Annotated in this window: 51 protein-coding genes (1 of these 51 running past the window's edge); 16 read left to right on the top strand and 35 right to left on the bottom strand. The window is 66.7% G+C overall.

Annotated features, from left to right (window positions below):
- Positions 1-14: 14 nt before the first annotated feature.
- Positions 15-977: a PA2778 family cysteine peptidase gene (locus HRUBRA_RS02415; RefSeq protein ID WP_052094292.1), complete on the bottom strand. Its 963-nt coding sequence runs from the start codon at positions 975-977 to the stop codon at positions 15-17.
- A 22-nt stretch (positions 978-999) separates the two neighbouring features.
- Positions 1000-1371 carry a PA2779 family protein gene (locus tag HRUBRA_RS02410; protein WP_035514191.1) on the bottom strand — a complete coding sequence of 124 codons (372 nt, stop codon included), beginning with the start codon at positions 1369-1371 and terminating at the stop codon, positions 1000-1002.
- Positions 1372-1589: 218 nt separating this feature from the next.
- Here HRUBRA_RS02410 and HRUBRA_RS02405 point away from each other — a divergent pair, with 218 nt between their 5' ends.
- Positions 1590-2252: a 2-hydroxychromene-2-carboxylate isomerase gene (locus HRUBRA_RS02405; RefSeq protein WP_035514189.1), complete on the top strand. Its 663-nt coding sequence runs from the start codon at positions 1590-1592 to the stop codon at positions 2250-2252.
- A 22-nt stretch (positions 2253-2274) separates the two neighbouring features.
- Here the strand turns inward: HRUBRA_RS02405 and HRUBRA_RS02400 are convergent, their stop codons facing one another.
- The 7 genes from HRUBRA_RS02400 to HRUBRA_RS02370 form a co-directional block, all read right to left on the bottom strand.
- Positions 2275-2667 carry a YkvA family protein gene (locus tag HRUBRA_RS02400; RefSeq protein WP_052094291.1) on the bottom strand — a complete coding sequence of 131 codons (393 nt, stop codon included), beginning with the start codon at positions 2665-2667 and terminating at the stop codon, positions 2275-2277.
- A gap of 120 nt (positions 2668-2787) precedes the next feature.
- Complete coding sequence (locus HRUBRA_RS02395; RefSeq protein WP_035514187.1) at positions 2788-4059, bottom strand: MFS transporter; 1272 nt, start codon at positions 4057-4059, stop codon at positions 2788-2790.
- Between the two features lie 137 nt (positions 4060-4196).
- Positions 4197-5138, bottom strand: coding sequence for a protease modulator HflC (gene hflC, locus HRUBRA_RS02390; protein ID WP_201771510.1), 942 nt, complete (start codon positions 5136-5138; stop codon positions 4197-4199).
- The gene (gene hflK, locus HRUBRA_RS02385; RefSeq protein ID WP_035514185.1) at positions 5135-6190 is read right to left on the bottom strand and encodes an FtsH protease activity modulator HflK; all 1056 of its coding nucleotides are present in this window, start codon (positions 6188-6190) and stop codon (positions 5135-5137) included. The genes hflC and hflK overlap by 4 nt, the downstream gene beginning before the upstream one ends.
- Before the next feature lie 192 nt (positions 6191-6382).
- Entirely contained in the window at positions 6383-6712 is a 330-nt protein-coding gene (locus HRUBRA_RS02380; RefSeq protein ID WP_035514183.1) for a hypothetical protein, read from the bottom strand.
- 310 nt (positions 6713-7022) lie between these two features.
- Entirely contained in the window at positions 7023-7319 is a 297-nt protein-coding gene (locus HRUBRA_RS15755; RefSeq protein ID WP_407681007.1) for a P-II family nitrogen regulator, read from the bottom strand.
- 22 nt (positions 7320-7341) lie between these two features.
- Entirely contained in the window at positions 7342-8352 is a 1011-nt protein-coding gene (locus tag HRUBRA_RS02370) for a sodium-dependent bicarbonate transport family permease (RefSeq protein WP_035514238.1), read from the bottom strand.
- Between the two features lie 368 nt (positions 8353-8720).
- Here HRUBRA_RS02370 and HRUBRA_RS02365 point away from each other — a divergent pair, with 368 nt between their 5' ends.
- A complete protein-coding gene (locus HRUBRA_RS02365) occupies positions 8721-11831 on the top strand; it encodes an error-prone DNA polymerase (protein ID WP_035514178.1) in 3111 nt (1036 codons plus the stop codon).
- Between the two features lie 19 nt (positions 11832-11850).
- On the opposite strand, the gene HRUBRA_RS02360 is transcribed toward HRUBRA_RS02365, so the two are convergent.
- The 3 genes from HRUBRA_RS02360 to HRUBRA_RS02350 are packed head-to-tail and all read right to left on the bottom strand — an operon-like array spanning position 11851 to position 14395.
- A complete protein-coding gene (locus HRUBRA_RS02360; protein ID WP_035514174.1) occupies positions 11851-13212 on the bottom strand; it encodes a sigma-54-dependent transcriptional regulator in 1362 nt (453 codons plus the stop codon).
- Positions 13209-13814 (bottom strand): sensor histidine kinase, encoded by a 606-nt coding sequence (locus HRUBRA_RS02355; RefSeq protein WP_144244356.1) that lies wholly within the window; start codon positions 13812-13814, stop codon positions 13209-13211. The genes HRUBRA_RS02360 and HRUBRA_RS02355 overlap by 4 nt, the downstream gene beginning before the upstream one ends.
- Positions 13815-13816: 2 nt before the next feature.
- Positions 13817-14395 carry a hypothetical protein gene (locus tag HRUBRA_RS02350; protein ID WP_035514169.1) on the bottom strand — a complete coding sequence of 193 codons (579 nt, stop codon included), beginning with the start codon at positions 14393-14395 and terminating at the stop codon, positions 13817-13819.
- A gap of 196 nt (positions 14396-14591) precedes the next feature.
- Here HRUBRA_RS02350 and HRUBRA_RS15330 point away from each other — a divergent pair, with 196 nt between their 5' ends.
- From HRUBRA_RS15330 to HRUBRA_RS02335, 3 genes are all read left to right on the top strand, one after another.
- A complete protein-coding gene (locus HRUBRA_RS15330) occupies positions 14592-14978 on the top strand; it encodes a DUF4168 domain-containing protein (protein WP_035514166.1) in 387 nt (128 codons plus the stop codon).
- 204 nt (positions 14979-15182) lie between these two features.
- Positions 15183-16574, top strand: coding sequence for an ATP-dependent RNA helicase DbpA (gene dbpA, locus HRUBRA_RS02340; RefSeq protein WP_035514164.1), 1392 nt, complete (start codon positions 15183-15185; stop codon positions 16572-16574).
- 78 nt (positions 16575-16652) lie between these two features.
- Entirely contained in the window at positions 16653-17465 is an 813-nt protein-coding gene (locus HRUBRA_RS02335) for an SDR family NAD(P)-dependent oxidoreductase (protein WP_035514162.1), read from the top strand.
- 146 nt (positions 17466-17611) lie between these two features.
- Here HRUBRA_RS02335 and HRUBRA_RS02330 read toward each other — a convergent pair whose 3' ends face one another.
- From HRUBRA_RS02330 to HRUBRA_RS02305, 6 genes are all read right to left on the bottom strand, one after another.
- On the bottom strand, positions 17612-17956 hold the full coding sequence (locus HRUBRA_RS02330) for a hypothetical protein (RefSeq protein WP_035514159.1): 345 nt from the start codon (positions 17954-17956) through the stop codon (positions 17612-17614).
- The gene (locus HRUBRA_RS02325; protein WP_035514158.1) at positions 17953-18378 is read right to left on the bottom strand and encodes a DUF6691 family protein; all 426 of its coding nucleotides are present in this window, start codon (positions 18376-18378) and stop codon (positions 17953-17955) included. Before HRUBRA_RS02325 ends, HRUBRA_RS02330 begins: the two co-directional genes overlap by 4 nt.
- Positions 18378-18806, bottom strand: coding sequence for a YeeE/YedE family protein (locus HRUBRA_RS02320; RefSeq protein ID WP_035514156.1), 429 nt, complete (start codon positions 18804-18806; stop codon positions 18378-18380). Before HRUBRA_RS02320 ends, HRUBRA_RS02325 begins: the two co-directional genes overlap by 1 nt.
- Before the next feature lie 75 nt (positions 18807-18881).
- A complete protein-coding gene (locus tag HRUBRA_RS02315) occupies positions 18882-20189 on the bottom strand; it encodes an NRAMP family divalent metal transporter (protein WP_236629756.1) in 1308 nt (435 codons plus the stop codon).
- Positions 20190-20237: 48 nt separating this feature from the next.
- Positions 20238-21521: an amidohydrolase family protein gene (locus tag HRUBRA_RS02310; protein WP_035514154.1), complete on the bottom strand. Its 1284-nt coding sequence runs from the start codon at positions 21519-21521 to the stop codon at positions 20238-20240.
- A 105-nt stretch (positions 21522-21626) separates the two neighbouring features.
- The gene (locus HRUBRA_RS02305) at positions 21627-23870 is read right to left on the bottom strand and encodes a TonB-dependent receptor (protein WP_052094290.1); all 2244 of its coding nucleotides are present in this window, start codon (positions 23868-23870) and stop codon (positions 21627-21629) included.
- 197 nt (positions 23871-24067) lie between these two features.
- Between HRUBRA_RS02305 and HRUBRA_RS02300 the strand changes: the two genes are divergently transcribed.
- The 3 genes from HRUBRA_RS02300 to HRUBRA_RS02290 are packed head-to-tail and all read left to right on the top strand — an operon-like array spanning position 24068 to position 26201.
- The gene (locus HRUBRA_RS02300; protein WP_035514152.1) at positions 24068-24820 is read left to right on the top strand and encodes a hypothetical protein; all 753 of its coding nucleotides are present in this window, start codon (positions 24068-24070) and stop codon (positions 24818-24820) included.
- Positions 24817-25170, top strand: a complete 354-nt coding sequence (locus tag HRUBRA_RS02295) for a TIGR04076 family protein (RefSeq protein ID WP_035514150.1) — start codon at positions 24817-24819, stop codon at positions 25168-25170. Before HRUBRA_RS02300 ends, HRUBRA_RS02295 begins: the two co-directional genes overlap by 4 nt.
- On the top strand, positions 25158-26201 hold the full coding sequence (locus HRUBRA_RS02290; protein WP_084592399.1) for an aldo/keto reductase: 1044 nt from the start codon (positions 25158-25160) through the stop codon (positions 26199-26201). Before HRUBRA_RS02295 ends, HRUBRA_RS02290 begins: the two co-directional genes overlap by 13 nt.
- A 28-nt stretch (positions 26202-26229) precedes the next feature.
- Here HRUBRA_RS02290 and HRUBRA_RS02285 read toward each other — a convergent pair whose 3' ends face one another.
- From HRUBRA_RS02285 to HRUBRA_RS02240, 10 genes are all read right to left on the bottom strand, one after another.
- On the bottom strand, positions 26230-27504 hold the full coding sequence (locus HRUBRA_RS02285; RefSeq protein WP_035514148.1) for a glycosyltransferase: 1275 nt from the start codon (positions 27502-27504) through the stop codon (positions 26230-26232).
- Between the two features lie 12 nt (positions 27505-27516).
- Positions 27517-29751, bottom strand: a complete 2235-nt coding sequence (locus HRUBRA_RS02280; RefSeq protein ID WP_035514147.1) for a hypothetical protein — start codon at positions 29749-29751, stop codon at positions 27517-27519.
- A complete protein-coding gene (locus HRUBRA_RS02275; RefSeq protein WP_084592398.1) occupies positions 29748-30431 on the bottom strand; it encodes a TVP38/TMEM64 family protein in 684 nt (227 codons plus the stop codon). The genes HRUBRA_RS02280 and HRUBRA_RS02275 overlap by 4 nt, the downstream gene beginning before the upstream one ends.
- A 58-nt stretch (positions 30432-30489) precedes the next feature.
- Positions 30490-31287, bottom strand: a complete 798-nt coding sequence (locus HRUBRA_RS02270) for an enoyl-CoA hydratase/isomerase family protein (protein ID WP_035514145.1) — start codon at positions 31285-31287, stop codon at positions 30490-30492.
- Positions 31280-32014: a cysteate racemase gene (gene cuyB, locus HRUBRA_RS02265; protein WP_035514142.1), complete on the bottom strand. Its 735-nt coding sequence runs from the start codon at positions 32012-32014 to the stop codon at positions 31280-31282. The genes HRUBRA_RS02270 and cuyB overlap by 8 nt, the downstream gene beginning before the upstream one ends.
- Positions 32011-33390 carry a nucleotide 5'-monophosphate nucleosidase PpnN gene (gene ppnN / locus HRUBRA_RS02260; RefSeq protein WP_168139626.1) on the bottom strand — a complete coding sequence of 460 codons (1380 nt, stop codon included), beginning with the start codon at positions 33388-33390 and terminating at the stop codon, positions 32011-32013. Before ppnN ends, cuyB begins: the two co-directional genes overlap by 4 nt.
- 91 nt (positions 33391-33481) lie before the next feature.
- Positions 33482-34942 carry a TonB-dependent receptor gene (locus HRUBRA_RS02255; RefSeq protein ID WP_144244351.1) on the bottom strand — a complete coding sequence of 487 codons (1461 nt, stop codon included), beginning with the start codon at positions 34940-34942 and terminating at the stop codon, positions 33482-33484.
- A gap of 30 nt (positions 34943-34972) precedes the next feature.
- Positions 34973-35464 carry a TonB-dependent receptor plug domain-containing protein gene (locus HRUBRA_RS02250; RefSeq protein ID WP_161787585.1) on the bottom strand — a complete coding sequence of 164 codons (492 nt, stop codon included), beginning with the start codon at positions 35462-35464 and terminating at the stop codon, positions 34973-34975.
- A gap of 80 nt (positions 35465-35544) precedes the next feature.
- Entirely contained in the window at positions 35545-38826 is a 3282-nt protein-coding gene (locus tag HRUBRA_RS02245) for a VPS10 domain-containing protein (RefSeq protein WP_035514136.1), read from the bottom strand.
- Between the two features lie 357 nt (positions 38827-39183).
- Positions 39184-39756, bottom strand: a complete 573-nt coding sequence (locus tag HRUBRA_RS02240) for a peroxiredoxin (RefSeq protein ID WP_035514134.1) — start codon at positions 39754-39756, stop codon at positions 39184-39186.
- Between the two features lie 192 nt (positions 39757-39948).
- Between HRUBRA_RS02240 and HRUBRA_RS02235 the strand changes: the two genes are divergently transcribed.
- From HRUBRA_RS02235 to HRUBRA_RS02220, 4 genes are all read left to right on the top strand, one after another.
- Positions 39949-40764: a DUF6502 family protein gene (locus HRUBRA_RS02235; RefSeq protein WP_035514132.1), complete on the top strand. Its 816-nt coding sequence runs from the start codon at positions 39949-39951 to the stop codon at positions 40762-40764.
- On the top strand, positions 40761-42668 hold the full coding sequence (locus tag HRUBRA_RS02230) for a DUF5666 domain-containing protein (RefSeq protein ID WP_035514130.1): 1908 nt from the start codon (positions 40761-40763) through the stop codon (positions 42666-42668). Before HRUBRA_RS02235 ends, HRUBRA_RS02230 begins: the two co-directional genes overlap by 4 nt.
- Before the next feature lie 87 nt (positions 42669-42755).
- A complete protein-coding gene (locus tag HRUBRA_RS02225) occupies positions 42756-43574 on the top strand; it encodes a DUF6502 family protein (RefSeq protein ID WP_268870527.1) in 819 nt (272 codons plus the stop codon).
- Entirely contained in the window at positions 43571-45427 is a 1857-nt protein-coding gene (locus HRUBRA_RS02220; protein ID WP_035514128.1) for a DUF5666 domain-containing protein, read from the top strand. The genes HRUBRA_RS02225 and HRUBRA_RS02220 overlap by 4 nt, the downstream gene beginning before the upstream one ends.
- Positions 45428-45432: 5 nt before the next feature.
- On the opposite strand, the gene HRUBRA_RS02215 is transcribed toward HRUBRA_RS02220, so the two are convergent.
- Both HRUBRA_RS02215 and HRUBRA_RS02210 read right to left on the bottom strand, forming a co-directional pair.
- On the bottom strand, positions 45433-46929 hold the full coding sequence (locus tag HRUBRA_RS02215) for a flavin-containing monooxygenase (protein ID WP_035514126.1): 1497 nt from the start codon (positions 46927-46929) through the stop codon (positions 45433-45435).
- 3 nt (positions 46930-46932) lie between these two features.
- Positions 46933-48162: an argininosuccinate synthase gene (locus HRUBRA_RS02210; protein ID WP_035514125.1), complete on the bottom strand. Its 1230-nt coding sequence runs from the start codon at positions 48160-48162 to the stop codon at positions 46933-46935.
- Between the two features lie 144 nt (positions 48163-48306).
- Between HRUBRA_RS02210 and pyrC the strand changes: the two genes are divergently transcribed.
- The gene (gene pyrC / locus HRUBRA_RS02205; protein ID WP_035514123.1) at positions 48307-49341 is read left to right on the top strand and encodes a dihydroorotase; all 1035 of its coding nucleotides are present in this window, start codon (positions 48307-48309) and stop codon (positions 49339-49341) included.
- Positions 49338-49985 (top strand): ribonuclease T, encoded by a 648-nt coding sequence (rnt, locus tag HRUBRA_RS02200; RefSeq protein WP_035514122.1) that lies wholly within the window; start codon positions 49338-49340, stop codon positions 49983-49985. The genes pyrC and rnt overlap by 4 nt, the downstream gene beginning before the upstream one ends.
- Here the strand turns inward: rnt and HRUBRA_RS02195 are convergent, their stop codons facing one another.
- Genes HRUBRA_RS02195 through mpl form a run of 4 tightly spaced genes read right to left on the bottom strand, consistent with a single transcriptional unit; the run spans position 49986 to position 54851 of the window.
- Positions 49986-50582 (bottom strand): LON peptidase substrate-binding domain-containing protein, encoded by a 597-nt coding sequence (locus tag HRUBRA_RS02195; protein ID WP_201771509.1) that lies wholly within the window; start codon positions 50580-50582, stop codon positions 49986-49988.
- Positions 50579-50836 (bottom strand): YkgJ family cysteine cluster protein, encoded by a 258-nt coding sequence (locus HRUBRA_RS02190; RefSeq protein WP_035514119.1) that lies wholly within the window; start codon positions 50834-50836, stop codon positions 50579-50581. The genes HRUBRA_RS02195 and HRUBRA_RS02190 overlap by 4 nt, the downstream gene beginning before the upstream one ends.
- Complete coding sequence (locus tag HRUBRA_RS02185; RefSeq protein WP_322786714.1) at positions 50836-53460, bottom strand: efflux RND transporter permease subunit; 2625 nt, start codon at positions 53458-53460, stop codon at positions 50836-50838. Before HRUBRA_RS02185 ends, HRUBRA_RS02190 begins: the two co-directional genes overlap by 1 nt.
- A complete protein-coding gene (gene mpl, locus HRUBRA_RS02180) occupies positions 53457-54851 on the bottom strand; it encodes a UDP-N-acetylmuramate:L-alanyl-gamma-D-glutamyl-meso-diaminopimelate ligase (protein ID WP_035514117.1) in 1395 nt (464 codons plus the stop codon). Before mpl ends, HRUBRA_RS02185 begins: the two co-directional genes overlap by 4 nt.
- A 106-nt stretch (positions 54852-54957) precedes the next feature.
- Between mpl and HRUBRA_RS02175 the strand changes: the two genes are divergently transcribed.
- On the top strand, positions 54958-56232 hold the full coding sequence (locus HRUBRA_RS02175; protein ID WP_035514115.1) for a 6-phosphofructokinase: 1275 nt from the start codon (positions 54958-54960) through the stop codon (positions 56230-56232).
- Between the two features lie 68 nt (positions 56233-56300).
- Positions 56301-56939 carry an inorganic pyrophosphatase gene (locus HRUBRA_RS02170; RefSeq protein WP_035514113.1) on the top strand — a complete coding sequence of 213 codons (639 nt, stop codon included), beginning with the start codon at positions 56301-56303 and terminating at the stop codon, positions 56937-56939.
- A gap of 40 nt (positions 56940-56979) precedes the next feature.
- Here the strand turns inward: HRUBRA_RS02170 and HRUBRA_RS02165 are convergent, their stop codons facing one another.
- Positions 56980-57052, bottom strand: partial view of a M15 family metallopeptidase gene (locus HRUBRA_RS02165; protein WP_084592403.1) — the end only. It continues 677 nt past the right edge of the window; the window shows 73 of its 750 coding nt (coding positions 678-750); the start codon falls outside the window, past its right edge; the stop codon is at positions 56980-56982.

Here is a 57052-nt window from a genome sequence, read left to right as displayed (position 1 = left end):
AAACGCCCTGGCGGCTACTCCGCCGCAAGGTCTCCCGGCAGCTTGCAGCTGCCGCCAGCAGCTACCTCGATCTGCTGCGCCGTGGCGGCCAGCACAGGGCCGAGCGGATCATCGGCGCCAACCGCTTTCAGCGCGGGCGCCAGCGCCGCCCGCGCCTGCCCGGCGCAACCCTGGGCCAGCAGCAGGTCGGCAAGATTGTTGCGCGTGGCGGCGTGCTGCGGGTCGATGGCCAGGGCCCGCTGGTAGTGAATAAAGGCCTCGCCGGGAAGTTCCGCGGCCCGAAAGCTGTTGCCGGCGCCGAAGGCCAGGTCCGCGTCAGCAGGCCAGCGGGCGAGCGCTGCCTCCCAACCGGCAAGGGTAGCACCAGCACCAAGCAAGGGCTCGGCGGCAGCCAGGGAACCGGCGACAACCCGCGGCGTCGCCACCGCGGGCAACTGCCCCGGCGGCAACACGACCAGGCCCCAGCGAGCCCCACCCTCCCAGTGCCTGCGGAACGCGCGCACGCCCTCCAGCCTGCGGCGCTCGCGCCCGGAGCGCAGGACCCATTGCGCAGTGTCGACCCGATAGCCGACGACCACCGCATAGTGCCACCGCGGCAGGCTGTCGAGGCCGAGGTTCTGCAGGATCAATACCGGGTGCCCCGCGCTCAGTTCCGCCACGAGTGCTTCCTCGCTGGCCGCTACCGGGAATGGCACGCGACCATGACGGCGGGCCGCGGCCGCCAGCTCGGCCTGAAGGCTCCCTTCGCGGCCGGGCAGGTAGACAGCATCGACCAGAGCGTCGGCGGTCACCGGCAGGCTGGTCGCCGCCAGAACCGTCGCCAGCGCCGCCGGACCACACTGGTAGCGCGCCTGGGGAAAGAAGGGAACGGCGGCGAGCTCGACCGAGGCATCGGCGCCCGCAGGGGGCCGTGCCGGCGAGAGGCTGCAACCGGCCACAAGCGTCAGCAGGAGGGAGAAAACCGCCGCGGGGCGCACCCCACGGCGCAGGCGCCTGCCCCTATACGCCGCTGAAAACGTCAGTGACACCGACGAGTTCGAGGATCAGCAGCACTACGAAGACAGCGCCGACGAGCCCGAGGATACTGCTGCCCGCGGGCAGCTCGTCAAAGCGTGCATTCAGCTGGGCCAGCTCTGCGGGTGACAGCGCTGCCACCCGGGCACGGGCATCCTGCGGATCAACACCGAGCGCCGTCAGCTGGGCCTGCACGTCCGCACGGGCAAGCGCAGCGCCGGCGGCCCCCAGCGCTTGCCCGGCGCGCGCCGGGGCAAAGTAGTCACCGTTGCCGACGACCGCCGCCCGGGCAGGCACCGCTGCCGTGGCAGCCAGGAAGATGATCACTTGAAGTACGATCAGAAAACGGGAAAGCATGGCAGACCTCCATCAGGCCCTGAGCGATTCTCCATGCTACTGGAGGCGCACACCGCTGCCTAGGAGTTTATTGCATTCTGCAATGCTAATTTCAATTCGGTCTCCCGGCGTGCCCTGCAAGGTTTCTGCGTACACGCCATCACACGCCACCAAGCGCACCACCGTTGACGCGGTTCCATGCTATGGTCGGATTGACAAAAAAAGTCGCGAGAAACGCCATGAGCGAGCCCCTGGAAATCGACGTCTTCTGGTCCTTCCGCAGCCCCTGGTCCTACCTGGCAACCCCCCGCCTGCGCGACTGGCAGGCACGCTACGACCTCACGGTGAACTTCCGGCCGGTGTACCCGCTGGCGATACGCACCCCCGAGTTCTTTCACAACCAGCATCCGCAGTGGCTCGGCTACTTTCTCACCGACCTCGTGCGCTGCGCCGAATACCTGGACCTCCCGATCAGCTGGCCGGACCCGGACCCGGTCAACCAGTATGTCGACGACAACGGCGTGCGGCAGACCGGCGAGGAGCAGCCCTACATACACCGCCTGACGCGCCTGGGCGCCCTGGCTGCGGAGCAGGGTGACGGCATCGCCTTCGCCGACGAGATCGCGCGGGTAATCTGGGGGAGCACCAAGGACTGGCACGAGGGCGAGCACCTGGCCCGGGCCTCCGCCCGCGCCGGCTTCGACCTCACTGCGATGGACGCGCAGGTCGAGGCCGAAAGCGACCGGCTCGAAGCCATCATCGAGGAAAACCAGGCCGCCCACGATGCGGCCGGCCACTGGGGCGTGCCCACCTGCGCCTTCCGCGGCGAACCCTTCTTCGGCCAGGACCGGCTGGAGCTGCTGCTCTGGCGCCTGAAGCAGGCGGGGCTGAAAGAGCGCTAGCTGCCCACCGGCCCCTGGAGGTTCATGGCACATCGCGCTCCGTCAACGCACAAAGCATCGGCAGGCCCTGGCGGCTTCGGCGCCCGAACCATCGCTCCAGGGTCGCGCCGGCCCTCCGACGAACCTCGTCGTCGATGAACAGGGCCACAGTAGTGACAGCGGCCGCGAGGACGCCGAGATCATCGCTGAACCCCACCGCCGGCAAAGCGTCCGGGATCGCATCGGCAGGGAAAACGAGGTAGGCCAGAGCGCCATAGATCACCGAGCGCGCCCAGGCCGGCGTCCCCGGGGCCTCGGCGGCGTAGTAGAGCCAGAGGGCCTTCTCGATCACCTCTCGCCCGGCCTGTGCCCCCTGCCGCCGGAGCTTGGCCCAGAAGCCTGCTTCATCAAACGTGTTGCCAGGTCCCTTCACCATACGTTCGTCTCCTGCTCCGCAGCGGTGCCTGCCGGGCCTGGCAGGGTGCGCTGGTCGTCATGGCTTTGCCCCAAAGGATAGCGCATCCGGCCCTTCCGCCGGTGCACCAGGAGGGCACGGTTACTCCCGGAGCACACCGGTGGCCACGACCTGCAGCGGCTCACCGGCCTCGTCCCGCAGTTGCTGGTCGTAGGCGGCCTGGAGGCCGGTCAGATCTCCGCCGTCGTCCACCGGGCCGTAGTCGATGAGGCGCGGATACAGCGGCGACAACAGCGCCGCGATGATTCCCAGCACGGCGAAGAGGGAGAAGGCGTCGGTATAGCCCAGGTAGCCGACCAGGACACCGACGACCGGGGAGCCCGCGGCCTGGCCAAGAGCAACGGCCATGAAGGGCAGCACCGGCCCCAGAGACAGGCGCCCGGGCAGGAGTCGGATTCCGGTCATCAGGTAGAGCCCGGTGAGGCTCATGTAAGCGAGCCCAAAGACCATGGCGGAGAACACCGCCAGCACGATCTGCCCCGGACTTGCCGCCAGCAGCGACAGGCTCGCGGCCAGCATCATGAGCATGAGCGCCTGGGTGATCGCGGGGTTGTTGCGATCGGCGAGGTCCGCCACTGCGGCCCCGCCGAGCCCGGCCAGCCCCACCGCCAGCCAGAGCGCACCGGTGGCCGCGGGCGGCAATGCCTCCGTAGCTACCACGAGGTCCGGCGCAAAGACCCAGTAAGCGGCCGAGACAAAGCCCATGATGAAGGCGAAGAGCGACAGCCGGGACAGCCGCCACCACTGCAAGGCAGTGACCGGGGGCGGCGGCGCGGCATCCGCCGGCGTAATGCGCGAGACCGCCGGCAGCCAGATACCGGCCGCCAGCACACCGAGGGCCGCAAGGACGGCGAAGCCGCTGTAGGCGAGGCGCCAGTCGCCGGCGAGGAAAAGGGCGACCGGCACAGCGACCATCACCCCGATACTGGTGCCCGCATTCATTACCGAGCTGGTACGGCCATGCATGGAGCGATCCACCATCGCCTGCATGCCGGCGGTGAGCGCGGGCATCATGAGGCCGGTGAAGATGCCGCAGGCAAATACACCGGCGCCGAGCAGCAGTGCATCGGACGCCCGGCTGATCAACGCCAGCCCACCCACGCCGACGGTTCCGGCGAGCATGGCGGCATAGCGGGCACCGAGGCGATCGGCGACAAGGGGCGCGACCAGCGCTGCGAGCACGAAACTCACCAGGGGGAGCGCACCGATGACACCGACCACATCAGACGCCAACGCAAGGTCGTCACGGATCGGCGGCACGAAGAGACCGAAGGCAAAGCGCGCAAGCCCGTAGCTGATGGCGACCAGCGCCGCCCCGAACAGTGCATAGACCGTGCTGGAGAGCTGCCTCATAGAGACCTCAAGGACCCGTCGGGACGGGTCAGCGCAAACAATCCCCCGACCTTCTCACAGTCCCCACCACCGCTGTCAAAGGCCCGGCGCGCTCGCGACGCTGATTGCAGCCGCTCGCGCGCGCTGGCGGGCTCCGGCTACTGCAGCTGCGCCTCTTCCAGGAAGCGGAAGAAGTCGGAATCCGCTTTGAGCATGAGTGTGCTGTTTTCGCCCAGGGCCCGGTAGCTCTCAAGGGTGCGGAAGAACGCATAGAACTCCGCGTCGGCACCGAAGGCCTCACCGTAGATCCGGGTAGCTTCCGCATCGGCCTCGCCGCGGATCTTCTCGGCATCGCGGGCCGCCTCGGAGCGGATACGCCGAAGATCGCGCTCCATGTTGCCGAGGATTTCCTGGCTGCGGCCGCGGCCCTCGGAGCGGAAACGCTCCGCGATGGACTGGCGCTCTGCGGTCATGCGGCTTTCCACCTGCCGGCGCACAGATTCAATATAATTAACCCGCTTGATACGCACATCGTCCAGCTCGATGCCCAGGGCCGGCATGGAATCCCTGGCCCGCTCCAGGATCCCCGTCTCCAGCAGCTCACGACCCAGCTTGGGCTGCTTCTGCAGGTTGACGTCACTGCGCTCGGCGAGCGCGGGGTCATCCAGCTCATCGACATCGACCTCCCAGTCCTTCGAGCGGACGATCTCTTCGAGCTCCGTGGACGACACCATGTCGCGCACTACCGAGTCGACAATGTCATCGAGGCGCGTGCGTGCGCCGGCTTCGTCCCGGACGCTGGTGAGGAACAGCAGCGGGTCGGTGATGCGCCAGCGCGCGGTGGTATCCACAAGGATAAACTCCCGGCCCAGGGTGGGGATCTGCGTAACGTCGCCATCCCAGACCAGCAGGCGCTTGTCGAAAAAACGCACCTTCTGCCAGGGCAGCTTGACCTTCAGCCCCGGCTCGTTGATCACGTCGCCGATCGGTTCACCGAACTGGACCACGATGGCCTGTTCCGCCTCGTCGACGGTGTAGAGCGTCACGTAGCCGAGCAGGACAGCCAGGGCGGCGACGATCGCAAGCAGTGTGGTTTTCATTGGTCACCCCCGGAGGCACGCGTCTCTGACCGGTTCACGTCGAGCAGGGGGAACGGACCCACCTGTCCCTCCTGCACGACCAGCAGCTGGCCGATCCCCGGCAGCACCTCGTTCAGGGTTTCCAGATACAACCGCGTGCGCGTCACCGTGGGCGCCTGCTGGTACTCGGCCAGCACGGCACTGAAGCGGATGCTCTCGCCGTCGGCCCGGTTGACCCGTTCCGTCGCATAACCCTTGGCCTCGGCCACGGTGCGCAGAGCAGCACCCTCGGCGTTGGGGATTTCCTGGTTAACGCGCTTCTGCGCTTCGTTGATCATCCGCTCCCGCTCCTGGCGCGCCTCGTTGACCTCGTTAAAGGCTGGCTGTACAGCCGGGGGCGGCACCACGTCCTGCATTTCGACGGTGCTGATTCGAATGCCGGCATCGTACTGGTCCATGATTTCCTGGATCTCCTCCCCGGCCTTCTGCTGAATCTCCACGCGGCCGATCGTCAAAACCTCGGAGCCGAGCATGTTCCCGACAATCCGGCGCATGACCGACTCGGAAATATCGCGCAGGGTGCGCGTGGGCTCGCGCATCTCGTAGAGAAACTTGATGGGGTCATCGATGCGATACTGCACCACCCACTCCACGTCGATCATGTTGAGATCGCCGGTGAGCATCAGGGACTCGTCCTCGAACTGGGCCTCGCTGTAGCTGGAGCGCTCGCCCTGGCGGGTATCCCGGGTGCGAAAGCCGAACTCCTGTTTGAGCACGCGCTCGGTCGCCACCCACTGGATCTGGTCGATGCCGAAGGGCAGCCTGAAGTGCAGGCCCGGATCGGTGATGCCCGTGACGGAACCGAAGCGCTTGACCACGGCCCGCTCCTCCGGCTGCACCGTGTAAAAACAGGTCAGGACACCCCAGGCCAGTAGCACGAGTGCAATGATGCCGACAAAAAGGCCAGCGGCACGACCACCCGGAGGGCCGCCGCTGGTGAATTTCTTCAATAATTCGAACAGGTCCGGTGGGCCCGAAGGGCCTCCACCGCTGCCGTTTACGGATTGGATCATTCCCGATCTCCTGGTCATCGTAAAACCAGTCTACGCGTCGGGGGTGGGTTTGTACGGAAACCGGAAAAATATCGCGGCTTGGCCTGCGGGTGCTTACCAGACGCCGCCGGTCAGACTGATGGACCCGCACGAAAAAGCGGGCATGGCTGCCGCCGTGCAGTGCAGAGCCGGCCTGCAGCTCAGAGGGAAGCGCTAGCTGAAACGCTCCTTCCACTTGCCGCGATTTTCTTCCTGACAGGCCTCTTCACTATCGAAACCTACCTGCCGCCGGCTATCGCTCAGCCGGATATCGATCGCCGCCAGCTTTTCCCTGACCAGGGCACGCATGCCCTCCCTGTCGGCTCTGGCCAGGTTTGCCCTGGTATCGTAGACACACACGACGGACAAAGAACCGGGAAGATCGTCATAGTTTACGAAATGCGTGAGCCATTCGAAGCCTTCGTGGTGTCCCCGCGCGAGTTCGCAGGCGTCCGTCAGGACCTTGCGGATGGCATTGTCGGTTTTCCTGTCCGTCTTTCTCATAGGGCATAAGGCCTGGCGCACCGAGTGCGGGAACCATCAGTTCAAAGCGAGGTTTCCGCGGGAACGTTACCCGATAATAAGTATCGTCACGAGTGGAACGCGTGTCCCGCCGCCCCGCCTTGTTATGCAGCAGACTCCGCAGCTACGTCCGGTAGTGCATCCCTCCTTGTGTAATTTCTCGGTGGCGGGAAAGAGCGGAGCCACCCGGTTATTCTTTCGGGCGCAGGACGGTATTTCCAAGCGCGCCCTGGCGGGTGACCGAAATGACAGAAAGGGTGTTGCTCACTCCGTCGGTCGAGCTGTGGCCACCCTAGCTGCCTGTCCAGACGGCCTCCGTTACCAGGCATGTGCCGCCGACCCGTTGCAGGATCGGCTTTACGCCTTCCACAACAGCAGCCACAACCTCATCCTGCTCGACGGCGAGAATGAATACGCAGTTTTCGTCTGTGTCGGTAACGTCGTCAGCACGGCGATGGCCCCTGTCGCCATGACCACCCGCGTGATGAATAAGGGTGTAGTCCGGGGCGCCAGCCGCGGCCAGGAGCCTGCCCAACCGATCGATCTGTGATCGCTCAACGATAATTTCTATGCGTTTGCAGGGGTGCATGGCGCAGTCCTCTGGTCGTAGGTCAGTTGGCGATAATCTGGATGATCAGATGGAAAAGCGGGATCCCGAGAATGATATTGAGTGGAAAGGTCACAGCGAGGGCCATGGTGAGGTAGATACCGGGGTTGGCCGCGGGCAGCGCCAGACGCATCGCCGCGGGCACGGCGATGTAGGAGGCGCTGGCACCGAGAATCGTCAGGAGCAGGGCATCACCCTCGGACATACCGGCCAGCACGGCCAGGAGCAGGGCGACGCTACCGTTCAACGCGGGTAACAGCACTGCAAAGCCCACCATGGACGTCAGCGGAACGGACTGCTCCTGGCTACTGGCGGCTTGCAGGTCACGAAGCCGGCGCGCGGCCACCAGCCCCATATCCAGCAAAAAGATACAGAGCATCCCGACGAAAGGCGCCTTGACGAAGGGAGCGAGCTGATCCATCCCGTCTTTGCCATTGACCCAGCCGATCAGGAGGCTACCGAGGATCAGGACTACCGACCCATTGAGAAAAGCCTCCCGCAGAAGCTCCGACAGTGTCGTTTCCTCGACGCCCCCGGCACCCGCTTCTGTGCCCTTGCCAGCGCTTCGTCGATAAAGATAGAGCCCGACAACAATCGCCGGCGCCTCCATCAACGCCATGGCGGCTACAAAATGCCCGCCCCAGGCTATGCCGAGACTATCGAGGTAATGGGTTGCCGTGACAAAGGTCACGGCGCTGATCGAGCCGTAGGTGGCGGCAACGGCGGCGGCATCGGCAGCATCGAACCAGCGCGAGATCATGAAGTAGACGAACACCGGAACAGCCGCAGCAAGCAGCAGCGCTGCGCCCAGCGCCAGCAGCACATCGACAGAGAAAGGACTCTCGGACAGCGCGACACCGCCCTTGAAGCCAATAGCGAGCAACAGGTAAATGGAAACAGCTTTCGCGACCGGGTTGGGAATATCGAGGTCCGAGCGTGCAAAGGTGGCAAGCAGACCAAGACAAAAGAAAAGCAACGGGGGGGAGGTCAGGTTAGCGAAAAATGTACCACTCATGGCAAGCACCTTCATGAGACTTCGCTGCTTGTGTCGTGCTTTCCACGACCGTTCACGGACAGGAACATCCCGGGCCCAGTCTTGCCGTGCAGGAACGCCCTCAGCGCCCCCGCAACGCTGAGCACCATCGACCGCGCCTTCCCGGCAGCCCCAGCTTCAGGACAGACCTCACAGGTCACCATCTGATCGCAGCTGATGCTACCCCTGCACTCAAGGCATGAGCAACCTCGCCACGAGATCATCGGCACCTTGCACAGCAATACTGTATAAATATACAGTATTTGGCTCACGGCGTGCCGTGCCCGCGCAGGCTCACCGCGAAGTTAATCCCCGACCCTGCCACGGAATGTGAGACTACCGTCCAGCTCATGCCACCCAGCGCCTACATCGAACTCCACTGCCTCAGCTGCTACAGCTTCCTCCGCGGCGCCTCGCACCCGCAGGAGCTGGTGCAGCGCGCGGCAGCCCTGGGCTACGGCGGCCTGGCGATCACCGATGAATGCTCGCTCGCAGGCGCAGTAAAGGCTCACGTCGCGGCGAAGGCATGCGGCCTGCCGCTGATCATCGGCAGCGAGTTCAATCTCGTCGAGGGGGTGCGGCTGGTGGCGCTGGCGCCGTCGCGGGCGGCCTACGGGGAGCTGTCGGGGTTGATCAGCCTGGCGCGGCGGCGCAGCCCCAAGGGGCAGTACCGGGCGACGCTGCGGGACGTGATCTTCCACTTGAAGCGCTGCCTGCTACTCTGGCTGCCGGAAGATTCAGGCGAAGAAACCCGCGGCTATGGCCGGCAGCTGGCGCGCCTGTGCCCCGGGCGGGTGTGGCTGGGGGTGCACTACCTCCTCGGCAACGGCGAGGTGGCGCGCTACCTCGCCCTCAACCGGCTCGGGGCCGAACTCGGGCTGCCGCTGGTGGCCTGCGGTGATGTGCGCATGCACACGGCGCAGCGCAAGCCGCTGCACGATGTGATGACGGCGCTCTTCCACAACACCTCCGTGGAGCGCCTGGGGCGCCGGCGCCTGCCCAATGCCCAGCAGCACCTGCGCAGTATCGGACAGCTGCAGGCACTCTACCCCGAGGAGCTGCTGGCCGAGACGGCACGCATCGCGACCCGCTGCAGCTTCAGCCTGGGTGAGCTGCGCTACGAGTACCCGGAGGAGCTGGTGCCCCCGGGCCACACGGCGACGGGCTACCTTCGCGAGCTGGTCGCCGCCGGCGAGCGGTCGCGCTGGCCGCGGGGCACGCCGGCGGCAATCCGCGAGCGCATCGACAACGAGCTCGCCCTCATCCACGAACTCGAATACGAGTACTACTTTCTCACCGTGCACGACGTGGTCCGCTTCGCCCGGGAGCGGAACATCCTATGCCAGGGGCGCGGCTCGGCGGCGAACTCCGTGGTCTGCTACTGCCTGCACATCACCGAGGTGTCGCCGGAGCAGGTGTCCCTGCTCTTCGAGCGCTTCATCTCCCGCGAGCGCGACGAGCCGCCGGACATCGACGTGGACTTCGAGCACGAGCGCCGCGAGGAGGTCATCCAGTACATCTACGAGAAGTACGGCCGCCGCCGGGCGGCACTCGCCGCCACGGTGATCACCTACCGGGCGCGCAGCGCCGTGCGCGACGTCGGCAAGGCCCTGGGGCTGGATCCGATATTTGTCGAAGACCTGGCGAGGTCTCTCGCCTGGTGGGACAAGACCCGGGACCTGGAAAAGCGCTTCGAGGAACAGGGCGTGACCGGGCAGGGCCGCACGGCGCAGCTGTTCTACACGCTGGTGCAGGAGCTGCTCGGCTTCCCTCGGCACCTGTCACAGCACGTGGGCGGCTTCGTCATCTCGCGGGGGCCGCTGTCGAACCTGGTGCCCGTGGAGAACGCGTCGATGCCCGAACGCACGGTGATCCAGTGGGACAAGGAGGACATCGAGGCCCTGGGGCTTCTCAAGGTCGACATCCTCGCGCTCGGCATGCTCTCGGCGATACGCAAGAGTCTGGAACTGGTCGGCGGCTACCAGGCGCGCATCACGAGCATCGCCGACGTGCCGCGGGAAGACGCAGCCACCTACCGCATGCTGCAGCAGGCGGACTCTATCGGTGTGTTCCAGATCGAGTCCCGGGCGCAGATGACCATGCTGCCGCGGCTGAAGCCCGCCTGCTTCTACGACCTGGTGATCGAGATCGCCATCGTTCGCCCGGGGCCGATCCAGGGCGACATGGTCCATCCCTACCTGCGCCGGCGCCAGGGGCTGGAGCCGGTCAGCTACCCGGACGACGCCATCCGCGGCGTGCTGGAAAGCACCCTCGGCGTACCCATCTTCCAGGAGCAGGTGATCCGCCTGGCCATGGTTGCCGCGGGCTTCAGCGGCGGCGAGGCCGACGCTCTGCGCCGGGCCATCACCAACTGGGGCAAGGACAGCAAGCTGCTCAGCTTCGAGCAGAAGCTGACCGAAGGCATGATCGCGCGCGGCTACGACCAGGGCTTCGCCCAGCGGCTGTTCGACCAGATCAAGGGCTTCGGCGGCTACGGCTTCCCGGAATCGCACTCGGCGAGCTTTGCGCTGCTGGCCTACGTCTCCGCCTGGCTCAAGTGCCACCACCCGGCGGCGTTCTACGTGGGCCTCTTGAACAGCCAGCCCATGGGCTTCTACACCCCCTCGCAGCTGCTGCAGGACGCGCGCCGTCACGGCGTGCTGGTGCTGCCCGTAGACGTGAACGCGAGCGACTGGGATCACCAGCTTGTGCTGGACCAGGCCGACCCGCAGCCAGCCCGCGGCCCGATCCGTCTCGGCCTGCGGCTGGTGAAGGGCCTGTCCCGGGAGGGCGCCACGCGGCTGGCAGAAGCGCGCCGGAACGGCCCCTTCACCCAGGTGGCGGATCTACGCCGCCGCGCGCGACTCAACAAGGGCGATCTGCAGGCGCTGGTCGCCGCCGATGCCCTGGCCCACCTCAGCGGCCACCGGCGCCAGGCGCAGTGGCAGGTACTCGCCATGGAGGCATCGAAACCGCTCCTCGCCTATGAGGCCGCCGAGTCAGTCACTGCCCTGGACGACGCCGTCGCCCTGCCTGCCCCCGGCGTGGCCGAGGAAGTGCTCGCCGACTACCGCGCCCTGTCCCTCACGCTGCGCAGCCATCCGCTCGCCCTGCTCCGCGACCGCGCACCTTTCGACCGCTGTAAGCGCCAGGCGGACCTCGCCACCCTCAACAGCGGCCGCTTCGTGCGTATCGCCGGGCTGGTCACCTGCCGGCAGCGGCCGGGCACGGCCTCCGGCGTCGTCTTCCTCACCCTGGAAGACGAGACCGGCAACGCCAACGTAGTGGTCTGGCCTCGCGTGCAGGAGCGCTTTCGCGCCGCCCTCATGAACGCGCGGCTGCTGCTGGTGAAGGGCACTGTGGAGGTGCGCGACGGTGTGATCCACGTGATGGCCGGGGCGCTGTTCGACATGACCGAGGAGCTGAACGGACTCGGCGTGCAATCCCGCGACTTTCACTAAGCCCCGGCGCCGCCCACGGTCAGCCGGCGGGCCCATGGTCCTCGAGCCAGCGGTACAGCGTGCGCCGGGTCACGCCGAGGATACGCGCCGCCTGCTGCTTGTTACCGGCCACGTGCTCGAGCACCCGGTGCAGGTAGCGTTGCTGCAGTGTGTCCAGGGTCGGCCAGTCGTCCCAGGGGGCGCCGGGCGCCGGCCCGGGCACCGCGGAGCGCTCCTGCACCCGTGCCGGCAGGTGTTCGGGCTCAAGCTGCCGTCCGTCGCAGAAGGCCACGGCCCGCTCGAGGATGTTCTGCAGCTCCCGCACATTGCCGGGAAAGGGGTAGGTCGCGAGCAGATCCAGGGCCGCCGGACTGAGACCGGTCACCGCCGAACCGGTCTCCTGCCGCAAGCGGGTGAGGAAGAAACGGGTCAGCGCCAACCAGTCCTCGCCACGCTCGCGCAGCGGCGGCAGCCGCAGCGCAAAGGTCTCAAGGCGATAGTAAAGGTCCTCGCGGAAGCTGCCCTCGGCCACCGCCGCCTCGATATCCCGGTGCGTGGCGGCCACGATGCGCACATCCACCTTCTGCTCCTGGTCGCTGCCCACGGCGCGGAAGCTGCCATCTTCGAGCACGCGCAGGAGCTTGGCCTGCAGTGCCGAAGGCATCTCGCCGATCTCGTCCAGGAACAGCGTGCCACCGTCGGCCTCCTGCAGCAGCCCCGGCCGCCGGCTGCGGGCGCCGGTAAAGGCACCGGATAAATGACCGAAGAACTCGCTCTCGAGCAGCTCGCCGGGGATGGCCCCGCAGTTCACCGCCAGGAAGGGGCCATCGTGCCGGCCACTCTCCGCGTGCACGGCCCGCGCCGCCAGCTCCTTGCCGGTGCCGCTCTCACCGAGCAGCAGCACCGGTCCCTGGGCCCGGGCCACCCGCCGCAGCCGTTCGAAGAAACCCTGCATCGCCTCGCTGCTGCCATAGAGACCATGGAAATTGGGCATGGCCAGCAGCTCCCGGTAGCGGTCCAGCTCCCGGTCCCGGGCCCGCGCCGCCAGCAGCCGGCGCACGGTGAGCTGCAGGTGGTCGAAGTCCAGCGGCTTGGTCAGGAAATCGTCCGCCCCGGCACGCAGTGCATCAACGGCCTGGCGCACGGTACCGAAGGCCGTGATCAGCAGCATGGCCGGCCGCGGCGTGAGCCGGTCGAGGAGCGGCAGCAGCGCCGTGCCTTCGCCGTCCGGGAGCCGCAGGTCACTGATTACCAGCGCCACGGGCTGCTCGGCGAGCAACGCCTTCGCCGCGGCGAGGTCCGCCGCCGGCAGCGGCACGAGGCCCTCACCCTCCAGTTCCTCACAGAGCAGCTTGCGCAGCTCCGCATCGTCCTCCACCAGCAGTACGGGCTCGCCAGTCATAGCTCACCCCCCGCCAGCCCGCCATCACAGGGCATGCGCAGGGTGACGATAGCGCCCTTGTCGCCATTGCGCAGGCTGAGGCTGCCGCCGTGCTCCTCGACGATGGCCGCGCTGATGGCAAGACCGAGGCCTGAGCCCTCGCCCGAGGGCTTGGAGCTCCAGAAGGGCTGCAGCAGCACCTCCGGCGCCGCGGTCAGACCCGGGCCGTCATCACGCACCTCGAAAACGATCCCGTCACCGTCACCGTGAACGGCGAGGGTGACGACGCCCGCCGCCGCCTGGCGGGCGTTGCGGAGGATGTTCAGGAGCGCGAGTTCAAGGCGGCGCTCGTCGGCCCGGAGCAGCGCGTCGCTGCCGGTGCCCGCTGCCAGCGTCAGGCGCGGCGCGCCGTCACCGGCCTCCTGGCGCAGCGTCTGCAGGGCGGTTTCGGCGAGGACCCGCGCCGGAAAGCGGTCTACGCGACCGCGCGGAGCACCACCGGTGTAATCGAGGAGATCCTGGACCAGGGCCTCGACCCGCTGCACCTGCAACCGCAGCGCCTGCAGGTCCGGCTCCGCATCCGGGCTGCGCCGGGCGATGCGTCGGGCCCGGCCTTCGATCACGCTCAGCGGCGCCCCCAGCTCGTGCGCAAAACCCCGCGCCAGCCGGCCCACACGGCCCAGGTAAGCTGCTGAAGCGCCGCCTGGAAATCTGTTTCGCGCCGGCTTAGCTGGATGAAACCGCTGGCCTGGCCGTGAGCATCGAACAGCGGCAAAAAGTGCGAGAACACCTCCTCACCATCGATCTCCCGGTAGTCCTCCTGGGTCTCGCCGGAGCTGGACAGCCGGCGGGTGATGCGGCTGTCGGCCATGTCGCGCTCCGTGGCGCCGGCCGCGGCGATACGCCGCCCCTCCCGGTCATAGACCGAGGCCCCATAGACCCGGCCCAGGGAAAAGACGGAATCCAGGCTCGCTTCCAGGCTGGCACGGCTGCCCCGATGGAGGGCCTCATTGACCGGTCCGTGGATCGCCCGGGCGACGAGCGCGAGGTCCCCTTTCAGGGACTGCTCCCGGGAGGCGTTGAGCTCGCTGAGAATCACACGCGTGGCCAGGGCAGAGAGCAGAATCAGCGGCAGCGCAACGGAGAAGATAAGTGTGAGCTGGAGGCTGTTGAGGGAACGACCCGGGATGGCATACTGTGTCATTTTGTCAGACTTTCTGAAAAAACGTATCAAAAAGATACATCAACTATGCCTGACTGGCCACCGGCAAGGCACCGCAGTCACCCCTGAATTAATTTTTTATCTCGTGAATACAGCGTGTTACGAGAGTGCAGGGTATGTGCTGGCACGACCCTTGAAAGCGGCAGGGTGCGTCTACAATCCAACAAGGAGGAACTCTATGACGTTCAAAGCGACTTCCCTCGTTCTCGCCCTAAGCCTCGGCGCCGTGCCCCTGGCCAGCGCCCAGTACAACGCCGCGCAGGGCCAGGGCAATACTGCGCCGCCCCGGGCGCAACAACAGACCGCCGAGGTGAGCGATTCAGACCTGGCACTGTTCCAGAAGGCCTCCGGCAAGATCGCTGAAATCCGCCAGGAGTACCAGCAGGCGCTGCCCAAGGCCGAAAGCACCGAAGAGGCCCAGGCCCTGCAGGAGGAGGCGTCCCAGTCCATGGTGAATGCAGTGGAGTCCTTCGGGCTCACCGTCGATGAGTTCAACCAGATCGCCGCAGCCATGCAGGCGAACCCTGAACTCCGCGAGCGCCTGAACCTGATGCAGGGCGGCTGACCCCGGGGGCACCCCACGCCAGCACTCACGGCCCCCCACAGGGGGCCTTTTTCATCAGCCTGCTGTCTGCCTGCCGCGCCACCCCGAAAGCCGGCTTGATTCACTTGCGGACCCCAGCGCAGTCCTCCGGAGGATAGTGTAGATTGCCGGCTACAGCTGCACGGAAGCAGCATCCAGCAATCAGACCACGGGCAACGCCAGCATATGACCAGAGCAACCGATGACGGCTTCGGCTCCCTTGCCGTTTCCCCGGCACAGCGGTCCAACCTGGAAAGGCTGGGCTATCTGTCCATGACACCCATCCAGGCAGCCAGCCTGCCAGCGGTACTCGCCGGCAAGGACGTGATCGCCAAAGCCAAGACCGGCAGCGGTAAGACCGCCGCCTTCGGTATCGGCCTCCTTGAACGGATCAACCCCCGGAGCCTCGCCACCCAGGCCCTGGTGCTATGCCCGACCCGGGAACTCGCCGACCAGGTCACCGGGGAACTGCGGCGTCTGGCGCGGGCGGTGCCCAATTGCAAGCTGCTGTCACTGGTAGGCGGCAAACCCTTCGGCCCGCAGAAAGGTTCGCTGGCGCATGGCGCCCACGTGGTCGTGGGTACGCCGGGGCGCGTCCTGGACCATCTGCAGAAGGGCAACCTCAAGCTCGACGGGCTGCGAATGCTGGTTCTCGACGAAGCGGACCGTATGCTGGCCATGGGCTTCGCTGATGCCATGGACGCCATCATCGCCGAGACACCGAAAAAGAGGCAGACCCTGCTGTTTTCCGCGACCTACCCGGACGCCATCGCAGCGATCAGTCGAAAAATCCAGAAGGCGCCGGTGAGCGCAACGGTGGAGGCCGTTCACCGCCCGCAGGTGATTGAGCAGCTTTTCTACCAGGTCAGGACACAGGAGCGAAACGCTGCGCTGCTGGCACTGTTCCAGCACTACCGACCGACGTCGGCGCTGGTGTTCTGCCACACCCGCAAACAGTGCACGGCAGTGAATGAACTGCTGAAGGAGCACCGCATTGAATCGCTCGCGATTCACGGCGACCTCGAGCAGCGCGAGCGCGATGAGGTGCTGGCACAGTTCGCGAACAACAGCTGCCCGGTGCTGGTCGCGACCGATGTGGCCGCCCGCGGGCTCGATATCAAACTGCTGGAGGCGGTCTTCAACTACGAGCTGCCGCGCGACCCTGAGGTCTATGTGCACCGCATCGGACGCACCGGCCGCGCCGGAGAGAAGGGGCTGGCCCTGTCGCTGTTCACTGAAGCCGAGCAGCGGCGCCTGGCGCCGATCGAAGGGCAGCTTGGCACACCCTGCCTGCGGGACACCCCCGCCTCCCTCGACCGGGATAGCAGCTTCAGGCTTGCGGGAAAAATGGCAACCCTTGAACTCAACGCCGGGCGAAAGCAGAAGCTGCGTCCCGGTGACCTGCTCGGTGCGCTCACGGGCGAGGCCGGGCTGGCCGGAGACGATATTGGCAGGATCGACATCCTCGACACGCGCAGCTTTGTGGCCGTTGATCGGAGCGTGGCGAAGCAGGCGCTACGCTTCCTGGCTGAGGGCAAGGTCAAGGGCCGCAGCCTGCGCGCCCGGCGCCTGCGCTAGCGCCCGCCGGACCCCCTGCCTGCGGGCTGGAGCCAGGTGATAAAATACGGGGCTTGAAAAAACCCACGCGGAGAAATAATGAAAGCATTCAGCAACACAACCGGCTTCATCACCGGCGGCGCCTCGGGCATCGGCCTGGCCATGGCACGGGAACTCGGCCGCCGCGGCATGCAGGTGATGCTCGCAGACATCGAAGCACGGGTACTGGACAGCAGCGTGGAAACGCTCCGCAGCGAAGGCATCGAAGCTCACGGTACGGTGCTCGACGTCGGCGATCCCGACGCCTATGCCCGCGTCGCCGAGGAAACGCTGACCACCCTCGGCAAGGTCAACTTCCTGTTCAACAATGCCGGTGTCGGCACACTCTCTCCGGCAGGGCAGACCCCGATACGCGACTGGCAGTGGGTGGTGAATGTAAACCTGCTGGGCGTCGCCTACGGCGTAGAGTACTTCCTGCCGTCGATGCAGGCCCTCGATGAACCCTGCCACGTGATGAACACCGCTTCCCTGGCAGGCCATGTCGCAAACGCGGGCTTCGGCCCCTACAACGCCACCAAGTTTGCCGTCGTAGGTTATTCGGAGAGCCTGCGCCAGGAGCTGGCGCAGAGCAACATCGGTGTCTCCGTGCTCTGCCCTGCCTGGATCAAGACCCGCATCGCCGAAAGCGGACGCAATCATCCGGATGCCAGACGCGCCGCGGACGCGCAGTCCGGCATGAATCCCATCGCCGAGCTCATCGAGGCTGAGGGCCTTCCGGTAGACACGCTGATCCAGCGCGCTATCGACGCCATGGCCGAAGGCACCTTCTACGTCTTCACACACCCGGATTTCCGACCCATGGTAGAAGAGCGCCTCGAGCGGGTGCGCGCAGACTACAACAAGCTGCCGTGAGGCAACCGGCGCGGCGCCGTCCTCCCGCGCTGGCTCAGCGGCCCGGGCAGGCCCGGCGGCGCGCTGGAGGCCGAACAGGACCATGGCCCCTACAAACAGAGCGCCGATAAACAGGGCCCGAAGGCTCCCAAGCCATTACGTCATGGTTATTCGTCTTTCTCGTGGTGACGCCGCAGCAGGCGCAGAAGCCGGCGCTCGCGGCCAAAAACCGCGAGCAGCATGGCGAGGAACAGAGCGACGGCAAGGAGCAGGGTAAGGAAAACCACCGGCAGCATCGTCGCCAGCATGAGGATCGTTTGCTCGGACAGCTCTCCGGCCTCCACGGCGCGCGCGAGGGCCCGCGGATTCACCAGGTAAGGCACCTCGAACCAGAGCCAGAGCAAAAGGCAGCCCAGGAGCCAGAGCAGGCCGCCCCCGACCCAGGGCCAGTAGCGTAGCAGGCGCTCGCGCCGGCGAAGAAACGCTGTTTCGCGGGGCGATAGCGTGCTCATGCGCGGGTGCCGCCCAGCGCCCGACCCACCGCGGGCGCGACTGCCATGCCGGCGAGCATCGCAAGGAAAAACACCAGGCCGCCAATACCGCCATAGCTCAGGGACGCGATGGACGGCCCGGGGCAGAGGCCGGCGAGGCCCCAGCCGGCGCCGAAGAGCAGGGAGCCGACGATGAGCCGGCGATCGAAAACCGGCTCCGGTGGCGCCGGGAAGCTGCCGCCCACGAGCGGCGCACCGCGCCGGGTGAAGCGCCAGGCGACGGCCATGGGGATGATGGCGCCCCCCATGACAAAGGCCAGAGTCGGATCCCAGGCGCCGAAAACGTCCAGCCAGCCCTGGACCTTGCGGGTATCGGTCATGCCGGAAATCAGCAGCCCGCCACCGAAGAGTCCGCCGGCGAGGAAGGCGAGGAAGAGGCGCATCAGATCACCCCCAGGCTGTGGCGAAGGGCGAGCAGCGTGACACCGCCGGCGACGATGTAGAGCACCGTCGCCACGATACCGCGCAGCGACAGCCGCGAAATCCCGCAGACGCCATGACCGGAGGTGCAACCGTTGGCAATACGCGTGCCGACGCCGACCAGCAGGCCCGCAGCCACCACCACGAACCAGTTACCGGTGAGGTGGGTCGATGCCTGGCGGTCCAGGGTCGGCACCAGCAGCACCGGAAGCAGGAATACACCGGCGAGGAAGACCAACCGCTCGGCCCAGGATGACCAGCCGCTGCGATCCACGAGGCCGCCGATGATACCGGAGGCGCCCATGATGCGGCCGTTACCAAGAAGATAAAGCGCTGCGCCAAGGCCGATAAGAAGACCGCCGGCGAGCCCGAAGAGCCAGTCCTGTTCCATGTCAAAGCGTTCCTGTCTGCAAAGGCGACGCGAAGCATAGCAAAGATGCAGACACCTACGGGCGCCCGGCCCCCCTCAGCCGAAGAGCGTCCGGAAATAGAGCGGTGCCTTGTCGATAGCAAGAGCGACAGAGACGCCGAGCCCCAGGGCGAGGAACAGGTTGCGCCACCATTCAGCGCGGAATTCCCCCATGACCACGCGGCTATTGGCGAGGACCAGCACGATCACGTAAACCAGCGGAATGACCACGACGTTGACGCCCATGAGCAGGATGACTTTAAGCAGGGCCGGGAAGTCCCAGAAAGGCGCCAGGGCCGCCGCCCCGAGCACGAACACGGTCAGCAGCTGGTGGTAGCGGCGGTTGTCGGCAGAGAAGCGCCAGGGCTGGCGGGCCATATCGAGGATGAAGTAGATCGTCACCTGGGCTGCGACCACAAGAGTCGTCATGGCGGCCGTGAACAGGCCCAGCGAGAAGATCACCGGCCCGAGGAAGGCCAGGCGCTCCGGGAGTGCGGCGCGCAGCACCGCGGAGGCCTGGGCCACGTCGGCGAAGCTGGCGTGGTCCGCCAGGGGGTAGAGAGCGAAAGCGCCGGCGACAAGCACGAAAAAAGCGTAGGCGCCGAAGACGAAGCCCAGGTTCAGCACCGCCTGCCAGAACGCGCGGGTCAGCTGCGCGCGGCCGCTGCCGGCATCCGCGCACAGATAGGGCAGACCCAGCAACGCCGCCGGCGCGATGGCAGCGCCGACCATTGCGATCAGGGAACTCGTCGCGACCCGCGGTTCCGCGCTGCCGGGCACCGGGAGGTCCGGCGGGAGAGCGGGCAGGAAACCGTCGAGGATCGCCCGCCATTCGCTGAGCCCGCGCAGGGCGACAGTGAGAAAGCAGAGGAACATGAGCACCATAAGGAAAGACATGACCCTCTGCATGCGGTCATAGCCACGGGAGAACACGAGCCAGAGCACGCCGGCCGCCAGCGTCACCGAGAGGAGGACCTCCAGGGCCACGGGCAGCCGCCCGCCCGCTCCGGGAGCAAGGCCGATCAGCGAAGTGAAGGCGGAACTCATTACCGAGACCTGACCCATGGTCACCAGAAAGTGCACCGGCACGATCAGCGCAAGGATGACCCACGCGAGCGCCGGGTTCAGCCGCTCGCGCACCAGGGTGAGGATGCCGGTGGCGGGATTGAGCGCGCCAATGCGCGAGGCGCTGTCTGCGGAGACCACAAACAACGGCAGGAGTGGCAGGAGCACCCAGAGCAGATCGTAGCGGAACCAGGCGCCGGCGAGCAGGAAGGAAGCGATCGCCCCGGCACCCATGGTGCCCGCAGCCATGACGGCCGCGGGTCCGACAAAGTTACCGAGAGCACGAAGCAGCCCCCTCACAGCCGGCGACTCATGCCCAGGCTGCGGCGACGCGTGCGTGCGGAGACCTCAGCGCGCGTCATCATTACGGTAGACAATGCCGCCCTTCATGACGAAGTTGATCGTACGCAGGGCACCGATATCGGCAAGGGGGTCAGCCCGCAGTGCGACAATATCTGCGTACTTGCCCACCGCGAGGGAGCCGCTCTCATCGTCGGCGCCGAGCATGCGCGCCGGTTCGATCGTGGCTGCACGAAGCGCGTCGAGCGGCGTCATGCCCGCCTCCACGTAGTACTCGGCCTCGCGCACCGTGGCCGTCGTGCCGTCGTTCGGCTCGTGCGGGAGTTGGTCCGTACCCAGGGCAATGTTGACGTCCTCCTCGATGGCCGTCTTCAGCGCTTCCCAGTGCAGCTTGCCCACGGAGTTCCGGCGATCCAGGTACCACTGGGGCGAGCCGATACGCTCAAAGAACGGCGCCGTGGCCGGTTGGCTGACGACAATCGTCGGCACCAGCCAGGTGCCAGCCTTGTGCATCTTGCGCAGCACCTTGCGGTCCAGCGTGTAGCCGTGTTCGACGCTGTCGATACCCGCGTCCACAGCCACGCTGGTCGCCGCGGAAGAGCCCGAGTGCGCGGCGACCTTCGCGCCGAAGCGGTGAGCCGCGTCTACCACCGCGTTGATTTCTTCGGGCGTCATGAGCGCCTCGGCGATGGCACCACCGTCCGTGGCGATGCCGCCGGAGATGAGGATCTTCACCCACTTGGCACCGAGACTGATCTGCTGCCGCGCCGCTTTCGTGAGCTCGTCGGGCCCGTCCGCGTACAGCACGCCGGGCTCGGAGCCGTGGCCCCCGGTGATCACCAGCGCCTCGCCGGCGGCGTGAATGCGCGGGCCCTGGGATTCGCCCTTGCGGATCGAGCGGTCCAGGGCGAGTTCGGCGTGGCGCGTATCACCGGGCGTGCGGATGGTAGTGACGCCCGCCTGCAGGATTTCCCGCGCGGCGGCGGCCATGCGAAGGGCAAGCGCCGCATCGGTCTCGCCGGCAAGCTCAGCAGCCATCTTGCCCGGCAGCACCAGACCGAGATGCACGTGCATATTCATAAGCCCGGGCACCAGCCATTTGCCCGCGGCGTCCACGCGCTCAGCCTCCGCGGGAATGTCCACGGTACCGCGGGCGCCGATGGCGCTGATGCGGTCTCCATCGACGAGCACAACGGCATCCTCCAGCGCCGGCCCGCCGCCGAGGTCCACCACCGTGCCGCCCACAAGGGCGGTCACGGCGGCGTCGGCGGCCCCGGCGAGCACACCCTGGGCAACCAGCATAAGAGCGGAAACAAAGTGCTTGCTGTTCATAGTTCGATCCTTTTTCGGGGCATCGGGGCGGCGGGCGCCGCCGTCAGGGCAACCACGGCCTGAGGACGGCGCCGGCGGAGCGGCGCCGGGCTGCGGCGAGGACGATCAAAAGCGGTAGCGAAGCCGTACGCCGTAGCGCTGCACGCCGGGCTCGATGTGCAGCCCCCCGGAGAACGCCTTCTGGTAGGCGTTGGTGAAGAAGGTATTGTCGAAAAGATTCTCCACGTAGGCCGTCAGCGTATACCGCTCGTGCTCGAGGCCCACCCGCAGGTTGAAGACATCATAGCTCGGCACCTCCCAGGGGAAGCCCTCCTGGATCAGCGCTGCCGTGGTTGAACGCAGACTGTCGCGGAAGACGTACTCGCCGCGGAAGACCGCGTCCAGTCCCTCGCGCAGGGCGACGGTGTATTCGGCGTCCGCAGAAACGGTCCACTCCGGCGAGTTGGGGATTGTAAAGCCATCGAGGACCCGGTTCTCGCCGTCGATAAAGGCGGTGAACTCGTTGTACTCCGCCTGCAGATAACCAACGTTGAGGTTCAGGAGCAGCCCCGCGGTGGGCGCCGCCGTCACAGAGAGCTCGGCCCCGTAGGACTCGGCCGAATCGGCGTTGTCGATACCCCCGAAGATGATGAAGTCGCCATTCTCGTTGAGGCCGGCCTGCTGGAACGCCGTCTGCAGGTCCGTCCAGTCCATATAGAACAGTGCCGCATTGATCCGCAGCGTGCGCCCGAGGAGATCCGCCTTATAGCCGAGCTCATAGTTCCAGAGCTCCTCCGGGTCGTAGGTTTCGGCCCCGGGCAGCGGACTGACCTGAACGCCGCCGGACTTGAAACCTTTCGCGATAGTGGCGTAAACCGATGCGTCTTCGCTCAGGTCATAGCGGGCGGCAACCATCGGGGAAAAATCCTCGAAGGTATCGTCCACGGTCAGCTCCTGCGACAGGCCGCCACCGAAACCGGAAATATCCGTGAAGATTTTCTCCTCGCTGTAGCGTCCGCCGAAGGTCACCGTGAGCTGATCCGTCACGGCGAAGTCGACCTGGCCGAAGACCGCGTAGATCTCCGTTTCACTGTAGGACTCCTCGCTGTCGATGAGGAAGCCCTCGGGCAGGCCGAAGGGCTGGGCGGCGCCCACGAACGTCTTGTTATCGATGAAGCCTTCATCCTCGGCGTAGTAGAGGCCGATATTCCACTCCAGGCGCGAATCTCCCGAGCTCTGCAGGCGGAATTCCTGGGTCAGGCTTTCCCGGGGAATCGTGCGGAACTCACGGAAAAAGTCACCGGAGCCACCGTCGATATCGCCGCGCAGGAAGAAGTCAGACTCCATGTAGCCGGTGATGCTGGTGAAGCGCATGCTGTCGAAGTCGTAGTCGACGCGGCCGATCCAGTATTCAAAATCGGTGCCCACACTCTGCGGCGCGTTGAAGTTCACCTTGTCCTCGTTCTCAGGAAAGAACCCAACGCCGTCCGGATCCGGATCCGCAAGGCCATCGCCATTCAGATCCGGGAAGTTGGCGTAGAGGACATCGCCGGCGAAGGTCGAGAACACGCCGGACGGCACACCCTCGCGCATGCCCACGTCTTCGGAGGCATCGCTGTAGTTCACGGTGACCGAGAGCCGATCCGTGGGCGTCCAGAGGACGGCGGCGCGGATGTACTCGTAGTCAGCGTCGTTGCCACCGCCCTGCGCGTTGATGTTGCGGATGTTGCCGTCGGTGCTGAAGTCCTTGTAGTTGATGCGGGCGGCCAGCTTGTCCTTGATAAGCGGGATGTTGAGGACACCCTCGAGGTCCATGGTGTCAAAGCGGCCGTAGTCGACCATCAGCGAGCCTTCGACCGCCTCCGTGGTCGGCGCATTGGTAGTCACGCTGATACCGCCGCCGAGGGCGTTGGCGCCGAAGTAGGTCGACTGCGGACCCCGCAGTACCTCGATTCGCTGGATATCCATGATCGGGGGGTTGATACTGCTGCTGGCGAGGTTGAAGCCATCCATGTAAAAGCCGAAGGTCGCGGTGCGCCGCGCCTGGTTCGCGTTGACGAAGTTGGTAACGCCGCGCATGCTGATCTCGCGCCGGGAGCGCGCGCCGTTACTGATGAAGCTGGCATTCGGCACGCGCGCAACGAAGTCGGTCACATCCCGGAACATGTTTTTCTGGATCGCCTCTTCGCCAAAGGCAGAGATGGCGATGGGCACGTCCTGCAGGCTGGCCTCCCGCTGCTGCGCAGTCACTACGATCTCTTCCAGCGGCGCCGCGTTTTGCGCCAGGGCCGGCCCCGCGGTGGCGGCCAGTACCGCCAGGACCAGCGTTCGCCGAGTACTTGCTACTACGGAATATCCATCCCTATTCATGTCCCGATCTCCCCTGAGTGGATCCAAGCCTGCTTGTAACGGGCGCCCCCTCCCCTCGAGGCAGGCGCAGCCAGCGCCGATAATAGGCCGAGGAGGCATGCAAAGACACCCTCCTGAAAGGCAGGATGTCACAAGGCGGCGCCGGTCCCGTGGTAAACTCCCGCGTCGCCTGCGCAAGAGAAAAGAGGACCTCTCCCATGGATAAACGGCCCCATCGCCGCCGGCTTGCCGCTCTGCCCGCGCTCTGCCTCGCTCTCCTCGCCGCCATGGCGCAGCCGCAGGCGCGCGCTGCAGACGCGGTCATGGACGCCGTCGAAGGCCTCTGGGCCTACCGCAGCCTGGTGACCGGAGACGGACAGTCGCTGCCGCTTACCGGCGTCATTCTCTTCAAGGATGGCACCTTTCTGCAGCAGAGCATTTTCAACGGTGAGCCCTTCGCGGAGCAGAGCGCCATGGCCCACGCCGGCCCCTACGGGCCCGGCGGCGCGGGCCTGCGCATGACCTCGGACCCCACCCTCAGCCTGGACCCCACCGGTGAGCTTCCGCTGACAGCCATCGGCGCCCTCGAGCACGATATCTCCGTGCGCCGCGACGGCGACACGCTTGCGATCCGCTTCGGTGGCGGCACGAGCACGCTGCAGACCTTCCGCCGCCTCGGCGACGCGGCAGATGCCACCATCTACCCCCTTGCCGCAGGCGCCCTGGCCTTTGCCAACGGGCACTTTATCCTCGTCAGCGGCAATGCGGAAAGCGCCGTGACCGGCTACGGCACCTATCGCCGCGACGGCGAGGCACTCTCCCTGACGGTAATCCGCTGGGCAGAAAGCGACGGCGCGGAGGTGCGCAACTACCGGGATGTAACCCTGGCAACGACCTTCGACGGCAAGACCCTGACACTGCCCGGCGGTAAGCGCCTCAGCGTCGTCTCCGGGGAGGGGGCGCGGCCATGAGCGAACACGCTTTCACGCTCTACGACCTGCGGGTGGAGACCATCGAGGGCGACCGCCCCTTTGTCTGCAGCCATAAGGCAGGCAGCGGCTTCGAGGTTCGCGGAGAGAACATCTACATGGACCGGGACACGCCGTTCTCACTTTATGCCCTGGCGGCTCTGCTGCCGCTGCTGCCGCCGAAGCAGCGCCCCCTCAACGAGTACGACTGGATGGCGACGGACCACGTGATCGCCTGCCCGGACCCGCATTGCGGCGCCCGCTTCCGCATCAGCCGGATCGGCCGCCAGACCTTCCGCCGCGACGACACCACCATCGAGCCCCTGCCGGAGGACAACCCGTGGAAGGAGTGATAGACCGCCACCCCCTCGCCGGGGGCTATACCATCTCCCGGGTGATCAAGGGCGGCTGGCAGCTTTCCGACGGCCACAGCGAAGCCCTTTCCCGCGACCCGGTGGCCGACATGTTCGCCTTCGTCGAGCGCGGCATTGATACCTTTGACTGCGCCGACATCTACACCGGAGTAGAGGAACTTATCGGCGCTTTCATCGCCGAGAATCGCAAGCGCCAGAGTCCCTGGCCGGTGCGCGTGCACACCAAATACGTACCCGATTACGACACCCTCGGACGACTGAAGAAGGGTGATGTCGAGACGATCATCGACCGATCCCTGGCGAGGCTGAACCAGGAAAGACTCGACATGGTGCAGTTCCACTGGTGGAACTACGCCGTGCCCGGCTGGGTAGAGACCGCCCACTGGCTGAAGGAACTCCAGCAGGCGGGCAAGATCGAGCTGCTGTCGTTGACCAACTTCAACACGGAAAAAACCCGGGAGCTGGCCGACGCAGGCATCGACCTCGCCACCACCCAGGTACAGTTTTCGCTCCTCGATCCCCGACCGGAGAAGGCCCTGCTCGGTCTTTGCGCCGAGCGCGACATGCACCTGCTCTGCTACGGTACCCTCGCTGGCGGCTTCCTCAGCGAGCGCTGGCTCGGCCAGCCCGAGCCTGCGGACCTCAGCAACCGCTCGCTCATCAAGTACAAACTGATGATCGACGAGGCCGGCGGCTGGGCACTGTTCCAGGCACTTTTGCAGGCCCTCGAGACGATCGCCGGGCGCCACGGCACCAGCATCGCCACGGTAGCCTCACGCTGGGTGCTGGACCAGCCCCGGGTCGCCGCGGTGATCATCGGCGCACGCAATGCCGCGCACCTGGACCGCTACGCCGATCTGTTCCGCATCACCCTGGATGAGCGCGACCGCGAAGCCATCAGGGCAGTGCGGAGCCAGATGCAGGTTCCCGCCGAAGACGTCTTCGACCTGGAGCGGGACAAGGACGGCCGCCACGGCGGCATCATGAAGTACAACCTGAACGCCGACTGAGCGGCCCGCGCCGGCGACTGGACCGGGGCTACTCAGGCTTCTGTAGTCCCTCCAGCGCCTCATCACCGGCTGCGGTCAGGCTCCCCAGGATTTCCAGCTCAGCGCGGATGCGGTTGCGTACCTGGTGCCAGAGGTCCTCCTGCTCTACCCGCTCCGCACCGCTGGAACGATGTAGCTCCCGGTAGCAGGCGATGGCCTTGTCTGCGCTGCGCTTCATGGAGAAAGCTTCCGCGGTCGCCCGGGCGCAGCCTGCGAGGGCATCACCATTCGTCTCTAGCCGCGCCTGCACCCACCGCAGCGCATCGGCAAAGACGCTCTGCTCTGCCTGTGTCAGCAGCCTGCCGTTCTCGCCGTCGCGCACCACCTCCCGGGCCCCAGGCGCATCGAGTGCCACTACCGGCAGCCCGGCGGCCATGGCTTCCGTAAGCACCATACCCTGAGTCTCGCTCTGCGAGGCAAAGGCGAACACATCCATCGCGTTCAAGGCGTCGGCAAGCGCCTGACCCTCAAGGACACCGCAGCACAGCAGCCGGTTCTCGAGCCCGGCAGCGCGGAAGGGGGCACAGAGCGCATCCTCCGCATCTCCGCTGCCGACCACCAGAAAATAGGCCCCTTCGTCCCGCGCCAGGAACCCCGCCACTGCGGCGGCAAGAAAGCCAATGTTCTTCTCCTCCGCCAACCGCCCCATATGGCCGACCACGAAGGCGCCAGCGGGCAGGCACCAGCGCCGTCGCGCCGCCTCGCGGTTACCGCGGGCAAAATGCTCCACATAGACCCCGGTGGGGATGACCTGCACCGGACTGGTCACGCCGCGCTCCACGAGCAGATCGCGGATACTCTCACTGGGGGCGATGACCCGGTCCGCAAGATTCGCATAGCGGGTGGCGAGTTCAATCACGAAGGTGTTCAGCGCCGGCGAATCCACTGGCACGTAGTGCGTGTATTCCTCGTAGCGCGTGTGGTGCGTGAAGACCAGCGGCACCGCGAACGTCCGGGCGGCGCGCAAGGCGGTCATACCTAGCAGGAACGGATGCTGCGCGTGGATCACGTCGGGTTTGAAAGCTTCCAGGGTCGCGTTCAGTCCCTTCGGCAGGGGTAGCGCCACAGAAAAGTCGCTGGCATTGAAGTTCTGCAGCGCCGGCACGCGCACCACGTCCTCTTCCGGCGGCATGGCTGGAAAGGTCGGCGCCACCACGAGAGTCCGGTGCCCGGCGCGGCGGAACTCATCGCGGAAGGCGGCTACGGAGCGGGCGACGCCACCCACATGGGGCGTGAAGGTGTTGGTGAACAGGGCGATATTCATAAGGGCGACCTCTCAGGTCAGCGGTTCCAGGAGAGCGCCGTCCTCACCGGGCTCGCAGACCCGATAGCCCGGCAACGCCACACGCAGCACCGGCGGCTCACGGTGCCAGCGCGGCTCCCAGCACACCCGGACGCGGCCGCCTTTTTCGTGGGAAAGACGCACGGTGACCGTACCGAAGGTGGTGGGCGCGGGACCGAAGGCGAGCGGCTCCCCGGTCGCCAGCCAGCGTTCGGGGATGCCGCCGGCTATTACCAGCGTATCGCCCTCCTCGCGCAGGAAGCAGTTGCGAACCATGAGCACCCACTCCGCCGCCGCCCAGACGTGGTGGCCGTCACCCATGCAGCCGCCACCGGTCTGCGGGTGAATCGCCTCCGGCCACTGGCCCGTGGGGCTGGCGAGCCTGGCAACGGCGTCCATAAGCTCGAGGTAGCGCGGGTCGCCGGCGCGCAGGAACACCTGAGCCACCTGCAGCGTCAAATAGGCGTTCTGCCCGGAATGGATCATGTCCTGAAAAAAAGCACCGTCCACGAAGCACCGCTCGAGCAGATAGGCCACGCAGTCCAGGAGCCGCTCATCGCTGGGGGCGAACAACTGCAGCGGGTAACCGGCGGCCACGGAGCCGATGGCCCCGGCGTCGAGGCGCCGGTAGGGCGCCGCTGGCATGGCGGGGCGGCCGAGCCTTTCCCGGGCGCTGGCCAGGCTGCGTTCCACCGCGGCCGCCAGGCGATCCCCGGCAGACGCGGCCCGGCGGGCCGCATCGGGGTCGTCAGCGAGCATCTCCGCCGCGGCGCGAAGTCCGGCGATACTCCAGAAATCGTCCCAGTAATAATAGTCATTCGGCCCCAGGTGCTCAGCGCTGAAGCCCGCTGGCAACAGCCCCGCGTGGGGTGTCAGGGGGCTCTCCGGCAGGCACTTGCGGCTGATCCAGCGGGCGGCGCGATCAACCGGCTCCCGCCAGTGTGCCGGCAGCGCCCCACCCTGGAAGCGCCGATAGCGGTCGAGAAGCCAGAGCACCTCCCCGTTGGAGTCCCACTCCCCTTCCTGCGACCGGAAATAGCCCAGCGGCGTCTGTCGGTCGAAGAAACATTCAATGGCACGGCGGGCCCGCGCCTCCAGACCAACCGCAAGGAGCGCGTGAATGATGAAGGTCGCATCGCGAAACCAGAAACGCTTGTAAGTGTAGGGCCCGGGGTAGGCCTCTTCCGGCGTGTGCAGCACCAGCGAGGTAATCGCGGCGTCATAGAGAAAGCGGTAGTGCGCATCCGGGCACTCGAGCCGACAGGCCCGGTCCCGCTCCCCCGCCCAGGCATCGGGGAGCAGTGGCCGCGCAGGGTCGGCCTCAGCCAGCGGAATCGTCGCGGTGACCGCCATGGCGTCATCGAACGGATAGACCGCCGCCGCGCTGGCCAGGCCTACGGGGCAATCAACGGTGGCCGCACCGGGGTCGGCGCCCTCGAGCTTGAACAGTACGTCCCCCTCCTGATAGGTCGCGGTGTGGTGCGTAACCGGCGCCGGCTCCAAGGTCACCGCCGCCTCACCGTTCACGCGCCACAGAGCGTCCTCAAGGGCGATCTGATTGATGAAGCTCACCCCCTCAGCATTCTGGGGGCGAAGCACCAGCAGGAGGCGCGCGCCGCCGGCGCCGCTGTTGCTCGCCCGGGCATGCAGGCGGCAAACCGGCCGCGCCGCTTCCAGGCGTACCTCAGCGCGGAGCGAGAGCTCAAGCCCATCGCGAACGCTGCGCGTCTCTACGGCAGCACCGCCGTCGAGATCATAGCGCTGCTCGACATCGCTGCAGCGGGAGGGCAGCAAGCGACGCCCGTCGTCGGCCAGCACCCAGACATCGAGCGACCAGCCGTCGAGGAATGGTGTCAGCAGTCCAGCCGGATCCACCACCGGGAGCGCATCGCAATCCGGGTACCCCACCGCCGTCCAGTTGCGATGGGTCAGATTGACGTGGGTGACCGAGAAGGCCCGGGGCAGAAAGGAGCGGTCCCGCGGGTCGTACTGCCGCTCCGCCCAGTAGGGCCAGACCCAATCAAGATTGTGCTGGATCACTTTGCTGTTGATAAGCCCCCGGGCATGAAACACCACCCCCGCGCGGAGCAGTTCGATGGGCTCCCCCACCTCCGACGGCTGGGCAAGACCACGGAGCCGGCCGAGGATCTCGATCGGGTCGAGAAAGCCCTGGCTCGTCGCCGCCTTGCGGATAAGATAGCGCAACGGCGCCCAGCGCCAGCTGTTCATGGATTCACCTCCTCTGCCGGCAGCGCCTGGAAGCGTGCCAGGGCACGGCGGGCAATGCGGTTGAGCGTGACCACGGCTACCACCGTAGCAACAAAGCCGATGCCGTAGATACTCCACTCCAGCGGCGTGCGACCGACGGCCTGATCGTCGACGGAGACCAGGTTTGCGGCCAGGGAGCCCAGATAGACATTGTGCAGGGAAAAGGGCACGAGCCCGATGAACGTTCCAAGGCTGTAGCTGCGGAAGGAAAAGCCTGTCAGTCCGAAGAAATAGTTGGACAGCTTACCGGGGAAGAACGGTACGAGCCGGGTAAGCAGCACCACCTCAAAGTCGTGCGCCTCCATCTCCCGGGTCACCGCGTGCAGTCCGGCGTGACGGCGGATGAACGCCCCGGCCCGTGCTCCCGCACCGTAGCGGGCGAGGAGGAAAGCGACGCAGGCGCCGATTGTGGTGCCGATCACGACGTAGAGCGTGCCCTCCAGCACGCCGAACACGAAGCCGGCTCCGGTAGTAAACAGCACCCCGGGGAGCAGGAAGACAACGACGAGCGCCATGATTGCCAGGAACCAGAGCGCGGACCACAGGCCCTGACCGTCGATCCAGCGCAATAACTCGAGAAGTTGCTGGTCGACGTCGAGCCAGACCAGCACTCCCACTAGGGCGGCGACAGGAGATCGCATGCACCGCTCAGGGTAACACCCATGGCGGGCTCCCCTGGAACCGGCCCGCCCCGGACGCTCAGCGGCCGGTGAAGTCCGGGGCCCGCTTTTCGAAGAACGCCTTGAGCCCTTCGCTGGCGTCTTCAGAGGCGCTGGCGAGGAGGAACTGGTCCGCGTCCATGAAGCTCGCGGTGGAGGCCAGCGCGTTGGCATAGGCATCGACCGCACGCTTGGCCATGCGCACCGGGACCGGCGGCATCCCCGCCACCTGCCGGGCCAGCGCCTCGGCCTCCGCCCGCACCCGGCCGGGCGCCGCAAGACGATCGACGAGGCCCCAGTCGAGGGCGATACCGGCGCGCAGCGGCTCCGCCAACACCAGTAGCTGCTTTGCGCGGGCGGGCCCGACCAGGTTGGTCAACCGCGGGACGCTCTGCCAGGACATGTTCATGCCGAGGCGGAGTTCAGGTACATAAAGGTGTGCGTCTTCCGCCGCCACGCGCCAGTCGCAGGACGCGGCAAGCGCCAGGCCACCACCCACACACCAGCCCTCGATGGCAACGATGGTGATCGCCTCCACTGCTTCCCAGGCCGCGCAGACGGCCGGGCCGAGCTTCAGGCGCGTACGCCGCTCAGCAAGGCTGAGGTCCGCGTCGGCCAACGCAGCCACAGACTCCAGGTCCATACCGCCGGTGAAGGTATGAGCCCGGCCCGTGAGCACGACCGCGCGCACATCGCTGTCCCGGGCGATATCCCGGGCGAGGGTCTCTAGCTCCTCGAGGACGGCGAAGCTCAGCGCGTTGACCGGGCCGCCGGCATCGAAGGCAACGGTGAGGACGTGCTCCCGGCGCTCGAGCGCCAGGAATTTCCAGTCAGCCATGGGCGAGGGCTCCTTGTTCCGGGGCTGGGCCGGGCGTCGCATCGGCAAAAGCCAGGGTGCGCGCTACCAGCAGGTCTGTGGAGGCGTAGAGCGGCAGCGGTGCGTCGCCCTGCGACAGCACCAGGGGGATCTCCGTACAGGCGGCAATCAGCGCCTCCGCACCGCGAGCCGCGAGCGCATCGGCGAGCGCAGCAAGGGCTGTGGTCAGGGCCGGACCGCGCTCGCCCGCCTTGACCCGGTAGACGAGTGCCATGAACGCTGCCTGCTCCGCAGGCGACCAGAGCACTGCCTCGCGGCCCCGGGCCGCCAGCGCCCGCTGATAGAGGCCGGCCTCGAGGCAGCCGTCAGCAGCCATCACCCCGACCCGCGCCGGGGCGCGCTCGTCCAGCGCATCCACGGTCGCATCGATGATCGACAGGAACGGGATGTCCACGGCCGCGCGGATATCCGCTTCCCAGGCGTGCGCCGTGTTGCAGACCATCACCAGGCAGTCTGCTCCCGCCCGCTCCAGGCCCCGGGCCATGGCGGCCAGGGCCGGGCCGACGCTGGGCGAGCGGCCGGCGACGGCATCGTGGCGGTTCGGCAGCGTCGGATTGTGGTCCACAAGGAGGCGCAGGTGCTCCTGGTCCGTGGCCGCGGGCGTAGTCGCGATCAGCCGCGCCATGAAATCCACGGTCGCCGCCGGGCCGAGGCCACCGAGCACGCCCACCGTGCAGCGGGTATTCACAGGGCCTCTTCCGCGGGCCGCGGCCCGCCGAAGCGGAAGCAGGGCCGGTAGGTCGTAGGGTCAATGCGCATGCGGCCCTGGCTGACGAAGGCCTCAAGGAGGCCCCCGAGGCCGGCAACCACATCGCCCTCACCGTAAAGACAGTAGGGCCCCCGCCGCTCCACGGCGCGCACACCGAAATCCTTGACGTTACCGGCGACGATGCCCGAGAAGGCCCGGCGCAGTTCGGCAATGAGCACGTGCCGCGGCTGATCCCGGTGCAGGGCCAGGGCGGCCATGTTTTCGTGGCTGGGCACGAAGGGCTGCTGCAGCTCCGGCGGGATATGCAGCTTCCAGTGGAAACTGAAGGACTCGCTGCGCTCGATGCGCTGGCGACGCACCCCCTTCACGGCGCGCTTCATGGCGCGGGCCACCGCCGGCGCATCGCCGGTGATGATCTCGTAGTGCTCGGCAACCTCGTCACCCAGGATGCTGCGCAGGAAGCGGTCGATATCGCAGAAATAGCCGGCACTCTCGGCCGGCCCCGTGAAGATGAGCGGCAGCTCGACGCCCGCGTTGTCCGGATGCAGCTTGATCCCGAGGAGAAACAGGATCTCTTCCGCCGTACCGACCCCGCCCGGGAAGATCACGAGGCCATGGGCGATGCGCACAAAAGCCTCCAGCCGCTTCTCGATATCCGGGAGAATGACCAGCTCATTGACGATGGCGTTCGGCGACTCCGCGGCGATGATTCCCGGCTCCGAAACACCGAGAAAGCGGCCGTCGCGATTCAGCTGCTTCGCGTGGGCGATGGCGGCGCCCTTCATGGGCCCCTTCATGGCGCCGGCACCGCAACCGGTGCAGATATCGAAGCCGCGAAGGCCGAGCGAATAGCCGACGTTCTTGGAGTAGTCGTATTCCCCCCGGGGAATCGAGTGCCCGCCCCAGCACACCACCAGGCGCGGCTGCAGGTTGCTGCGCACCACGTTGGCATTGCGCAGAATGCGGAACACGGCATCGGTAATGCCCGCCGGCGTGCTGAGATCGAAGGCCTGCTGCTCGGCGAGCTTGTGCTCGGTGAAGATGATGTCGCGCAGCGCCGCGAACAAGTGGCTGCGGATGCCGGCAATCATGCGGCCATCGACAAAAGCCTGGGCCGGTGCATTGCTCAGTACCAGCTGCAGGCCGCGGGGTTCCGGCACCACCTCGATGGCGAAGTCCCGGTAGGCATCGTAAACGGCGCGGGCATCGTCCGTCCCCCCATCCGTGTTCAGGATGGCCAGGGCACAGCGCCGGAACAGCTCGTGGCTGGAGGCGTCGGCGTTGGCAAGGCTGGCCATCTCGCGCTGGGAGAGCAGGTCGAGGGTCTGCAAGGGGCGCACGGATGCGCGAGCCATACGCGGGGCCGTGCCGGGCGGGGGGCTGAGTTCGTCTTCGTTCATGGGCGACAGTATAGCGTCGCCGGGTAACAGAACGCTTGCAGAGCTCTCAAGGCAGCCCCGCCTCCAAGGCGAACACCAGGCCCCGGCCCGGGGCATCGATGCCGGAGCCGTGCTCCCGGTAGCGGCTGTCAAAGACGTTGTCGACACCCACGGTCACGGTCCAGCGCTTGCCGACCTCGCGCTGCGCCTGCAGATGCCAGACGGTCCAGCCATCGGTGCCGTTCGGGTCGATGCGGGGGTCGCGCACATCCCGGGGGCCGAGCCGGTCCTGTTCAGCAGCGAACTGCAGCACGGCGCGGCCCCGCCAGGGGCCCGCCGGGTCCCAGGCCAGCGCAAGCCGTCCATAAAGGGGGGGAATCCGGTCCCCAGGGGCCGTGGTGCCATCGCCGGGCCGCTCCTCACCGCGGGTCCAGTTGGCCGTGGCATCGAGAGCGAGCCGTGGTGACAGCTGCGCCCACAACCCGAACTCGGCGCCGTGGACGCGGGAACGGCCGATGTTCTCGCTGGTGACGACAAAACGCCCCGTGGGCGACGTCGCACCGGTTTCCACGCTGGTAATGCGATCCTCGTAGTCAAGGCGGAACAGAAACAGCTCAGCACGCAGATCCTCCCCCTCCCAGCGCAGGCCGAGGTCCGTGCTCAGCACTTGCTCCGGACCGAGGTCGGGGTTGGCTGCATTGAAACGGTTGCCCGGGCGCGGACCCAGGGTGCCCAAGTCGAAGATGTTGGGAACGCGGAACCCCTCGGAAACGTTCGCGAGGAGGGAGAGGCTCGCGACCAGCTCCTGGCGCAGACCGAACTGCAGGCTGAGGTTGTCGGGCTCAAGCCGCACTCCCGGAGCCGGCGCTGTGGCCGCAAGGTCGACCCGGTAGCGGCTGTAGCGTGCGCCGAGCTCTATGCCGGTGGCGGGCCGGGGGCTCCAGGAGTGGGTGACGAAAAGCGCCGCGCTGGCCAGTTCCGAGCCGTCGGGATAGCGCGGGGCAACGGCGGCCGGCCGGCGGGCGCCGACGGTAAGCTGGCGGCCACTGCGTACCTCGTCACCGGTGACGTCCATGCCATAGCGCGTGCGGTGCCCGGCGGTCCAGCGCTTCGCCAGCACCAGGGAGGCGCTGTAGAGGTCGCTGCGGTTCTGCTCCGTGAACAGCAGGGGACTGCTGAAGTCACGGGTCTTGCGGCCATCATTGATACGCTGCCAGCCAAGCTGCAGCCGGGCGTGATCTGCCCAGGGCCGGTCCACGGCCGGCTCCAGCACCAGCCCGAGGAAGCTGCGTTCGTTCGGTGAGAACTCGAACAGGGAAGACGACGGCAGCAGCTGGCCGAAACCGGGCACCAGCTCGTCGACCCGCGGCGTCGATGGCTGTGCGACGTGCTGCGCCAGCAGGCGCCACTCCCCGCCGCCAGGAAGGCGATGCCGCGTCATAAGGTTAACGCCACGGCTCTCGTAGCCGCTGGGGCGCACGGTGTCACCGCCTCCGGTCCGGCGGTCCCTGATGGCGACCGACTGCACCGCCAGCTCCACCGCGTTGCCTGCGTTTCCCTAGGCAAGGCCTGCCGTGACCTGCCGGCCCTCGTCGCTGAAAACCCAGGCGGCCCGGCCAAAAGCGCTGAGGGGCTGGTCGAAGGCCGGCGGCCGGGTCACAACCTGCACGGCACCGCCCATGGCGTCGCTGCCGTAGAGCGTCGCGACTGCACCCCGCGCGACCTCCACCGCGGCAATACCCGCAGTGGGCACCAGCCCCAGGTACTGGTTGGGGGCGCTGCGATAGAAAGCGTTATTGATACGGAAACCGTCGACGAGATGGAGCACCTGGCTCCCCTTCAGGCCCCGGACAATGGGAATCCCCTGCCCGGGAGTGGTCTGCTGGACGAAAGTGCCAGGCATGCCCCGGAAGAGATCCGACGGCAGCACCGGCGCCGTCTCGCTCGCGGCCGCCGGCACGCGGCGTGCCACCGCCACACTCGCGCTCTGCGCCGGCGACGCCAGGCGGCGGGCGGTCACCTCGACGACCTCAAACGCCGGCGCCGGCATGGCCACCGCGCGGCCTGCAGCAAGGCAAACTGCTGCAGCCAGCCACCGCACTCCGAAGAGGCGATGGCGGCGGCGCCTGTTCACTCGCCGGAAGGGACGACCTGGCCCATGCTCCAGGGAGCACCGGCGTTGAGCAGCGCGCTGCGCAGGGACGGCAGATCCCTCTTAAGGATGTCGTTCAGCTGTTCGCGCAGCGGCGCCAGGGCTTCCCGGGCATAGCCGAGGGACTGCCGGTGCGCCGGCGTCGGGCCATAGCTGGAGTTGCTCACCCCCATCTTGGCGTGCGCCAACCAGTTGCCGACCCGGTGTACCTCGTCGGCACCGATGGCCTGCTTCGACCGGTGCCCGTTCAGCCCCTGGTCGAGGCCATAGAGAAGCTGACGGAGATTGTGCAGCTGTCCGTCGAGCTCGCCGGGGGCCGCGGGCGTTCGCTCGAGGGCGGTCTCGAGCGCATCGACCGCCTCGAACGCATCCTCGAGCGCATAGCGAGCGGCGCTGAACTGGCCTTCAACGGCAGCGACTTCCTTCCAGAAGGCGGCGACTTCCTCCACGGGAGCGCCCTCAAGTGCCCCCTCGTAGAGGCGCTCCACAGCGAAGCTGACCGGCCCCGCGAGGGCGCGGGCTTCACCGTCCTTCTGCAGGACCAATTCGGCGCTGTACTTCCCTGGCGCTACCAGGAAGCCTCTCGGCGGCAGCCCCTGCCAGTTGTTCGGCGTCTCAGTGGACCCCGTATACGGGTGGCGCAGGTCCCAGGCCACACGGTGGAAGCCTTTCTCCGCCGGTGCCGGCACGCGGCGGAGCACCGTGCCGTCGGCGTCGCGGATAACCAGCTCGAGCGCGGGAGCCGCTTGCCGGCGCTCCGCCTCGAGTGCTTCCCAGGCGGGGAAGGTGATCGCCTTGCCGGCCTCCCGGCGGGCCTTTTCATCCGCCTGGCGCTGCGCTTCACGGCTCTCGAAACCCTCGGCGAGATGATAGGTCAGCACCGCGCCGAAGGGCGGGTTGTCGGCCACGTAGAGCGCATCGCCCTGGCTGCCACGGCGGGTCGAGCCAAGCACGCCGCGCTCGTGGTACCAGTCCGCATCGCGGGGCGTGAACAGGGTCGCCTCAGCCTCGAGCATCTCCGGCGTCAGTTCGCGCAGTGGCGTGTAGTCATCGAGCACGAAGAAGCCACGGCCGAAGCTCGCTGCCACCAGGTCGTTTTCACGGCGCTGGATCTGGATGTCACGCAGCGGAATCGTCGGCATGTTGCCGTCGAGCTCGTGCCAGTGCCTGCCTGCGTCGATAGTGAAGAAGACGCCGAACTCCGTCGCCGCAAAGAGCAGCTCCGACCGCACATGATCCTGCACGAGGCGCCACACAAGGTGCTTATCCGGCAGGTCGCCGACGATGCTCTTCCAGCTCTTGCCGCGGTCCCGGCTCACCAGCAGGTAGGGCGCGAAGTCGCCGTACTTGTGGTTGTCGAGCGCGACGTACACCGTATCCGGATCGTGCAGGTCGGCACGGATGTCGTTGACGAAGGCGCGCTCCGGCACGCCCGGCAGCTTGCCGACCTCCAGCCGGCGCCAGTTCTCACCGCCATCCTCGGAGACGGCGATCAGGCCGTCGTCGGTGCCCGCATAGAGAAGGCCCTCGACGAGCGGCGACTCGGCCAGGGAGGTGATGCTGTTATACATGGACATGGCGAACAGGTCCCAGGGCGCGTCCCAGCCCCAGGTCTGCTCCATCAGGGGCAGATCCACGCGCTTCTCATTGCGGGTGAGGTCGCCGGAGACGGCCGTCCAGCTGTCGCCGCGATCATCCGAGCGCCAGACGCGCTGCGAGGCATAATAAAGTCGCGTGGGCTGGTGCGGACTGACCAGGATCGGTGAATCCCAGTTGAAGCGTTCCGGCGGGTCCCCGGGGGCCGGCTGTGGCTGGATGTAGACCGTCTCGCCGGTGGTCAGGTCGATACGGTTCAGGTTTCCCTGCTGCCACTCGGCGTAGAGGATGTCCGGGTTACCCGGCTCTGTGGCGGGCTGGTGACCATCGGCGCCCAGCACCACTTTCCAGTCGGCGTTGCGGATGCCGTGGACGTTGTCCGTACGCGCGGGGCCGCCCTGGGTATTGTTGTCCTGGGTACCGCCGTAGATGTTGTAGAAGGGCTCGCTGTCATCGAGCGCGAGCTTGTAATACTGGGTGACCGGCAGGTTAGCCAGGAAACGCCAGGTCTCGCCCCGGTCCCAGCTCTCGTAGAGGCCGCCGTCCGTCCCCATCATCAGGTACTCGGGATCATCGGGATGAAAGTTGATGGCGTGGATATCGCTGTGCTGCGTCTGCGTGGCCATGGTCTCGAAGGACTTGCCGCCGTCCGTGGACTTCTGCACCCGCACCCCGACGAGATACAGCTCATCAAAGCGGTGCGGGCTGGCGTAAAGTTCCTGATAGTAGTGCGGGCCCGTGCCGCCGGCGACGGCGTCGGCGCCCTTCTCCCAGGACGCACCGCGGTCAGCGGAGCGCCAGACGCCCCCGGTGCGGCGGTCGAGTTCAATCGCCGCGTAGACGACGTCCGGGTCCTGCGGCGAGATGGCGAGGCCGATCTTGCCCATGTTGCCTTCCGGCAGGCCTTTCTCGAGCCGGGTCCAGGTCCGGCCGCCGTCCTCGGAGCGATGCAGGCCGCTCTCCGGCCCACCGCCCATATAGGCCGCGACGGTGCGGTGGTGCTGCCAGGTGGCGGCGTAGAGCACGTCCGGGTTGCGCGGGTCGATAACGACGTCGGTAACGCCGGTCCATTCCCCACCGCCGAGGGTCTTTTCCCAGGTCTCACCACCGTCCGTGGTCATGTACAGCCCGCGCTCACCGCCGGGGGACCAGAGCGGCCCCTGCACGGCGACCCAGACCGTATCCGGGTCCTCGGGGTGAACGACAATCGTCGAGATGTGCTCGGACTCGGCCAGCCCCATATTCTGCCAGCTCTTGCCCCCGTCATCGGAGCGGTAGATCCCGTCGCCGAAGCCGACGTGGCGGCCGCCGACGTTCTCGCCCGTGCCGACCCAGACCCGGCTCGGGTTACCCGGGTCCACGGCAACGGAGCCGATGGAATACACAGGCTGCTCATCGAATACCGGCGTCCAGGTGGTGCCGGCGTTGCTCGTCTTCCACACGCCGCCGGAACCCACGCCCACATACCACACGCTGTGGTCCGTGGGGTCCCAGGCGACATCGGCAATGCGCCCGGACATAAAGGCGGGGCCGATGTTGCGCCAGCCCAGGCCGCTGAAGGGGTTACCCTCCCCTGCGCTGCCTGGTGCTTCGGCCGCGCCGGCCAGGGGCGCAGCGGCGACGAGGCAGGCTAGGGAGAGAGCGGTGGTGAGACGTCGAATCATACATCGACTCCGGAGCCGGAAAAGGGAAAAAGCCGGATGGTAGCATCCTCAGGCCTGAGCGAAAGGTCCCCCGGGGCGGAAAATGCGGTCACCCCTGGCACCTCGCGTACTTCGGGTTCGGCAGAGACCCAAGACGGTAGGACCGGCTGCGGGAGGGTGCCCCCAGTCGCTCCAGGATATTCGCTTGGTGGGGACACCCTCCCGCGGCCGGCCCGGAATATTGCGATGCATGCATCTCGAGCAGCGCCCCGGCCAGGTAAGGCTGCCACCCGGAACGCTGCGATGAACCAAAAAAAACCCCGGGGCGCCTGTGCGCCCCGGGGTTTCAAGGACCTTTCAGGAGTGTGCGACGTCGCGTCAGCCGACGAACGCCTTGCGCGGCTCGGATACGCCCGCAGACTCCGTGCCCTTGAGGTAGGCGAGCATGGTGTCAGCATCGGAGACCTCGAAGGGATCCGTCGGGCAGTTGTCGCCGTAGTCCGGCTCAACGAACAGCTTCTCGATGACGCCGTCGTTTACCAGCATGGAGTAGCGCCAGGAGCGCATGCCGAAGCCCAGGTTGGACTTGTCGACCAGCATGCCCATCTTGCGAGAGAACTCACCGTTGCCGTCGGGCAGCAGGAAGATGTTCTTGTTGCCCTGCTCGTTGCCCCACTTGAACATGACGAAAGCATCGTTCACGGACAGACAGACAACCTCGTCCACGCCCTGCGCCTTGAACTCCTCGTAGAGCTCGTCGTAACGGGGCAGGTGATTGGAGGAGCAGGTCGGCGTGAAGGCACCGGGCAGTGCGAACAGGACCACCTTCTTGCCGCCGAAGATGTCGGCCGTGGTCTTGTCTTCCCAGCGGTAGGGGTTATCGCCGCCGATGGATTCGTCGCGAACGCGACACTTGAAGGTAACTTCCGGTACGCGGGTTTGCGTGCTCATGGGTGAATCCTCCTTGAACAGGGATGAAAAAACTTGCCGGAGATCAGATGGGGGCAAGCGGGACAGACTTCAATAGCCTAAGCACAGGTAATGCATCGGTGAAACGGTAAATACTGATAAGATTGATCGGAGCGATCGATCACAAGCGCTGCATACCTTGACGCCGGTCACAGCTGGGATTAAATTCCCAACATGTCAGACGCCCTCACCAGCGCCCTTCGTCACGCCGTCTACCGGCTGCTACGCCCCCTGGTGCGCATACTGCTGCGGCACGGTATGGCCTATGGCACCTTTGCCGAACTCGCGCGCAAGGCTTACACAGACGAGGGGCTGCGTCATCTGAAGGCCCTCGGCAAGCGTCCGAGCATCTCCGCCGTGTCCGCCCTGACCGGGCTGACCCGGAAAGAGGCCAGGCGGGTCCATGACCTCGACCTGGAAGCCGACAGCGACCGGACCCACCGCTACAACCGGGCGATCCGCGTCGTCAGCGGCTGGCTGGTGGATCCACGCTTCCACGACGACCGCGGCGAGCCGGCGGCCCTGCCCCTGGAAGGTCCACGCAGCTTCGCCCTGCTGGTGAAGGACTACAGCGGCGACATCCCCCCGAGCGCCATGCTGACGATTCTCGAGGCCAGCAATACGGCGACGCTGGCGGACGATCACGTGCTCCTGCGAGAGCGCGCCTACCTGCCAACGCAGACACCGGTAGAACATATCGAGATCCTCGGCAAGGACGTCGGCGAGCTCGTCGGCACCATTGGGCACAACATCAACAGCGAGAAAGGGCGCCGCGTGTTCCAGCGCAAGGTCTCCAACAGTAGCGTCCGGGCGAGCGCCCTGCCGGCCTTCCGGGCCCTGTCCACCGAACAATCCCAGGCCCTGCTCGAGACGTATCATCGATGGCTTTCCGAGCACCAGGTAGACCCCGACGAGGACGAGCGCGCACGCTACGTCGCTGTCGGCATCTATTATTATGACGACGAGATCGACGAGGAACCGGCATCATGATCCCCGCCCCCCTGCGCCTGGCCGCCTGTGCCACTATCCTCGCCCTTATTGTAGCCTGCGGCGGTGGCGGTGGCGGTGGCGGTGGCGGCGGTGGTGGCGGCGACCTTGCGGCTGCCGCGCCGCCTCCCTCCGGTGACGGCGGCGGCGGCATCGGCGGCACCGGCCTGACCAGCAGCGGAACCATCAACGGTACCGGCAGCATCTTCGTCAATGGCGTGCGGTTCGAGGTCGACGAGGCCGAAATCACCGTAAACGGTGAAAGCGCTAGCGAGGCTGAGCTCGGCCTCGGCATGGTAGTCACGGTGACCGGCACGGTGGACGACGATGGCGCCAACGGCAGCGCGGAGCGGGTGACCTTCGCGGCGGAGCTCAAGGGCCCCATCGACAGCCTCGAGCTCAACGCCGACGGCACCACGCTGCAGCTGACGATCCTGGGGCGCCGGGTTCTTGCCGAACGCACCGGCACGGTCTTCGCCGGGGTGTCTTTCACCACCCTGGCCGTCGGCGATGTGGTCGAGGTCTCCGGCTACGAGGCGGCAGACGGGCGCCTCCGGGCAACCCGCATCGATCGCGATGACGACTTCCTCCCGGGCCAGAGCAGTGTCTCTGTGAAGGGAGTGGTGACGGGCCTTGCCGGCACCTCCTTCCTTCTCGGTGACCGCACCGTGGACGCGGCCAACGCAACACTCCAGAACCTGCCGGAAGACGCCCTTGCCGACGGCCAGCGGGTCGAAGTACGCGGCACGCTGCAGGACGGCACGCTGGTTGCTGAGCGCATCAGCCGCGACGACGGCCCCGGAGGAAGGTTCACGGCCGGCGAGGCCGCGCGTGTCGAAGGCGCCGTGGCCGGTTACCTCGACGATGCAAGCTTCAGTGTCGCCGGGGTCCCCGTCGACGCTACCAGCGCCGTACGGGAGCCCACAGATCTCGCGCTCCGCAACGGCGCCATTGTCGAGGTCGACGGCAGCTGGGACGGCAGCGTACTGGTAGCCAGCCGCGTGCAGGCCCGGCGCGGCCGCATCAAGCTGGAGGCACCGGCGACGGCCGTCGATGTCGCGACAGGTATCGTCACTCTGGGCTACGCCGGCGGCAGCATCGAGCTGGCAACGGACAACCGCACGTTGTTCGATGATGACCGGGACGGCCTGCCATTTCTCACGATCCAGGATCTGCGCAGCGGCGACTATCTTGAGGCCGAGGCTGTGCAGGACGGCGCCCGGCTCCTCGCCACCCGCATTGACCGGGACGAAGACGACGTCGAGCGCCTGCTGCAGGCGCCGGTAGAAGCCTTCATGAATGGCAGCAGCCTGACCCTGCTGGGCGTGACCTTCAGCACCACCGGTGCAGCCTTCGAGAACGCAGTCGACGACGACATCGGCGCGGCGGCCTTCTACGCAAACCTTGAGCCCGGCGCCCTGGTGAAGGTCGAAGACGACAACAACGACGGCACCGCCGACGAGGTCGAGTTCGAGTTCGCAGCTGTCCTCGACGGCGACCGGGATTTCCGTGACGATGATGATGAGCCGATCACCGGTGCTGAGCTGCCCCAGGTCATTCTCGACAGCATCGCGACCAATTTCCCCGGCAGGGATATCGCCATCGCCTACCGCGACGAAGACGAGTACGAGGTGGTACTGGTGAGCGGGATCGAGTTGACCTTCGATCTCGCCGGCAACCTCCTCGAGGCCGACATCGACAGCAACGAAGATGACGACGACAGCGCGGATGATAACGGTATTGACGAGGACGGCGCCGATGACGACGATGCGGACGATGCCGACGACGACAGCGCAGATGACGACGGCGCCGCGGACGAAGCAGAGGAGGACGAAGCAGAGGAGGACGAAGTAGAGGAGAACGAAGTAGAGGAGGAGAGCGAGGAAGAAGACGCCTCAGAAGACTGATCAACTAAACGAAGCAGTCTGCGACGCGGGCTGCATTCTGTGATGCGGTTCCTTTTCTTCTTTACCCGCTCAGGCTAAGTTGTCGCTGTGGGCAATGCTACCCAAAAGATACTTCGTCACGCAGTCTATCGTCTGCTGCGTCCGCTATCGCGCGTACTCATGCAGCACGGCATGGCTTGGGGCAGCTTCATGGAGCTGGCGCGCAAAGCCTGGGTGGACGAGGCCTACCGTCAGGTTGCAGCAAGAGGCAAGCGCCCCACAATCTCCTCCGTGTCCGCCCTTACGGGTCTCACCCGCAAGGAAACCAAGCGCATCCGCGACGAAGTCATCGACGACGACGGCGAACGCGACCTGCGCTACAACCGCGCAATCCGCGTGGTCAGCGGCTGGACCGGCGATGACCGTTTCCGGCATCACGACGGCAGCCCGGCGGAGCTGCCCATCGAGGGGGAGGACAGCTTCGCCACCCTGGTGAAGGACTACAGTGGCGACATTCCCACGGTGGCCATGCTCGCTATCCTGGAAACCAGCAATACCGTCACCGTGGCTGACGGTCGGGTACGACTTCTGGAGCGGGCCTATATCCCCGCCGACACACCGGCCGAGCACCTCGCCCTGCTCGGCGCCGACAGCGGGGAATTCGTCGCCACCATCGGCCACAACTTCGCTTCACCGCGGGATGCCCGCGTATTTCAGCGCAAGGTCTCGAACCCCAACGTCAACGCGGCCTCGATCCCGGCGTTTCGCCATTTTTCCAACGCCCAGTCCCAGGCACTGCTGGAGCGCTACCACCACTGGCTCACGGAACACGAGATAGACCCGGCGGACCCGGATGCAGTGGCACGATACGTCGCCATCGGTGTGTACTACTACGATGATTCTTTCGACGGGGAGTCACCCCCATGAGCCGCCATCGCTCCCGACCGGCCCCGGCAGCCTGCCTGCTGACGCTTGTGACCCTGCTCACCGCCTGCGGTGGTGGTGGTGGCGGTGATGGCGACCGCCTGGCTGCCGTTGACCCGGTACCGCCGGGGAGCAGCGGTGGCATCGGCGGCAGCGGGATATCCACCAGCGGGACGATCACCGGTTCCGGCTCCATTTTCGTCAATGGCCAGCGCTTCGCCATCGACCAGGCCACAATCACTGTGGACGGCGAGCCGGCGAGCGAAGCGGCGCTCACCCTGGGCATGATCGTGTCCGTGAGCGGCAGTATTGGCGATGACGACGGCGACGGCAGCGCGGACCGGGTGACGGCACGCACCGCTTTGCGCGGTCCCGTGGCGAGCCTCGAACGCGGCAGCAACGACAGGAGCCTGCAGCTGCGTGTCTTTGGCACGGCGGTAATTGTGGAACGGGATGGCACCGTCTTCGAGGGCACGGACTTCGCCGCCCTGACAGCTGGCATGCAGGTTGCCATCGATGGCCTGCCCGGTGCCGACGGGCGGCTGCGGGGCACGCGCGTGAGCGCTGTGACGGACTCCGATACAGCGATCCTTACCGGCACCGCCACGCTGGTCGACGGCGCAACCTTCCTCCTCGGTGAGCAGCCCGTAAACGCGGCCGGGGCGATGTTCGAAGGCCTGCCGGAGGGCCTGGCTGACGGCCGGCGCGTGCAGGTTCGCGGCAGCCTCAGCGACGGCGTGCTGAGGGCAGCACGGGTCAGCGCCATAGGCACGCCGGCCGACGATCTCAGCGAAGGAGCGGCACTGCGCCTGGAGGGCCGGGTGGCCGGCCTGGGCGACGGAACCTTCCTGCTGAACGGTATCCCGGTCCTGCCCGGCGACGCCGAGCGCCTGCCGCCGGAGCTGCTCATCGAAGACGGCGCTGTCGTGGAAGCCGCCGGCCGCTGGAACGGTGAGGCCCTGGCCGCCCAGACGCTCACCGCGCGACGGGGCACGCTGCGCCTCGCCGGCGCCGTCAACGCCATCGACAGCGACGCCGGTACCCTGGCGCTGCAGCTGCCCAACGCCGTGGTAACGCTGAGTACGGATCGAAGGACCCTTATCGAGGACCGGCAGAACGATCTGCCGTTCCCGACCCTTGCCGACCTTCGCAGCGGTGACCAGGTGGCAGTGGAGGCGCTCCGCAGCAACGGAAGCCTGCTGGCAACGCGTATCGACCGCGGTGCCGAAACGCCGGCGCGGGTGCTGCAAGCGCCGGTAGAAGCCTTCACGGCACCGGCAACGATAACGCTCCTCGGAATTACGGTGGCCGTCGATGGCGCCCGCTTCCAGAGCGCGGTAGCTACGGATATCGATGCCGCTGCGTTCTTTGACAACCTCAGCGTCGGCGCCCTGGTGCGCACCGTCGACGACGACGGCGACGGCCGCGCCGAGCGGGTGGCCTTCCAATTCCCCCTTGCGCTGGATGGCGAACTTGCCTTCCGCGATGATCAGGCTCTGCCCGCGACCGGCGACAGGGCCCTACCCGCCGCGGTCGCCTCTGCGGTGGCCGCCGAGGCTCCCGGCAGGGCTACTGCGGGCGCCTGGCTCGGCGAAGAAGGCTACGAAGTCGTGCTCGTGGATGGCACCCGGCTGTTCTTCGAGCTGGACGGGCGCTTCCTGAACGGTACCGGGCCAAGCGCGCCTGCGGCAGCGAAAAATCCGGGCAAGGATGGCGACATCCCCGGCAACCCCGGCGACAACCCCGGAAGCGGCGGCGAGGTGCCCGGGAACGGCGGCGGCACACCCGGCGGTCCGGGGGAGAATCCGGGCCAGGGGCCGGGTAGTGGTGACGGTGAGGCGCCGCCGGGCGGCTAGGAGGCTCAGGCCGCCCGGTCCGCCCCGCGGTCCGCACGGCTGAAGATCAGCGCATCGTCATCGATGGGCGCTTCCAGAAACAACGCCCGGTCCGCGCGGTAATCCTGCGGATTCACCCAGGGCGCGCGGTCCCCCTGCCGCGGGAAGCGGTGCATGACCCGCGCCAGATACCCCGGTGAGAAATCATCGATCCAGTCCCGCGCCGGCATGGTCGCCAGCGCCGCCGGCAGCGTCGGCGTCGCAGCCGCAAACCCGTTGGTGTCCAGGTGTTTGAGCAACCGGCAGGCCCACTCCGCGGTCAGGTCCGCGCGCAGTGTCCAGGAGGCGTTGATGTAGCCGAAGACGGACACGAGGTTCGGCACCCCGCTGCACATGATGCCCTTGTAGGTCCAGGTGCGGGCAAAATCCACGGGCTCGCCATCGACACTGAAGCGCACCCCGCCCAGCACTTCCACCTCAAGGCCGGTAGCACTGACGATGATATCGGCCGGCAGCTCTTCGCCGGAGGTCAGGCGGACGCCGCCTTCGGTCAGGCGCTCGATGGTATCGGTCACCACCCGGGCGCGGCCGGCGCGCAGCACCTCGAACAGATCGCCATCGGGCACCAGGCAGAGTCGCTGGTCCCAGGGGTTGTAGCTGGGGGTGAAGTGCCGGGCCACATCGTAACCCGGCCCCAGGGCCTTGCGCAGGCGGCGCAGGAGCACACGCCGCACCTTCTCGGGCGCCTCCCGGCTCCGGCGGTAGAACCATTGCTGCAGCGCCGTGTTCTTCAGCCGCGTCAGCGCGTAGGCCCAGGTGTCGGGCAGGAACGCGCGCAGGGCATTAGCCAGGCGGTCCCGGGCCGGGCGCGAGATTACCCAGGTGGGTGAACGCTGCAGCATCACCACCTCAGCGGCCTTTTCCGCCAGCGCCGGCACCAGCGTCATGGCCGTGGCCCCGGAGCCGATCACAACGACACGCTTACCGGCGTAAGCGAGCTCCTCTGGCCAGAACTGCGGATGGATGAACGTACCGCGATAGTCGTCTCGGCCAGGGTAGTCGGGGGTGTGGCCGCGGTCGTAGCGGTAGTAACCGGCGCACATGAGAAGGAAGCCGGCGCGCAATTCGCGCTGGCCGCCGCGCTTACCATCCTCGATCACGAGGCGCCACTCGGCGGCGCCGCTGTCCCAGTGAGCCTCCAGCAGCCGCTGACTGAAGCGGATATGCGAATCGATGCCGCCTTCCCGGGCCGTGTCGCGCACGTAGGAACGGATCGCCGGGCCATCGGCAATGGCCTTGCCATCGCGCCAGGGCCGGAACTTGTAGCCGAGCGTGTGCATGTCGCTGTCGGAGCGGATGCCCGGATAGCGGAACAGGTCCCAGGTCCCGCCGATGGCGTCCCGGGCCTCCAGGATAAGGTACCCGTGCTCCGGGCAGTGCTGTTGGAGATGCCAGGCGGCACCGATGCCGGAGAGGCCGGCGCCGACGATAACGACGTCGACGCGTTCGGTCGCGGTGGTCACCGGTCAGTGCCCGCCAGCGCCCCGTCCCTTGCCGGCGGCGATGCGCAGGCGAAGGGCGTTGAGCTTGATGAAACCCTCGGCGTCGCCCTGGTCGTAGGCCCCGGCATCCTCTTCGAAGGTCGCAATATGTTCGTCGAAGAGGCTGTCCGTGGCCGACTGGCGACCCACCACGATGACGTTGCCCTTGTAGAGCTTCAGACGCACGACGCCGTTGACATGAGCCTGGGACTGATCGATTGCCGCCTGCAGCATCTGCCGCTCCGGCGACCACCAGTAACCATTGTAGATAAGCTCTGCGTAACGAGGCATAAGTTCGTCTTTCAGATGCGCCACCTCCCGGTCAAGGGTCAGGGACTCCATGGCCCGGTGCGCGCGCAGCATGATGGTGCCGCCGGGAGTCTCGTAGCAGCCCCGGGATTTCATGCCCACGTAGCGGTTCTCTACGATGTCCAGGCGGCCGATGCCGTTGGCACCGCCGACCGCGTTGAGGTGCTCGACCACCTGCGCCGGGGTCATGGCCGCACCGTCGACAGCGACGATATCGCCACCGCGGTAAGTGAGCTCGAGGTAGGTCGGCTGGTCCGGAGCTGCCTCGGGGCTGACACTCCAGCGCCACATGTCTTCCTCGCACTCGCTCCAGGGGTCTTCAAGCACACCGCCTTCATAGGAAATGTGCAGAAGATTGGCGTCCATGGAGTACGGTGACTTTTTCTTCTGGCTGGCAAAATCCACAGGGATCGCGTGCTCCCTGCAGTAGGCCATAAGAGACTCCCGGGAGCCCAGTTCCCACTCCCGCCACGGTGCAATCACACGGATACCGGGCTTGAGCGCGTAGGCGCCCAGCTCGAAGCGGACCTGGTCATTGCCCTTGCCGGTGGCGCCGTGGGAGATCGCATCGGCGCCGGTCTCGTTGGCGATCTCGATGAGGCGCTTGGCGATGAGCGGTCGGGCGATGGAAGTCCCCAGCAGGTACTCGCCCTCGTATACGGTATTGGCGCGAAACATGGGAAAAACGAAGTCCCGGGCAAACTCCTCGCGCAGATCGTCGATGTAAATTTCCCGGACGCCAAGGGCTTCGGCCTTCGCCCGGGCCGGCGCCACTTCCTCGCCCTGGCCGATGTCGGCGGTAAAGGTCACGATCTCGCAACCGTAGCGCTCCTGCAGCCAGCGCACGATCACAGACGTATCGAGACCGCCCGAGTAGGCCAGCACCACCTTGCTGATCTCTGCCATGGCCCGTTTCCCTCCCTCTGAAAACCGCGCGCAGTGTACCGCTGCGGCGGAGTGATGCCCAGCGGGCCCCAGGGCCCGCGAGTTTCCGGGACACCGCGTTTACGGTAGCATCGCAGCGTGTCCCCTGACCGTGAAGCCCCTGCCGTGACCACCCTGACCCTCCGCCGCCCGGACGACTGGCACGTCCACCTCCGGGACGGTGACGATCTGCCTCGAACCTGCAAGGACATGGCCCGCTACATGGGCCGGGCCATCGTGATGCCCAACCTGACACCGCCGGTCACGACCGTGGCCCTGGCCGAGGCTTACCATGCCCGCATCCAGGCGGCCATGGCGGGCCTGCCGCGGCGTTTCGAGCCGCTCATGACCCTCTACCTGACTGACGGCACCAGCAGCGACGAGATCCGTCGGGCCGCAGCGAGCCCCGTCGTTCACGGGGTGAAGCTCTACCCCGCCGGAGCCACCACCAACTCCGAGGCCGGTGTTGCCGCCCTGGACGCCCTTTATCCGGTGCTCGAGGCCATGGAAGCCGCGGACCTGCCGCTACTGGTACACGGTGAGGTCACCGATGCGGATATCGACATCTTCGACCGCGAGCGGGTGTTCATCGACCGGCACCTGGCGCCGATTGTCGAGCGCTTCCCGGGCCTGCGGGTCGTCCTGGAGCACATCACCACCGCAGACTCGGTCGCTTTCGTGAGCGAGGCCCGGGAAGGCGTGGCGGCGACCATCACTGCCCATCACCTGCTGCTCAACCGTAACGACATGCTGGTCGGCGGTATCCGGCCCCACTACTACTGCCTGCCGATCCTCAAGCGGGCCCGGCACCAGGAGGCGCTGCGTGCAGCGGCCAGCAGCGGCAACCCGCGCTTCTTCCTGGGTACGGACTCCGCCCCGCACACGCGCACGGCGAAGGAATCACCCTGTGGCTGTGCCGGGGTCTATACGGCCCATGCATCCCTGGAGCTGTATGCAGAGGTGTTCGACAGTCTCGGCGCCATCGAACGCCTCGAGGGCTTCGCCTCGCTGCACGGGCCGGCCTTCTACCGCCTGCCGGTCAACGACGACACGATCACGCTGACCCGGGGAGAGCTGGCCGTGCCGCCATCCCTTGCCCTCGGCGACGACGAGCTGATCCCGCTCCGGGCGGGCGAAACGCTGTCCTGGCAGGTCGCATGAGCGACGCCGTGGCCTCGCCGATCGCCGGGCGCTTCCGGGGCTTTCTCCCCGTGGTGGTCGATATCGAAACCGGCGGCTTCAATGCGGGCACCGACGCAATCCTGGAGATCGCCGCCACGCTGCTGCGCATGGCGCCGGATGGCACCCTGGCGATACACCGCACGGTCAGCCACCACGTGAAGCCCTTCGAGGGAGCCAACATCGAGCAGGCCTCGCTGGATTTCACGGGCATTGATCCCTGGCACCCGTTCCGGGAAGCCGTGGATGAACACGAGGCCCTTGGTGACCTCTTCCTGGCCGTGCGGCGGGAACTGCGCGAGCAGGGCTGTAACCGGGCCATCCTCGTCGCCCACAACGCCCACTTCGATGCCGGCTTCGTCAATGCGGCGGTCGAACGCTGCGAAATCAAGCGCAACCCCTTCCACCCCTTCTCCTACTTCGACACGGCGACCCTCGCCGGCCTTGCCTTCGGGCAGACGGTGCTGGCCAAAGCCTGCGCGGGCGCCGGCATCGCCTTCGACAACAGCGAGGCACACTCCGCTGTCTATGATGCGGAGCGCACCGCCGAGCTGTTCTGCGCTATCGTCAACCGCTGGCGGGAGCTGGGCGGCTGGCCACCACCGGCGCAGCCCGAGGCCGGGTGATCAGTCCGCGCCGCTGATCTCGTTGAGCAGGCGGTCAAGCTCCTCGAGCAGCGCCTCCGGGGAGGGCAGACCCAGCAGCCGGTATTTGTCCGCTTCCTCCAGGGGCAGAAGCTGGAGCAGCGTCCCGGCAACCTGGCCAGCGTTTTCCCGATCCACGGAGGGCGCCAGGCGCTGCACATGCGGATGTGCTTCCAGCCCCTCGAGGAGCCGCGCCAAACCCTCCCAGCGCTCGCTCATGGGCACCGGCGCGAGCGGCGGCTCCAGGGTGACCTCCCCCATGGCCAGATCGTTTGCCAGGCGCCAGTGCCGGTGCAGCGTAAAGCGCTCCCCACCCTCGATAGTCAGCCCGAGAAGCCCGTTCGGCAGCTGATCCCAATCGACGATGCGAGCATAGGTGCCCACTTCGGCGAGCTCCGTCGCGCCGCCGGCGACTTCCCGGCCGGCGCGCAGCCAGGGCACGCCGAAGCCTGTGCCCTCGCGCATGCAGCTGCGCACCAGGTCGAGGTAGCGCTGCTCGAAGATCTGCAGCGCCATGCGACCGTGGGGCACCAGCACCGAGGACAGGGGAAAGAGGGGAAGCTCCATACGATCACTCATGCCGGCAGGCTCTCCGCCTCCAGGTCAGTCAGAATGCGCAGCGCCTCCTCCCGGCTGTCGCCGCAGAAGGCGGGTTCGGCCAGGAAGCGCCCGCAGCAGGCCGGCCGTTCGGGCTGCCCGAACAAGGCGCAGCGCAGGTCGTCTTCAAGGTGCACGCAGCGCACGCCCGCAGGCTTGCCGGCAGGCATACCGTAGAAGGGCTGCGTGATCGCCGGCGCAATGCAACAGGCCCCGCAACCGGAGCGGCACACCATCACGCGCCCTCCGGTCCCAGCGGCCGAAAAAGGATGATAAGCCGCGGCAGGAGCAGCAGCGCACCGAGCACCGCCGCAGTCATCGCAAGCACCGTCAGCAGCCCGAAGTAGATGCTGGGGGTGAAATTCGACAGCGTGAGCATGGAAAACCCGATAACGATCGTGATCGTCGTGTAGTACATGGCCCGGCCGATGCTACTGTGGCTGCGATACATGGCGGCAAGGTAGTCCCGGTCCACCTGAAATTCCTCCCGGAAGCGATACACATAGTGCACGCAGTCATCCACGCCGATACCCACGACGATCGCCGCGATGGTAATGGTCATGATGTCCAGCGGAATACCGGCAAGGCCCATGATGCCAAGGACCAGCGTTGCAGCGAGGAGATTCGGCGCCAGGGCCACCATGGCCAGGGAGAAAGAGCGGAACAGCACCCAGAACATAGCGAGAATAGCCAGGAAAACCACGCCGAGGGTGAGAATCTGGGAGCGGAATAGGCTCTGCAGTACATTGTTGTATAGCACAAGCATGCCGGTGAGACGGACTTCTTCGGCAGAAAGCGCGGGAAGATCAGCCAGCGCCGCCGACAGCTCCCGGAGCAGTTCGTCCCGCCGCAGCGTCTCGCTGGTTTCCTTGACCCGCACCGTTATGCGCGCCTCCTCCTGCTGCGCATTGAAATAGGGGGCGACCAGCTGCCCGGCAACGTCGTCCGGCAGACTCCGCTGCATCAGGGCGAGCTCCACACTACCGATGTCCTCACCGAGAAGCTTGCGCACAACGCTGAAGGTCGTGGCCAGAGACAGTACCTTGCCTGCTTCCTCCCGGGATGCCACAAGCGCATGCGCGGCGTCGATGGTCCGCATGCCCTCAAGACTGAACCAGTAGCTGGGCTCGAAGCTGTCGCTGCTGCCGGCAAAGGGGTCGCTCCCGGCGGCGAAGGGATCGTCGGCCGCAAAGGGGTCATCGCCGGCGAAAGGATCATCGGCAGCCGCTGGAGCAGCCGGCTCCGGGTCCGCAAAGCCCGCTGCATCCTCTGCGAAGGGATCATCAGCCTGCAGCGGCTCCCCGCCGCCAACGCCGGTCTGCGCAAGTCCCGGCAGCGGCGCCGTCGTGTCCGGTGCCGAGAGCACGATGTCCAGGGGAATGGTGCCCCCGAGGCGCGAATCGAGTAGCTCCATGCCCTGATAGATCTCGGTGGTGTCCTTGAAGTAATCGATGAAGCGGTTCTCCACCCGCAGCTGCGAGACGCCGGCCACCACGACCAGGATCAGCGCGGCGCTGGCCCAGAGGACCGGGCGCCCGTGCCGGTCGGCAAAGCGGGCGAAGTGCAGTGTCAGCGGTGCGTCGGCGCCGGTATGGCGCACCGGGCGGCCCTTGGGCCAGAGCAGAATCAGTGCGGGCAGCAGCGTGAAGCAGACCAGGAAGGCCACGGCGATACCGAGGGTCATCATCCAGCCGAAGTCGATCACCGGCTGGATATCCGAGACCACAAGGGAGACAAAGGCAACCATGGTGGTCATGGCGGTGTAGGCACAGGGTACAAACATCAAGCGCACCGTGTCGCAAACGCGCTGGCGCCGATCGCCCTCGGGGTTGAGGGCGTGCAGCTCCCGGTAGCGCACCACCAGGTGAATGGCGATCGCGAGGGTAATAATCAGGAGGACCGCCACAAAATTCGACGAGATCACCGTCAGGCGCCAGTCCAGCGCGGCCAACAGACCGAGCATCAGGGTCACCGTGACGCTACAGGTCAGAAGCGGTATCAAGGTCCAGCGGACCCGGCGGAATACCGCGGCCAGCACAAACAACATCACCACGATGATCGCGGTGCCGAAAACCACAAGGTCGCTGCGCACGAAATCCACCATATCGGCGGCGATCATGGGTACGCCACCGACGAAGATCCCGGCGTGCTCCCGGTAACGGTCGGCAATGGATCGGACCGAGGCCACCAGGGCGCTTTGCTGCTCAAGGAGCGAAGCGCTGCGCTCCTTGAAGGCTGCCTCGACCTCGGTCAGGCGGCGGGCCTCGGCTGCGTCGAGCGAGCCTTCCCGGCTGCGCAGGTCCTGGCGCTCGCGGAGCAGCTCGAAGTAGCGCTCGTCCCGCTCGAGATTGACCTGCACCGCTGTGACTTCGCCATCACGGCCGACAAGCAGGTCCGCATAGATCGGGCTGGAAGTGAACTCTGCAAGGGCAGCCTCGCGATCGACGGACGGGTCCTCAAGGCTTGGCAGGGGATCACCGGACGTCACTGCCGACAGGCTCAGGGGGCGGGTCTCGAGGAGTGGCACGTCCCACACCGTAACCACCGATGACACGCCCGGCAGTTTCCGGAGTTCATCGGCCATGCGCTTGAGCGGGTCCAGGGAGGCATCGGAAAACAGCGGCGCCTGCGGCTGCCAGGTCAGGAGCAGGAAGTCTTCGGAGGCGTAGCGCTTGGAGACTTCGCGGAAGAACTCGAGGGACGGGTCGCCCTGGAGCAGGAGCGAGTCTGCCGAGGCATCAATGCGTAGCTTGCCGAGCTGCGATGCGGCGCCCGCCGTCAACAGTACGAGCAACACCAGCACAACGATCGGGTGGCGCACCATGAGGCGCTCGTAAAGCGCAAGCAGAAAGCGGCTCACGCGCCGACTGCCGTGCGCAGCGCGCCGAGGAGGCGCTGGTGGATACCGGCAAAGCTGCCGTTGCTCATGATCACGATCTGGTCTCCTTTCTGCGCTTCTCGGACAACAGCGGTCACGAGGCGTTCCACGTCGTCACTCACGGATGCGGGCACGGTCCCGGCGGCGGCCACGGCCTCGAGGGACCAGTCCATGCCCGGCGGCTGATACCAGTAGACGCGGTCGGCCGCAGCGACGGAGGCCGCCAGGGCTTCCCGGTGTCTACCCATACGCATGGTATTCGAGCGCGGTTCCACAAGCGCAAGGAGCCGGCCGCTGCAACCCCGGGCCCGGAGCGCATCGAGCGTTGCGGCAATCGCCGTCGGATGGTGCGCAAAATCGTCGTAAACGGACACGCCGGCGACCTCGCCCAGGAGTTCCAGGCGGCGCTTCACGCCCCGGAACCGCGCGAGGGCCGCGAGGGCGCGCTCCGGCGTCACCCCCGCATGTACCGCAGCGGCGACCGCAGCGATGGCATTGTTCGCGTTGTGCTGCCCCGGCAGCAGCCACTCCACCGTGCCGGCATCGCCGGCGGGCCCATGGAGGGTCAGCCGCGCCCCGTCCCGGGACTGCAGGCGACCCTCCCAGTCTGCCGCCGCCGGCGCCTCCCCGGGGCCGGCCAGGGACCAGCGCTCGACCGGCGTCCAGCAGCCCAGGGCCTCCACCTCATCGAGGGCGGGACAGTCCCGCGGCCGCAGGATGCGCCCGTTCCCGGGCACACAGCGCAGCAGGTGATGGAACTGGCGCTGGATAGCGGCGAGGTCCGGGAAAATATCGGCGTGATCGTACTCGAGATTGCCGAGCACCAGGGTCTTCGGCCGGTAATGGACAAACTTGGAGCGCTTGTCAAAAAAGGCCGTATCGTATTCGTCCGCCTCGACCACGAAGTACTGACCGCCGCCCTCCCGGGCGGACACGCCGAAGTTCCCCGGTACCCCGCCGATCAGGAACCCCGGCGCAAGCCCCGCATCCTCGAGAATCCAGGCGAGAAGGCTGCTGGTGGTCGTCTTGCCGTGGGTCCCGGCAACGCCCAGCACCCAGCGCCCGCGCAGCACCTCACGGGCCAGCCATTCGGGCCCGGAGCAGTAGTCGAGGCCGCGGGCGAGCACCGTCTCCACCGCCGGGTTTCCCCGGGACAGGGCATTACCGATGATCACCAGGTCCGGCGCCGGATCGAGGTGCCCGGGCGCATAGCCCTCCAGGAGGGCGATGCCCGCCGCCTCGAGCTGCGTGCTCATGGGCGGATAGACATTGGCATCGGAGCCGGTCACGCGGAAACCGCGGGCCGCGGCCAGCTGTGCCAGGCCGCCCATGAAGGTGCCGCAAATGCCGAGGATGTGAAGGTGCTGCGCCACGGGAGGGTCTCCGGGAAATGCCGCGCATGGTAGCATGCGCGCCGCGGTGCACAGGCCCCTGCGAATCGCGTATCCTCGTGGCCTCGGTCAGCCCCGGGAGGGCCCTATGCCCCAGAAAAACCCCCGCAGAAACGCCTTTTATGCACAGTCCGGCGGCGTGACGCCGGTCATCAATGCCTCGGCCTGCGGCGTGATCGAGACCGCCCGGGCAAATCGCGGTGCCATCGGCAAGGTCCTGGCAGGCCGCAACGGCATCATCGGGGCCCTGCGGGAAGAACTCATCAATACCGGTCGCGAGACCCCGGCGGCGATCCGCGGGCTCATGCACACGCCGGCCGGCGCCTTCGGCTCCTGCCGGCACAAGATGAAATCCCTCGAGGAGAACCGCGCCGAATACGAGCGCCTCATCGAGGTCTTTCACGCCCACGACATCGGCTATTTCTTCTACAACGGCGGCGGCGATTCGGCGGACACCTGCCTCAAGGTCTCCCAGCTTGGCGAGGCCCTCGGCTACCCGATTCAGGCCATCCACGTGCCGAAGACCATCGATAACGATCTACCGCTGACCGACAACAGCCCCGGCTTTGGCTCCGTGGCCAAATACGTGGCCGTATCCACGCGGGAGGCGGCCATGGACGTCGCCTCCATGTGCGAGACCTCCACCAAGGTCTTCATCCTCGAAGTTATGGGCCGGCACGCCGGCTGGATCGCTGCCGCCGGGGGGCTCGCCGGCGAAGGCCCGGCAGAGGCTCCCCACGTGATCCTGTTTCCGGAGATCGCCTTCGATCGCGAGCGCTTTCTGAGGAAGGTGGATGCAACCGTCAAGAAGGTGGGTTATTGCGTCATCGTCGCCTCCGAGGGCGCACAATATGCCGACGGTACCTTCCTCGCCGACGCCGGCACGCGGGATGCCTTCGGCCACGCGCAGCTCGGCGGCGTCGCCCCCACCCTCGCTCACATGGTGCGCAGCGAACTCGGCTACAAGCACCACTGGGCGGTGGCGGACTATCTGCAGCGGTCCGCCCGGCACATCGCCTCGCAGACGGACCTCGATCAGGCCTACGCGGTGGGCAGGGCGGCCGTGGAATTCGCCCTTGCCGGCCATAACGCTGTCATGCCGGCCATCGTCCGCGGCAAGGGCAAGCGCTACCGCTGGTCCATCGGCGAAGCGCCGCTGGCAAAGGTCGCCAACCGTGAGAAGAAGATGCCGCGACGCTATATCAGCCGCGACGGCTTCGGCATCACCGCGGCGGCGCGAGAGTACCTGACGCCACTCATCCAGGGCGAGGCCTACCCGCCCTATGCCGACGGCCTGCCGCGCTACCCCGCCTTGAAGCTCGAGCTCGTCCCACCGCGGCTGAAGCAGCGCTTCGACGTCTGAGCGAGGAGATTTTTCCGCAGGCACCCGGTACAATCCGCGCCTTTCCGGCAACCGCTGACGAGGTATGCATGTACAGGAACGAGAAATTCAACCGCTGGCGCCGGCACCCCTGGCACGGTCTTCACGCTCGCATCGATGACGCGCCCGAGGATATTGTGCAGGTCTATGTCGAGATGCTGCCCACAGACGTGGTCAAGTACGAGCTCGACAAGAGCTCGGGGTTCCTTGTGGTCGACCGCCCGCAGCGCACCACCTCCAGCCCCCCGGCACTCTACGGTTTCATACCGCGCACCTACTGCGCCGAGGAAGTGGCCAGGCGCTGCCCCGGCGTGACCGAGGCGGACGGCGACCCCCTGGATATCTGCGTGTACTCGGAGCGTCACATCAACCGCGCCGACATCGTACTGAACGCTCGCGTCGTGGGCGGCATCCAGATGATCGACGGCGGCGAGGCGGACGACAAGATCATCGCCATTCTCGAGGGCGACAACATCTGGGGTGATGCCCAGGATATCGCCGACCTGCCCCCGATCAAGGTCGAGCGGCTGCAACACTACTTCGCCACCTACAAGATGGTCCCGGGCAAGGAGATCGACATCAAGGTCGATCATGTCTACGGGCGCGAAGAAGCCCTCAAGGTCATCGCGGCGGCAGAGAAGGACTACTGGAACCACTACGGCGAACTGCACGAACAGCAGCGCAGCTAGCGTCGGGCCACGAAGGGTCTGGCCGGACCGTGACCCTGCTTTAAAGCGGTGCCCAATCCCCGGGCACCGCGACATAGCGCGCCAGCAGCGCCGGCAGGTCATTGAGGAGTAGC

It is taken from the genome of Pseudohaliea rubra DSM 19751 (genome assembly GCF_000764025.1).
Lineage (GTDB): Bacteria > Pseudomonadota > Gammaproteobacteria > Pseudomonadales > Halieaceae > Pseudohaliea > Pseudohaliea rubra.
This window is presented reverse-complemented; position numbering and strand designations above follow the sequence as displayed.

Coding starts and splice junctions, on each gene's coding strand:
- HRUBRA_RS02235 (WP_035514132.1), top strand. CDS start 39,949: ATGTCAGACGCCCTCACCAGCGCCCTTCGTCACGCCGTCTACCGGCTG.
- HRUBRA_RS15330 (WP_035514166.1), top strand. CDS start 14,592: ATGACGTTCAAAGCGACTTCCCTCGTTCTCGCCCTAAGCCTCGGCGCC.
- HRUBRA_RS02350 (WP_035514169.1), bottom strand. CDS start 14,395: ATGACACAGTATGCCATCCCGGGTCGTTCCCTCAACAGCCTCCAGCTC.
- HRUBRA_RS02400 (WP_052094291.1), bottom strand. CDS start 2,667: ATGGTGAAGGGACCTGGCAACACGTTTGATGAAGCAGGCTTCTGGGCC.
- HRUBRA_RS02365 (WP_035514178.1), top strand. CDS start 8,721: ATGCCACCCAGCGCCTACATCGAACTCCACTGCCTCAGCTGCTACAGC.
- HRUBRA_RS02410 (WP_035514191.1), bottom strand. CDS start 1,371: ATGCTTTCCCGTTTTCTGATCGTACTTCAAGTGATCATCTTCCTGGCT.
- HRUBRA_RS02300 (WP_035514152.1), top strand. CDS start 24,068: ATGGATAAACGGCCCCATCGCCGCCGGCTTGCCGCTCTGCCCGCGCTC.
- HRUBRA_RS02210 (WP_035514125.1), bottom strand. CDS start 48,162: ATGGCAGAGATCAGCAAGGTGGTGCTGGCCTACTCGGGCGGTCTCGAT.
- HRUBRA_RS02395 (WP_035514187.1), bottom strand. CDS start 4,059: ATGAGGCAGCTCTCCAGCACGGTCTATGCACTGTTCGGGGCGGCGCTG.
- HRUBRA_RS02230 (WP_035514130.1), top strand. CDS start 40,761: ATGATCCCCGCCCCCCTGCGCCTGGCCGCCTGTGCCACTATCCTCGCC.
- HRUBRA_RS02305 (WP_052094290.1), bottom strand. CDS start 23,870: ATGAATAGGGATGGATATTCCGTAGTAGCAAGTACTCGGCGAACGCTG.
- HRUBRA_RS02240 (WP_035514134.1), bottom strand. CDS start 39,756: ATGAGCACGCAAACCCGCGTACCGGAAGTTACCTTCAAGTGTCGCGTT.
- HRUBRA_RS02275 (WP_084592398.1), bottom strand. CDS start 30,431: ATGCGATCTCCTGTCGCCGCCCTAGTGGGAGTGCTGGTCTGGCTCGAC.
- HRUBRA_RS02405 (WP_035514189.1), top strand. CDS start 1,590: ATGAGCGAGCCCCTGGAAATCGACGTCTTCTGGTCCTTCCGCAGCCCC.
- hflK (WP_035514185.1), bottom strand. CDS start 6,190: ATGATCCAATCCGTAAACGGCAGCGGTGGAGGCCCTTCGGGCCCACCG.
- HRUBRA_RS02370 (WP_035514238.1), bottom strand. CDS start 8,352: ATGAGTGGTACATTTTTCGCTAACCTGACCTCCCCCCCGTTGCTTTTC.
- HRUBRA_RS02190 (WP_035514119.1), bottom strand. CDS start 50,836: ATGGTGTGCCGCTCCGGTTGCGGGGCCTGTTGCATTGCGCCGGCGATC.
- HRUBRA_RS02245 (WP_035514136.1), bottom strand. CDS start 38,826: ATGATTCGACGTCTCACCACCGCTCTCTCCCTAGCCTGCCTCGTCGCC.
- HRUBRA_RS02295 (WP_035514150.1), top strand. CDS start 24,817: ATGAGCGAACACGCTTTCACGCTCTACGACCTGCGGGTGGAGACCATC.
- HRUBRA_RS02270 (WP_035514145.1), bottom strand. CDS start 31,287: ATGGCTGACTGGAAATTCCTGGCGCTCGAGCGCCGGGAGCACGTCCTC.
- dbpA (WP_035514164.1), top strand. CDS start 15,183: ATGACCAGAGCAACCGATGACGGCTTCGGCTCCCTTGCCGTTTCCCCG.
- HRUBRA_RS02320 (WP_035514156.1), bottom strand. CDS start 18,806: ATGGAACAGGACTGGCTCTTCGGGCTCGCCGGCGGTCTTCTTATCGGC.
- HRUBRA_RS02220 (WP_035514128.1), top strand. CDS start 43,571: ATGAGCCGCCATCGCTCCCGACCGGCCCCGGCAGCCTGCCTGCTGACG.
- HRUBRA_RS02310 (WP_035514154.1), bottom strand. CDS start 21,521: ATGAACAGCAAGCACTTTGTTTCCGCTCTTATGCTGGTTGCCCAGGGT.
- HRUBRA_RS02175 (WP_035514115.1), top strand. CDS start 54,958: ATGCCCCAGAAAAACCCCCGCAGAAACGCCTTTTATGCACAGTCCGGC.
- HRUBRA_RS02330 (WP_035514159.1), bottom strand. CDS start 17,956: ATGAGCACGCTATCGCCCCGCGAAACAGCGTTTCTTCGCCGGCGCGAG.
- HRUBRA_RS02360 (WP_035514174.1), bottom strand. CDS start 13,212: ATGACTGGCGAGCCCGTACTGCTGGTGGAGGACGATGCGGAGCTGCGC.
- ppnN (WP_168139626.1), bottom strand. CDS start 33,390: ATGGCTCGCGCATCCGTGCGCCCCTTGCAGACCCTCGACCTGCTCTCC.
- HRUBRA_RS02195 (WP_201771509.1), bottom strand. CDS start 50,582: ATGAGTGATCGTATGGAGCTTCCCCTCTTTCCCCTGTCCTCGGTGCTG.
- HRUBRA_RS02325 (WP_035514158.1), bottom strand. CDS start 18,378: ATGCGCCTCTTCCTCGCCTTCCTCGCCGGCGGACTCTTCGGTGGCGGG.
- HRUBRA_RS02335 (WP_035514162.1), top strand. CDS start 16,653: ATGAAAGCATTCAGCAACACAACCGGCTTCATCACCGGCGGCGCCTCG.
- HRUBRA_RS15755 (WP_407681007.1), bottom strand. CDS start 7,319: ATGCACCCCTGCAAACGCATAGAAATTATCGTTGAGCGATCACAGATC.
- rnt (WP_035514122.1), top strand. CDS start 49,338: ATGAGCGACGCCGTGGCCTCGCCGATCGCCGGGCGCTTCCGGGGCTTT.
- HRUBRA_RS02250 (WP_161787585.1), bottom strand. CDS start 35,464: ATGCCGGCGCCGGCGTTTGAGGTCGTCGAGGTGACCGCCCGCCGCCTG.
- HRUBRA_RS02280 (WP_035514147.1), bottom strand. CDS start 29,751: ATGAACAGCTGGCGCTGGGCGCCGTTGCGCTATCTTATCCGCAAGGCG.
- HRUBRA_RS02170 (WP_035514113.1), top strand. CDS start 56,301: ATGTACAGGAACGAGAAATTCAACCGCTGGCGCCGGCACCCCTGGCAC.
- HRUBRA_RS02380 (WP_035514183.1), bottom strand. CDS start 6,712: ATGAGAAAGACGGACAGGAAAACCGACAATGCCATCCGCAAGGTCCTG.
- HRUBRA_RS02285 (WP_035514148.1), bottom strand. CDS start 27,504: ATGAATATCGCCCTGTTCACCAACACCTTCACGCCCCATGTGGGTGGC.
- hflC (WP_201771510.1), bottom strand. CDS start 5,138: ATGAAAACCACACTGCTTGCGATCGTCGCCGCCCTGGCTGTCCTGCTC.